Raw genomic sequence first — 56,212 nt, 5'->3', positions numbered from 1 at the left:
TCGGCTTCAACGACCGCAAGCTGCGCATCCCCTTCTCGGTGGCGCCCAGCAACTTCGATCTGCGGCTCGACAGGGCGCAGTTGGGGCTCTCCTCCATCGGTCAGTTCGACACCCGGGCGACTCCGTTGCAGATGGCGATGATCGCGGCGGCCGTCGCGGGCGACGGTTCGGTCAAGACGCCCTACCTGGTGGAGCGCACGACCACGCACGGCGGCGGGACGCTCACCACGGCCGGTCCGCGCGTCCTTCATCAGGCGATGAGCGCGTCGACCGCGCGGCGCATGCGTGAGCTGATGACCGACGTGGTGGAGGAGGGCACCGGGACCGTGGCCGCCATTCCCGGTGCCACCGTCGGCGGAAAGACCGGCACCGCCCAGCACGGCATCGGCAACTCCGGTACCCCGTACGCCTGGTTCATCTCCTGGGCCCGCGCCGAGGGCTCCACGGAGCCCGCGGTGGCCGTCGCGGTCGTCGTGGAGGACGCCGCGGCGGACCGGGGGGACATCACCGGGGGCGGGTTCGCGGGGCCGATCGCCCGGGCGGTGATGGAAGCGGTGCTGGGCTCATGAGGGGCCGGCGCACGCCGTCGGCCCGCGGACCCCGTTCGCGCCGGCGGGACCGTGATCACAGGCTCCCGCGCCCCCGTTCGCGCCGGCGGGACCGTGATCACAGGCTCCCGCGGACCTCGTTCGCGTCGCCGGGGCCGTGATCACGGGCTCCCGCGCCCCTCGTCGATAGCGTTCTCGATCTCCGCCACGCGGTCCCGCTCCTCGGTCGCGAACCGTTCCGCGTCCAGTTGTTCGGCCACCTCCTCGTCCTGTGCCATCAGGAGGTCGAGGTTGGAGTTGCCCATGTCGAAGACGCCCATGTCCACGTAGGCGCGCTGGAGGCGTTCGCCCCACAGGCCGATGTCCTTGACGCACGGGACGATCCGGCTGAAGAGCAACTGGCGGAAGAGGTGCAGGAACTCGGAGTTCTCGCTGAACTCCTCGGCCTCCGCCTTCGGGATGCCGAAGTTCTCCAGGACCTCGACCCCGCGCAGCCTGTCCCGCATCAGATAGCAGCCCTCGATCACGAATTCCTCGCGTTCGCGGAGTTCGGCGTCGGAGAGCTGCCGGTAGTAGTCGCGCAGGGCCATGCGGCCGAAGGCGACATGGCGGGCCTCGTCCTGCATCACGTAGGACAGGATCTGCTTCGGCAACGGCTTGTCGGTGGTGTCCCTGATCATCCCGAAGGCGGCCAGCGCCAGGCCCTCGATCAGGACCTGCATGCCCAGGTACGGCATGTCCCAGCGCGCGTCGCGCAGGGTGTCGCCGAGGAGGGACCGGAGGTTGTCGTTGATCGGGTAGAGCATCCCGATCTTCTCGTGCAGGAAGCGGGCGTAGACCTCCGCGTGCCGGGCCTCGTCCATGGTCTGGGTGGCCGAGTAGAACTTGGCGTCGAGGTCGGGGGCCGATTCGACGATCCTCGCCGCGCAGACCATCGCGCCCTGTTCGCCGTGCAGGAACTGGCTGAACTGCCAGGAGGTGTAGTGCTTGCGCAGTTCACCCTTGTCCCGGTCGGACATCTTCGTCCAGTAGGGGGTGCCGTACAGGGTCATCGCCTCGTCGGGCGTGCCGAGCGGATCAAGGGGATCGACCTCCAGACCCCAGTCGATGCGTTTCTGACCGTCCCACTGCTTGTCCTTGCTCTTCTGGTACAGGGCGAGCAGCCGGTCACGACCGTCGTCATACTCCCAGCTGAAGCGGGCCGCCCCCGAGGCCGGTATCTGCCAGTGGGGATCTCCCGAGTCCGCGGCGTACAGCTCATGCGTCGGCATACTTCGCAGGCTCACACGGAGTAGACGCGTCGTCAACAAGTCCGGCACGAGGGATTGACGAGCTTGCTGACAGGCAGTCTCATAAGTGGTGACCGCCGGTAACCCATAGAGATCCCGTACGACGAGGTGGAAACAGCCATGACGACGGTGCCCGAAGCCGATGTGCTCCGTGACGCGCTCGGTCTGCTCAAGGACCGGGAGCAGGTGGCCGAGCGCCTTCTCGACTCCGCCGCGAAGCACTCCTTCGACCCCGACAAGGAGCTCGACTGGGACGCGCCCTTCGAGGAGGGCAAGTGGTTCTGGCCACCCGAGCTGGTGTCCCTGTACGACACCCCGCTGTGGCGGCGGATGAGCGAGGAGCAGCGGATCGCGCTGTCCCGGCACGAGGCGGCCGCGCTGGCCTCGCTGGGCATCTGGTTCGAGATCATCCTGATGCAGCTGCTGGTGCGGCACATCTACGACAAGGCGGCGACGAGCGCGCACGTGCGGTACGCGCTGACCGAGATCGAGGACGAGTGCCGGCACTCGAAGATGTTCGCGCGGCTGATCACGCGCGGGGGCACGCCGTACTACCCGGTGAGCCGGGCGCATCAGAATCTGGGACGGCTGTTCAAGACCATCTCGACCACTCCGGGGTCCTTCACGGCGACACTGCTCGGCGAGGAGATCCTCGACTGGATGCAGCGGCTGACGTTCCCGGACGAGCGGGTGCAGACCCTCGTCCGGGGGGTCACGCGGATCCACGTTGTGGAGGAGGCGCGCCATGTCCGGTACGCCCGAGAGGAGTTGCGGCGGCAGATGCTCACCGCGCCGCGGTGGTCGCAGGAGTTCACCCGGCTCACCTCGGGCGAGTTCGCCCGCGTGTTCTCGGTGGCCTTCGTCAACCCCGAGGTCTACACGAACATCGGGCTCGACAGGCGCGAGGCCCTGGCCCAGGTGAAGGCCAGCGGGCACCGGCGGGACGTGATGCAGACCGGGGCCAGGAAGCTGACGGACTTCCTGGACGACATCGGGGTGCTGCGGGGGGCGGGGCGGCGGCTGTGGAAGTCGTCGGGGCTGCTGGCCTGACGTGACTCCCGGGCGGCCCCGCACCCGCCCGGGGCCGCGGGGTGACGCTCGCGTCGTCCGGCGGGGGCGGGCGGTACCGGGCCCGGGGCCCGGACGGGCCTCCCCGTCCGCTCTTCCCCGCTGTACGCGAGGGTGCGCGGACGGGCGGTTACGCTGCCCGACATGACCTCGCAGGCTTCCACCCCCGCTTACCGCCGGCTCAGTGTCGAGGAGCGGCGCAGTCAGTTGCTCGAAGCCGCGCTGTCCCTGTTCGCCCAGCGGGTGCCCGAGGAGGTCTCGCTGGACGACGTGGCGGAGGCGGCCGGGGTGTCGCGACCGCTCGTGTACCGGTATTTCCCCGGCGGCAAGCAGCAGTTGTACGAGGCCGCCCTGCGGTCCGCCGCCGAGGAGCTTGAGCAGTGCTTCGCGGAACCCCCGGAGGGGCCGCTGACCGAGCGGCTCTCCCGGGCCCTCGACCGGTACCTCGCGTTCGTGGACCAGCACGACGCCGGATTCAGCGCCCTGCTCCAGGGCGGCAGCGTCATCGAGACCTCGCGGACCACGGCCATAGTCGACGGCGTCCGCAGGGCCGCGGCGGAGCACATCCTCGACCATCTGTCGGTGAAGGATCCCGGGCCCCGGCTGCGGATGACCGTACGGATGTGGATCACGGCCGTGGAGGCCGCCTCGCTGATCTGGCTCGACGAGGACAAGGAACCGCCGCTGGACGAGCTGCGGGACTGGCTCGTCGAGCAGTTCACGGCGGCTCTCACGGCGAGCGCCGGGAGCGATGCGCAGACCGCCGCGGTGGTCCGGGCCTCGCTCGCGATGGAGCGACGCGACGGCATCGCGGGGGCGCTGGTCCGGCGGGTGCTGCCCGTTGTCGAGCATGCGGGCCACCTGCTGTGACACTGGTCCGGTGAAGAGCGAAGACACCCCCTTTGTCGGCGGCCCGCTGGACGGGCGCGTCCTGCCGGTCCTGCTCGGGATCACCGGCCACCCGCCGAAGACGTACCGGATCCCGGTGCCCGACCCGGCCGGCGGCACGTCCACCGTGCTGGTCTACCGGCGCGTCCAGGCGGCCACCAGCAAGCGGCTCGGTCTGCATAAGGGATGGAAGTACGAGTACGCCCCCGAGGGCGACGCGTCGGGACGCCGGTTCAAACTGCCCTGGTCCCCGGGCGCACACAAGGGCGGGGGCAGCGGCGGCGCCACGCCGGGCGGCAACGCCGACGAGTGACCTTCTTGGGCCGAAGCGCTCCCCCGGCGTGCGCCCGGGACGCGGCGGCCCGATCCTGCCGGTGCGAAAGGGGTGGCGGACCGGCCGCCCCGGCACCGGAGGTGACGGCATGTCAGGAAGGCTTCTGCGACTGGTCTGTACGGGGGCGGTGGCGCTCGGGGCACTCCTCCCCTCCACGCCCGCGGTGGCCGCCCCCGAGCCCGGTCCGGCCTCCGGCACCGACGCCCAGCGGTCCGTCGCCTCACTGCTGACGGATCTTCAGCGGCTCTACCGGGACGCCGAACGCGCCACCGAGAAGTACAACGGGACCGCCGAGAAGCTGAAGAAGCAGCGCGCGGAGGTCGCCGGGCTCGACGCCCGCCTCGCCAGGGCCCGCCTGTCGCTGGAGGACAGCCGGGTCGCCGCCGGACGGCTGGCCCGGCAGCAGTACCAGAGCGGGGACGAGATCTCCACGTACGTACGGCTGCTGCTCGCCCGGGATCCGCAGCACGCCCTCGACCAGGGCCACCTGATCGGGCAGTTGTCGCTGGAGCGGGCCCACACCGTGCGGCAGGTCGCGGGCGGCGAGAAGCGGGCCGACGGGCTCGCGCGTGCGGCCCGCAAGGCACTGGACGGCCAGCTCTCCCTCGCCGCACGGCAGCGGAAGGAGCGGGACGAGGTGCGCGAGCGTCTCGACGACGTACAGCGATTGCTCGCCTCGCTGACCGCGGAACAGATCGCCGAACTGGACCGGGTGGAGGAGTCGGGAACGGCCACGGCCCAGAAGAAGATCATGGCGTCCGGCGCCCTCAGCAGCGTGCGGCCGCCCACGCGGGAGGGCGAGGAGGCGTTGCGCTACGCCGTCGAGCAGATCGGGAAGCCGTACGAGTGGGGTGCGGAGGGGCCGAAGGCCTTCGACTGCTCGGGGCTGACCTCACAGGCCTGGGAGCGGGCGGGCCGGCCCGTCCCGCGCACCAGCCAGGAGCAGTGGGCCGAGCTTCCGCGCATCCCGCTGGACAAGCTGCGCCCCGGCGACCTGGTGATCTACTTCCCCGAGGCCACGCACGTCGCCCTCTACCTCGGCGAGGGGATGGTGGTGCAGGCCCCGCGACCGGGGGCGAAAATCAAGGTGTCCCCCATCGCGGCCAACCCGCTGCTGGGTGCCGTACGCCCGGACCCGGACGGAGAGCCCTTGCGGCACTACACGCCGCCGGAGCTTCCCGAGGGCGCCACGGAGGGATCCGACGAGGGCTACGCCTCGGCCGCCCCGGTGACCGCGACCGCGACGAGGTAGCGCCGGCCGCGTGCGCCGGATCCTGCCGGGACCGAACGGAAGGCGAACCCCGGGCGTCCTGGGAGCATGAAGACATCGCGCCGAGCCGCCGTCCTGCTCCTGAGCGCCGGGCTGATGCTCACCGGCTGCTCGTCCCTGACCGACACCCCGGCCTCCGAGGGGTACCGCGGCCCCACCCTGCCCGCCCGCACCGCCGAAGGAGGCCGCTGGAACGAAGGCCCGGCGAAGCCCGTCCAGCACAAGCCGTACGCGTACGACATCTACACGCACTGCGGGATCAAGTGGGTGAAGTTCGGCGGCCGTTGGTGGGTCCTCGACACGGTCTTCCCCGGCGTCGAGCAGGTCCGGGGGAAGCGGCCCTCGCAGTACAGCCAGACGCTCGCCGGCTATATGACCCTGATCGGCCCGGACACCGCGAACTTCGACGCGGCCGGGATGCCCACACTGCAATTCGTACCGGCCGGGAAGAACCCGCCCGGCTGCGAATAGTGCCCCGTCGGGTCAAGTGGTGCGTCGCCGCCCGGCCAGGGGTGAGGCCGGGCGGCGGACCGTGAACCGTCAGGCCCCGGTGACCGACGCCAGGTAGGCGGATGTCTTCTCGGGGTCGAAGAAGAAGTTCTCGAAGTCGGCCGGGTTGTTGAAGCCGTTGGCGAACCGGTCGGCGACGGGCGGGAGTTGGCCCGCGGCGCCGATCAGGTTGAGCACGTGCTCCGGCGGGACGCCCAGCATCGCGTTGGTCCACTTGGTGACGTGCTGCGCGGTGTCCCAGTAGCGGTCGAACGTCGCCTGCATCCACTCCTCGTCGAAGGGCTTGTCGCCCTGCTCGACGATCGAGGCGAGGTAGGCGGCGGCGCACTTGGACGCCGAATTGGAACCCTGGCCCGTGATCGGGTCGTTGGCCACGACGACGTCGGCGACGCCGAGGACCAGTCCGCCGCCGGGCAGCCGGCCGATCGGGTTGCGGACGGTGGGTGCGTACCGTCCGGACAACGTGCCACCCGCGTCGGTGAGTTCGACGTTCGTGGCGCGCGCGTACTCCCAGGGCGTGAACCGCTCCATGAGTTCCAGGGTCAGGGAGAGGTGCTCGGCGGGGTCCTTGACGCCGTTGAAGACGTCGAGCGGACCGCCGGGGATGCCCTCCCAGAAGAGGATGTCGGCGCGTCCCGAGGTGGTGAGCGTCGGCATGATGAAGAGCTCACCGACACCGGGGACCAGGTTGCAGCGGACCGCGTCGTAGTCCGGGTGCTCCGGGCGCGGGCCCAGGCCGTGCACGTAGGACACCGCGAGGGCGCGCTGCGGCTCGGTGTACGGGGAGCGGGCGGCGTCACGGCCGAACATGGAGACGAGTTCGCCCTTGCCCGCCGAGACGAGCACCAGGTCGTAGGCACGGGAGAAGTAGTCGAGGTCCGAGACCGCGGCACCGTGGATGACCAGTTGGCCGCCGCGCTGCGCGAACGTCTCCATCCAGCCGGCCATCTTGACCCGCTGGTCGACCGACTGCGCGTAGCCGTCGAGCTTGCCGACCCAGTCGATGGCACGCTGCGAGGGGCCCGGGTCGAAGGAGCCGGGGACCGCGACGGAGACCCCGAGGCCCTCGATCTTCGGGGCCTGGGACTCCCAGAAGTTCAGCTGGAGATCGCGCTCGTGCTGGAGCGCCGTGTCGAACATGCACTGCGTCGACATGACCCGGCCGGAACGGATCTCGTCCGCCGTCCGGTTCGACATCAGAGTGACCTCGTACCCGTGCGACTGGAGTCCGAGGGCGAGTTGGAGTCCGGACTGGCCGGCTCCCACGACGAGTATCTTCCGCATGCGAGTTGCTTCTCCTAGGACTTGGGCGTCCCTATTCGGGGCTGACTTCGAGCGCGTGGCCGACGAGCGCGAGCAGGCTCTCGACGACCGAGATCCGGCGACGCGCGTCCATGATCATGACAGGTATGTGCGGAGGAACCGTGAGGGCCTCGCGCACGTCGTCCGGCTCGAACACGTCACTGCCGTCGAAGTGGTTGACGGCGACGACGTACGGCAGTCCGCAGCTCTCGAAGTAGTCGAGCGCCGGGAAGCAGTCCGAGAGGCGGCGGGTGTCGGCGAGGACCACCGCGCCGATCGCACCGCGCACCAGGTCGTCCCACATGAACCAGAACCGCTGCTGGCCCGGCGTACCGAAGAGGTAGAGCACCAGGTCGTCGTCGAGCGTGATGCGCCCGAAGTCCATGGCCACGGTGGTGGTCAGCTTGTCCGGCGTACCCGTGAGGTCGTCGGTCTCCTCGCTGGCCTGCGTCATCAGCGCCTCCGTCTGGAGAGGCGTGATCTCCGAGACGGAGGTGACGAGGGTGGTCTTGCCGACGCCGAAGCCGCCGGCCACCACGATCTTCGTGGCGATCGGCGCGCGCGTGCGGTCCGTCTGCCAGGTCTTCAGGTTCTCCTCGTCGTCGAGGAGGGGGGCGACGCCAGGTTCGGCGTCAGAGACGGCGGAGTCCACTCAGCACCCTTTCCAGCAGAGCGCGGTCCGGCTGTCCCGGGCCGTGACCTGTTCCGTACACGCGGATCTTTCCCTGGTCCGCCAGGTCGCTCAGGAGCACCCGGACCACTCCGAGCGGCATCCTGAGGAGGGCGGCGATCTCGGCCACCGTACGCATGCGGCGGCAGAGCTCGACGATGGCCCGCATCTCGGGCATGACCCGGGCGGTCAGCGAGCCGTTGGTCAGCTCCTTGCGCACCTCCGGGGCGTCCAGCGCGGCCACGAACGTCTCCACCAGCAGGACGTGGCCGAAGCGGGTACGTCCGCCGGTGAGCGAATAGGGGCGTACGCGGGCGGGCTTGCGGTCGCCGCCGCGGACCGGGAGCTTCTTGACGACGTTCGACGCGGTCATCAGGCACTCCCGGGAGCGTCGGCCTCAAGGGATTTCCGGAGCTCGATGCGCAGCTCGGGGGTCAGGACGTGTCCGGCCCGGCCGACGAAGAGCGCCATGTGGTACGCCACGACGCTCATGTCGCAGTCCGCGGCGCCGTGCACTCCGAGCAGCGAGCCGTCGCTGATCGCCATGACGAAGAGGCTGCCCTCGTCCATCGCGACCATGGTCTGCTTGACGCCGCCGCTGTCCATCAGCTTGGCGGCGCCGAGGGTGAGGCTGCCGATGCCGGAGACGATGGTGGCGAGGTCGGCGGCGGAGCCCTTGGGGCCGGTCGGCCTGGTGCTTTCGGCCGTCCTCGCCTCGGCGTTGCGGCCGGGGTCGGAGGAGAGCAGGAGCAGGCCGTCGGAGGAGACGACCGCGACCGACTGGAGGCCGGGCACCTCCTCGACGAGATTGGTCAGCAGCCAGTGCAGATTACGTGCTTCGCTGCTCAGGCCGAAGGTACTGGTGGCGGTCAACTGCTTGCCTCCTCGACTGTGCCCCCCGATGCTTCTACGTCCTGTGCGTCGCTCCGGTGCGCGGTGGACGCGGGTCCTGCGGGCGCGTGCGCGGGGGCCGGCGGCGTCTGTCCTTCGGGCGTGGGGGTCTCCGCCGTCCGGTCCGCGATCTCGGCCTCCACATCGCGTCGGCCTTCGATCGCGCCCCGGTGGAACCCGCCGAGCCTGCGGCGCAGTGCCTCGGCGTCCACGCCGCCCGCGCGGGGCCGCGGGGCGGCCTCGGGGGCGGAGATCTTCGGTGTGCGCTTGGGCAGGCCCTTGTCGGTGACCCTGGGGTGTTCGTCGGGAACACGCTCGTGGTCGTCGGGGCCGATGGCGTACGGGTCGGCGGCTGCCGTACCCGCGGCCGGGCCGTCGGCGGCGGACCCTACGGGTGCCTCGGCGGCCGTTCCCTCGGGGACGTCCACCGCCGGAGCACGCTCCGCGGCCGGTTCCCCCGGGTGGGAAGCGGTCTCCGTGACACCGGCGGCCGTTCCAGCCGTGCCGGAAGCGGTCTCCGTGACACCGGGGGCCGTCGCGGCCGTGCCGGAGGCGGTCTCCGTGAGACCGGGGGCCGTCGCGTCCGTGTGGGCCGTCGTCGTGTTTCCGGCGGGGGCCTCGGCCGGCTCGGGGGATCCGGGGCCGGGTGCGTCGGCCGTCGCCGTCGTGCCGGCCGGTTCCCGGGCGGCGCCCGGTGCGGGGGCCTGCGCGGCGAGCTCCGGAAGCAGCAGCTCCATCGTCGTCTCGGAGATGCGCTCCGGCTCGGGCTCACGGGGCGCCGGGATGACCGCGGCCCGCGGGTCCGGCCCGGACTCGGGGGCCGGCGTCCGCTCGGGCACCGTCTCCGGTTCGGTGGCGGACTCCTCGACGGCCGCCTCGGCCGCCGCGATCAGCGGGTCCTCGGCGGCGGACGAGGCCGCGACCGAGGCGCGCAGGATCGAACGGCCGCGCAGCACGTTGGAGTTGGCCTCGGCGTCCGCGCCGGGCAGGGTCACCGCGGGGGCTCCCCCGGCGAGCCGGACGGAGGCGGGGACGGTGGACGAGGCGGCGGCCGCGAGCAGCGCCTTCGGGAGGACGACCACGGCGGCCACCCCGCCCTGCTTCTGCTCGCGCAGCTTCACCCGTACACCGTGCCGGTGGGCGAGCCGGGCCACGACGTACAGGCCGAGCCCGAGTCCCTCGCCGCTCTCCTGGTCGTACGTGTCCTCCGGGTCGAAGTCGGAGAGGCGGGCGTTGAGGTGCCTCATCCGGTCGTCGGTCATGCCGATGCCCTCGTCCTGCACGGAGAGCATCACGTCACCGCTCTCCAGCAGCCAGCCGGAGACCTCGACGGGCACGTCGGGCGGCGAGAACGAGGTGGCGTTCTCCAGGAGTTCGGCCACCAGGTGGCTGATGTCGTCGGCGGCGAACCCGGCGATGTGCGCGTGCGGGGGCAGCGCGGCGATCCGCACCCGTTCGTACCGTTCGATCTCGCTGACCGAGGCCCGGGCGACGTCGACGAGCGGGACCGGACCCGCGTGGTGCTGGACGTGCTCGGCGCCCGCGAGAACGAGGAGGTTCTCGCTGTGGCGCCGCATGACGGTGGCGAAGTGGTCGAGCTTGAAGAGCGTGGAGAGGCGGTCCGGGTCCTGCTCGCGCTCCTCCAGGCCCTCGATCACGCCGAGCTGGCGCTCGACGAGGCCGAGGGTGCGCAGCGCGAGGTTCACGAAGGTGCTGTGGATGGTGCCGCGCACCTGCTCCAGGTTGGCCGCCGCCTCGGCGAGGTCGGAGCGCAGCCGGTCGCGCTCGTCGGCCATCTGCTGGCGCTGGCCGACGAGGTGCTTGCGGTCGCCTTCGAGGGTGGCGATCCGCTCGTGCAGACCGGCGGCGTGCGCGTGCAGGGCGTTGACGGAGCGGACGACCTGGGCGAACTCGTCGTTGCGGCCGGTGAACTTGACCGGTTCCCCGGAGGCCGGGTCGGCGGCGAGCCGGGCCGAGCCGAGGCGCAGGACGGCGAGCGGCCTGGTCAGGGAGCGGGCCATGGCCATCGTCATGCCGGCCGCGACCAGCATCAGGACGCCGAGCAGGGTGACGCGGAGCTCCAGCGCGGTGACGTCGTCGTCCCGCAGCACCTCGAGGTTCTTGGTGCGGTGGTCGTTGAGGGAGGCCTCGGCACCGCGCATCAGGTCGATCCGGGCGGACAGGGCGGCGTCGAGCTTCTTGACGCCGGTGCCGAGCGCGGAGTCCGAGAGCTTCGGCTGTCCGGTGAGGTTGGCCAGGTACTTGTCCGCGGAGCCGACGTCGGGGCCGGTGACCGTGGAGTCGTACGACGTCACGGCCTGCTTGGGCGCGGTCTCGCGGAAGTCCGCGATGGCCGCGTCGGAGCGGAGGCGCGCCTGCTGGGCGGCGGCGCTCAGCGCGTCGCGCTGCTTGGCGTCGGCGGCCGACGAGGTGTTCGTGGTGGTCGTCAGACCCGTGACCGGGTTGTAGACGCTCTGGGTGGTGTGCGGGATGCCGAGGGCCGCCAGGAGGAGTCCGCGGGCCGCGGCGGACTGCTGGACGGCGGTGTCCAGCTCGGCGAGGGCGTGCGAGCCGGCGCCCGCGCGCGGCGGCATCCGGTCGGCCAGGTCCTCGGCGAGGGCGTGGAGTTCGGCGATGGCGCCGGAGTACGCCTGGTGCGCCTCCAGCGCGGAGCTCTTCCCGGTGAGCGTGGCTCGCCTGAGCGCCCCGATGCCGTCGAGGTCCTCGAGCAGCGCGGCGGGGGCGTCCGCGTCCGCGCGCAGCTCGTCGACCTGCCGGTCGACCAGGGCGCTGCGCTGCTCGGAGGGCGCCTTGGCCTTGGGCCTGCCGGCGGCGACGTAGGAGGTGACCTCGTCGCGCTCGTCGGCCAGCGCGTGCGCGAGGGTCAGCGCCTGCTGGGTGCGCTGGGCGAGCGTCACCAGATTCTGCGAATCGTTCAGTTGCTGTGAGGCCGACAGCACCATGGGCGCGCCGGCTCCGGCGATGGCGGCCGCGACGACCGCCACGGCCACGATCAGCCGGTTGCGTACATGGGCGGTCCTGCCCCGGCCCGTGGAGCCGGTGGCGTCGCCGACGGCGCCACCCTCTGTGGAGTTGGAGGCCGTCTTCTTGCCTGTGCGCCTCGGCCGCGTCTTCTGCACCGGTGCTCGCATTCCTGACTCGTGTACCCATTTGGGGCCCGGGTGACGTCCCGTCAATCGCGGCGTACGCCCGGTACGGCTCCCGACCCTCCCAGTGCCGGTGGGCAGTGGTCCCGCATCATCTGACCCGCCACCCGAAGGAGTGAACATCGGAGGGGAGTTGGCGGGCAAGTCTCCCCGGCGCCCGCGACGGGCCCGCGCGGCGGGCCGGTTGGACGTCCGGGACGGGCTTTGGCAGTATGCGCCGCCACGTTTTGCCGGAGTCGATCATTCCATCCCAAACCCGGCGCCCGCGCCGCTGAACCGCACGTCGGGCGTTGCCCGGCGTCCGTCCGGTGCCCTTGTGAAGGGCTCGTGCAGACTGGCGGAATGCGCACTGAACTCGTGTCGGAGCCCGGAGACCCGGACCACCCCAATGAGGACTTCGCATCGGTCGGGCTTCCCGCTTCAGGACAGGGCGGTTCACTGGTCGTGCTCGACGGGGTGACGCCGCCCCGGGGTGGTGACGGCTGCCTGCATTCGGTCCCCTGGTTCTCCGCGCGGCTCGGCGGCGCACTGACCGAACTGTCCGTTTCGCAGGGGGATTTGCCGCTGCGGGAGGTCCTGGCGCGGGCGATTCGCCGCGTCGCCGACGCACACGCCGGCACCTGTGACCTTTCTCACCCGCGCACGCCCCAGGCAACCGTGGTCCTCGCGCGGTGGTCCGCGTCGCGGGTCGAGTACCTGATCCTCTCGGACTCGGCCCTGCTGGTGGAATCGCCCTCCGGCGAGGTCACCGCCCTGCTGGACGACCGTCTCTCCCGGCTGCCGCGCACGGCCCTCGTCTCGGACGCCGTCGCCGACTCCACCGTCCGGAACAAGGAGGGCGGTTTCTTCACGGCCGCCGCCGACCCCTCGGTCGCCTCGCGGGCGGTGACGGGCGCGCTTCCCCGGTCCTCGGTCCGCGCCCTGACGGCTCTCACGGACGGCGCCGCCCGGTGGGTGGAGCGGTTCCACGCGGGCGACTGGGCCGAGTTGTTCGCGCTCGTGCGCGAAGAGGGCCCGTCCTCGCTCGTCGACCGCGTACGGCGTCTGGAACGCTCGGACGCCGCGGAGCGGCCGGGGTCCCGGCGGGGCAAGGCGCACGACGACGCGACGGTGGTGTTCGTGGACCTGTGAACAGGGCCGCGCGTCGAACCGCGCGAGGGAACCGTGAGGGGCGCCGCGCGGGGACGGTGAACGGGCTGCGCGGGGACGGTGAGCGGGCTGCGCGGGGACCCTGAGCGACGCGGGGACCGTGAACGGCGTCGCGCGTCGTGCCGTTCGCGGAACCGTGCGGGGGAGGCTGCCGGGAGGCGTGGGGCCGGCCGGGTGGGGCTACTTCTCCATGCCGCGGTTCAGCTGGTTCAGCAGGCGGGCGAGTTCCGCGACCTCGTTCTGGTCCCAGTGGGCGAGTTGGCGGACATAGCGGGCCCTGCGGGCCTCGCGGACGCTGGAGACCCGTCCGCGGCCCTCATCCGTGAGGTGGACGAGCCAGGCGCGGCCGTCGGCGGGGTCGGGTTCGCGCGCGACCAGGCCCAACTCCTCCAGGGCGCGCAGCTGCCGGGACATCGTGGCCTTGCCGACGCCGATGTAGGCGGCGAGTTCCGTGGCCCGCTGGCGGCCGCACTCCTCCAGACGGACGAGGAGCCCGTACGCGGCGGACTCCAGGTCCGGATGGACCTCGCGGGCCATCTCCCCCTGGTTGGCGCGAGCGCGTCGCAGGAACACGGTCAACTCGCGTTCCAGGGAAAGGAATTCGCGCTCCACACCGCCGGACGGCACGGGCCGGTCCATACCATTTCCCGACACGCCGGATTCGACCGGACGTCCGGCGTCGTTTCCGCCCTCGTGCACGTCAGCACCCCTGACCCGGTTTCCCGATCCTGAAAGTTTCTGCCAGAACTCGCCGTTGCCGCAGCTCCGCCAGTATTTCGCAGGCGTAGACCAACGGCAGCCCCCGGCCCCTCTTCCCACGCCGTCGTCTACGTGCGTAGCTTCTTTATCAGACACCTTTACTGGCATGCGCACGCCACTCCCAGGTCAAGGTCGACCTGATCCCCCCGGGGCACGCATGCCCCCGCTTTTCCCCCCACCGAGCTCCCCCGAGCTCCCCCTGGGCTCCCCCGAGCTCCCCCGGGCTCCGGAGCTCCCTCGCCCTTCGGAGGCACGCACATGTCCGTGCACAGATCCGGAACGGCCCGCCGCCTGCGACTGCTCGCGGCAGGAACCCTGCTCGCCGCCTTCTCCCTCCTCTCCACCCTCCCTTCCTCCGCCGCCGACACCCCCGCCCGGGGCTCCGCCAGGCTGGGCATGGGGGTCATCGCCCATGACGGTCAGGACGGTACGCCGTCCACCGGTGACGCCACCCAGACGGAAGGGGTGGACGTCGCCGGCTACCAGGGCAACGTCGCCTGGTCGACGCTGTGGAACAGCGGGGTCAGGTGGGCCTACACCAAGGCGAGCGAGGGGACGTACTACACGAACCCGTACTTCGCCCAGCAGTACAACGGCGCGTACAACATCGGCATGATCCGCGGGTCGTACCACTTCGCGACCCCGGACACCACGACCGGCGCCACCCAGGCCAACTACTTCGTCGACCACGGCGGCGGCTGGTCGGGCGACGGCAAGACGATGCCCGGCACCCTCGACATCGAGTGGAACCCGTACGGGGCCGCCTGTTACGGCAAGACGCAGAGCGCGATGGTCAGCTGGATCAGCAGCTTCCTCACCCAGTACAAGGCCAGGACCGGCCGTGACGCGGTGATCTACACGGCCGCGAGCTGGTGGACCCAGTGCACCGGCAACTACGGCGGCTTCGCCTCCGCCAGCCCGCTGTGGATCGCGCGCTACGCCTCCGATCCGGGGACGCTCCCGGCGGGCTGGGGCTTCTACACGATGTGGCAGTACACGTCGTCAGGACCGACGGTCGGGGACCACGACAAGTTCAACGGTGCGCTCGACCGGGTCCAGGCACTGGCCAAGGGCTGACACACCTGCGCACAGCAGGACGGCCGCCGTACAGCAGGACACCTGACGTACAGCAGAGCACCTGACGAACAGCAGGGCGTCTGACGTACGGCGAAGCGCCCGACGCGCGGCACGGCGAAGGCCCGGGCCTCCCTCACGGGACCCGGGCCTTCCCTTCCGGCACCGTCCGTCACGCCGCTACCGGAACCTCCGACACCGCGCCGTTCGTCGCCGGCGCCAGTGCCAGCTCCAGGACCTGGCGGACGTCCGTGACGGTGTGGACGTCGAGCTTCTCCAGGACCTCGGCCGGGACGTCGTCCAGATCGGCCTCGTTGCGCTTGGGGATGATCACGGTCGTGACACCCGCCCGGTGCGCGGCGAGCAGCTTCTGCTTCACCCCGCCGATCGGCAGGACACGGCCGGTCAGCGACACCTCACCCGTCATGGCCACATCGGTGCGGACCAGCCGGCCCGACAGCAGCGACGCCAGGGCGGTCGTCATCGTGACGCCCGCGCTCGGGCCGTCCTTGGGGACCGCGCCCGCCGGGAAGTGGATGTGCGCGCCCCGGTCCTTCAGGTCGCCGACGGGGAGTTCGAGCTCCGCGCCGTGCGAGCGCAGGAAGGAGAGCGCGATCTGCGCCGACTCCTTCATCACGTCTCCGAGCTGGCCGGTGAGGGTCAGTCCGGCCGCGCCCGTCTCCGGGTCGGCCAGGGACGCCTCCACATAGAGGACGTCACCGCCCGCGCCGGTGACCGCGAGACCCGTGGCGACGCCGGGCACCGCCGTACGGCGTTCGGCCGGGTCCTGCGCCGACTCGGGCACGTGGTGCGGACGCCCGATCAGATCGCGCAGCTCGGCCTCGGTCACCGTGAACGGCAGTTCCCTGCGCCCCAGTTCGTGCTGGGCCGCGACCTTGCGCAGCAGCCGGGCGATGCCCCGCTCCAGGTTCCGCACGCCCGCTTCCCGGGTGTACTCCCCCGCGAACTTGCGCAGCGCGCTCTCGTCGAGGACGACCTCGTCCTTCTCCAGGCCCGCCCGCTCCAGTTGGCGCGGCAGCAGGTGGTCCCGGGCGATGACGACCTTCTCGTCCTCGGTGTAGCCGTCGAGGCGGACCAGCTCCATACGGTCGAGCAGGGCCTCCGGGATGGCTTCCAGGACGTTGGCCGTGGCGAGGAACACGACGTCGGAGAGGTCGAGTTCGACCTCCAGGTAGTGGTCGCGGAAGGTGTGGTTCTGCGCCGGGTCGAGGACTTCGAGCAGCGCCGCCGCCGGGTCGCCCCGGAAGTCGGAGCCGACCTTGTCGATCTCGTCGAGCAGGACCACCGGGTTCATCGACCCGGCCTCCTTGATGGCGCGGACGATCCGGCCGGGCAGCGCGCCGACGTACGTACGGCGGTGTCCGCGGATCTCGGCCTCGTCCCGGACGCCACCGAGGGCGACGCGGACGAACTTGCGGCCCATGGCGTGCGCGACGGACTCGCCGAGCGAGGTCTTGCCGACCCCAGGCGGCCCGACGAGCGCGAGCACGGCACCGCCGCGCCGGCCTCCGACGATTCCGAGACCCCGCTCGGAGCGCCGCTTGCGCACGGCGAGGTACTCGGTGATGCGCTCCTTCACGTCCTCCAGACCTGCGTGCTCGGCGTCGAGCACGGCCTGGGCGCCCCTGATGTCGTACGCGTCCTCGGTCCGTTCGTTCCACGGCAGCTCCAGGACGGTGTCGAGCCAGGTCCGGATCCAGCTTCCCTCGGGCGACTGGTCACTGGACCGCTCCAGCTTCTCGACCTCCTTGAGGGCGGCCTCGCGGACGCTCTCGGGAAGGTCGGCGGCCTCGACCCGGGCGCGGTAGTCGTCGGACTCGTCCTCGCCGTCCTCTCCCTTGAGGTCGCGCAGCTCCTTGCGTACGGCTTCCAGCTGGCGCCGCAGCAGGAACTCGCGCTGCTGCTTGTCGACGCCCTCCTGGACGTCCTTGGCGATGGACTCGGCGACATCCTGCTCGGCGAGGTGCTCGCGGAGCTGTTCGGTGGCGAGCTTGAGCCGGGCCACCGGGTCGGCGGTCTCCAGCAGCTCGACCTTCTGCTCGACGGAAAGGAACGGTGAGTAACCGGAATTGTCGGCAAGGGCGGAAACGTCGTCGATCTGCTGCACCCGGTCCACGACCTGCCAGGCGGCGCGCCTGCGCAGCCAGCTCGTGGCCAGGGCCTTGTACTCCTTCACCAGGTCCGCGACCCGGCCGGGCAGCGGGTCGGGCACGGTCTCCTCGACCCGGGTGCCCTCGACCCACAGGGCCGCACCGGGGCCCGTGGTCCCCGCGCCCACCTTCACGCGCCCGCGGCCTCGGATCAGCGCGCCCGGGTCGCCGTCGGCCAGCCGGCCGACCTGCTCGACCGTGCCGAGCACACCGGTGCTCGCGTAGGTCCCGTCGATACGCGGCACCAGGAGTACCTGAGGCTTTCCGGGCGTTGAACGGGCGGCGGCCTGAGCGGCCTCCACCGCGGCCCGCACATCGGGGTCGTTCAGATCCAGCGGAACCACCATTCCGGGCAGCACTACCTCGTCGTCGAGCGGCAGCACGGGCAGAGTGAGTGATGCGGACGTCGAAGCCATGATCTCCCCTTCGGCAGTCAAGTTGAGCTATGTCGACTCAATGCACGGGGGCTCCGCAATGTTCCCCGGAGGCCGTTCGCTGTGAGCGATCGCTTGTGAACCGCCGTGGGCGCCCCGGCCACGTGGGCTTCGGGGCCTCGCGGGCCGTGCCCGGGACCCCTCGCGGGCCGTGCCCGGGATGCGAGGTGGCCGACGGCCTCGGATGGTTGGAGTCATGAACCATCACCTCGCCCAGAACAAGATCGACATCGACACCCGGCTCGTCACGGCGGGTGCCGTCCTCACCGCGGCCGGTGTCGTGGTGGCGTGCACCGGCATGGGCATCGCGGCCGCCGCCGTGTTCGCCGCGGGCCGGCGCATGATCCGCGCCATGGACGTGCCGCCGTCACAGGTGGCGGCCATGAAGTGGCGGCAGGCCAAGGAGGCCTCCCTGGCGGGCGCGCAGGCCTGGCAGTCCGCGTCCGACACCCAGAACGGGGCGCCCCTCCGCTAGCCGGGCGCCCGGCCGCCCCTCCGATGGCTCAACGGGTCCCTTCTTGTCCGCAGGGGGGAGGAACGGAGAGACCCGTGAGCCGCTCGGGGAGCGCCCCGACGGAGAGCGCGCGAAGGCCGACGGGGGACGGAAACGCCCGGCGGGTGAGCGTGAAGGCCGGGCCGTCGGACGCGGAGGCCCGGCCGGGGAAGGCGCAACTCGGTCGGTGCGGGTGAGGGCCTTGCAGTAAAGGTGAAGGCCCGGTCGGCAGGAGTGAAGGCCCGACCGGTAAAGGTGAGGGCTCAGCCGGTAGGGGTGAGGGCCTTGCCGGTGAAGCCTCGGTCGGTGGCGTCAAGGCTCGGCCGGGGCAGCGCCCGAGGCTTCCGGGCCCGGCCGGTGGCACCGAGGCCCGGTCGGCGGAGCCGCAGCTCGGTCGGCGGAGCCGCAGCTCGGTCGGCGGAGCCGAGGCTCGGCAGGTGGGCCGCGCCCGAGGCGTCCGGGCTCGGCCGGTGACGCCGAGGCTCGGCCGGTGGCGCCGAGGCTCGGTCGGGCCGGGGCCGAAGGGGCCGGCCCGGGGTCGCGTCAACCTCGGGGTGCCCGCCGTCACCCCGCCCCCGTCCTCCGGGAATTCCCGCGACCCGTACAGGTGAAAATGCCAGGATGGCGGCCATGACCGCCTCGTACGAGACGCCCGAAGTCATCGACCGCCGTCAGAGCCCGTACGGCGAGGTCGTGCTGCGGCGCCACGGAGCACTGCTCCAGATCATCGCCAACGGATGCTTCCTGATGGACACGTCCGACGGGCGCTCCGAGCGGCTGCTCATGGACGCGGCGTACGACGCGCTGGACGGGCGCCCGGAGCCGAGCGTGCTGATCGGCGGGCTCGGTGTCGGGTTCTCGCTGGCGCACGCCGCGGCCGACCGCCGCTGGGGACGCATCACCGTTGTCGAGCGCGAACGGGCCATCATCGACTGGCACCGGGACGGCCCGCTCGCCACGCTGTCCGCCGGGGCGCTCGCCGACCCGCGCACCGCCATCGTCGAGCGGGACCTCGTCGAATACGTCAATGAGATCTCCGACACGTTCGACGCCCTGTGCCTCGACATCGACAACGGACCCGGCTGGACGGTCACCGAGGGCAACGCGGGACTGTACGGAGCGTCCGGACTGGCAAGCTGTGCAAGGGCGTTGAGGCCGGGCGGCGTCCTCGCCGTGTGGTCGGCGCAGCCCTCTCCGGAATTTGAAGTTACCTTGCGGAATGCCGGATTCCGCCGGGTCCGTACCGAAGTGATCCCCGTTGCCCGGGGCGTTCCCGACGTGGTGCATCTCGCGGTGAGGCCTGGATAGCCGAGCCGCACCCACTGCCCGTACCCTGCTTGCCTGACGCGGATCATTCAAGCGTCAAGCGCAGTCATGGGATCACCCCACGGATTCCGGAAAGCACACTTCAGGGGCGGGCGATGGAGCAGACACACACCTCCCAGAACGGTACGGCGGCGACCCCGGGCGCTCAGCGCCGGGTTTTGGTCGTCGAGGACGACCCCACGATCGTCGACGCCATCGCGGCCCGTCTGCGAGCCGAGGGATTCCTCGTGCAAACCGCGGGTGACGGCCCGGCCGCCGTCGACACCGCCGAGGCATGGCAGCCCGATCTGCTGATCCTCGACATCATGCTGCCCGGCTTCGACGGTCTGGAGGTCTGCCGGCGCGTGCAGGCCGCCCGCCCGGTGCCGGTGCTGATGCTCACCGCGCGCGACGACGAGACCGACATGCTCGTCGGACTCGGCGTCGGCGCCGACGACTACATGACCAAGCCGTTCTCGATGCGTGAACTGGCGGCCCGGGTGCACGTCCTGCTCCGCAGGGTCGAGCGCGCGGTCGTCGCGGCCTCCACTCCGCGCAGCGGCATCCTGCGGCTCGGCGAGCTGGAGATCGACCACGCGCAGCGCCGGGTGCGGGTCCGCAGCGAGGACGTGCACCTCACTCCGACCGAGTTCGACCTCCTGGTCTGCCTCGCGAACACCCCGCGTGCCGTACTCTCGCGCGAGCAGCTGCTCGCCGAGGTGTGGGACTGGGCGGACGCCTCCGGTACCCGGACCGTCGACAGTCACATCAAGGCGCTGCGCCGCAAGATCGGTGCCGAGCGGATCCGTACGGTGCACGGCGTCGGCTACGCACTGGAGACCCCGACTCCCTGAGCCGGGACTCCAAGGAACTCGGGACCCGGGTGACCGGGACCCGCGTGAGGGGCTGATGTGATGAGCGGACTCGGAGAGCGGGGACGCGGGCTCGGCGAGCGCGCGTCCGGTGAGCGCAGGAGCTCGGGCTCCTGGGGCGAGGTGCGGCCCTTCTCGATCAAGACCAAGCTGGGCGCGCTGGTCGTCATCTCCGTGCTCATCACCACCGGTCTGTCGATGATCGCGGTGCACACCAAGACGGAGCTCCGCTTCATCACGGTGTTCTCGATGATCGCGACCCTGCTGATCACGCAGTTCGTGGCGCACTCGCTCACCGCGCCGCTGGACGAGATGAACGCGGTGGCCCGCTCGATCTGGCACGGGGACTACACCCGCCGGGTGCGGGACGACCGGCGCGACGAGCTGGGCGACCTGGCCCAGACGATCAACCTCATGGCCGACGAGCTGGAGGCCCAGGACCGTCAGCGCAAGGAGCTCGTGGCGAATGTCTCGCACGAGCTGCGGACCCCCATCGCGGGTCTGCGCGCGGTCCTGGAGAACGTCGTGGACGGTGTCTCGGCGGCCGATCCCGAGACGATGCGCACCGCGCTGAAGCAGACGGAGCGCCTCGGGCGGCTGGTGGAGACCCTCCTCGACCTGTCCCGGCTGGACAACGGCGTCGTACCGCTGCGCAGGCGGCGCTTCGAGGTGTGGCCGTATCTGTCCGGGGTGCTGAAGGAGGCCAACATGGTCGCCTCCGCGCGCGCGGACCTCACCTCGGGCTCGGGCGGCGGCCACACCCGCACGGACGTCCATCTGCACCTCGACGTGTCCCCGCCGGAGCTGACCGCGCACGCGGACCCGGAGCGGATCCACCAGGTCGTGGCGAACCTCATCGACAACGCGGTCAAACACAGCCCGCCGCACGGCCGGGTGACGGTACGGGCCCGCCGGGGCGACCATCCCGAGTCGCTGGCTCTGGAGGTCCTCGACGAGGGGCCCGGCATTCCGAAGTCGGAGTGGCACCGCGTCTTCGAGCGGTTCAACCGCGGCGGGGTGCCCTCGCCGCACGGTCCGGGCAGCGACGGCGGTACGGGACTGGGGCTCGCGATCGCCCGCTGGGCGGTGGATCTGCACGGCGGACGCATAGGTGTGGCCGAATCTCAGCGGGGTTGCCGGATCCAGGTCATCCTTCCGGGCCTCCCTTCTCTGCCAAGTTGACGTAAAGTTCGAACCGGAGCCGCAAGATCCACCGCTGTCGCCACCGGCGTACACGTGTGATCAGGCACAGGACCGCGTGACCCGTGCCGCGGCCCAGGACCGACGTACCCTTTCCCCTGCGGAACCTCGCTTGTTTCCCGCCATTTCCATGGGCGAAACACGGATTCCGATGTGACTTACGCGACGTTGGACGGGCCCGGCCTGACCTTCTCGGCCAGGGAGGCGTAGCCTTTATTCCCGCTGTCCATCACCTTGCGAAGCGGAAGAGGGCGGTTAGCGCCGTGTCGCCACAGTCCCCCAGTAACTCGAGTATCTCGACCGATGACCAAGCCGCCGGGAAGAACCCCGCGGCCGCCTTCGGTGCCAACGAGTGGCTCGTCGACGAGATCTATCAGCAGTACCTCCAGGACCCGAATTCCGTAGACCGAGCCTGGTGGGACTTCTTCGCCGATTACAAGCCCGGGGCGCCCGCCGCCTCGGCTCCGGCGGGTACTGCGGCCGCGGGGGCCGCAGGGACCACCACTCCGGCCGCCCCGGCCGCTCCCGTGCCGCCCGCGGCGCGCCAGGCTCCTCCCCAGGCCCCGGCTCAGGCCCCGGCCGCGCCCGCTCCGGCCGCCGCGCCCGCGGCTCCGAAGCCCGCCGCCGCGGCCCCGGCTCCCGTGAAGGCGGCTCCGGCCGCCGCGCAGCCGAAGGCCGCTCCGGCGACCGAGGCGCCCGAGGGCCCCGAGTACGTCACCCTGCGCGGTCCCGCCGGTGCCGTCGCGAAGAACATGAACGCCTCGCTGGAGCTGCCCACGGCCACGTCCGTGCGCGCGGTCCCGGTGAAGCTGCTCTTCGACAACCGCATCGTCATCAACAACCATCTGAAGCGCGCCCGGGGCGGGAAGATCTCCTTCACCCACCTCATCGGGTACGCGATGGTGCAGGCCATCAAGGCCATGCCGTCGATGAACTGGCACTTCGTGGAGAAGGACGGGAAGCCCACCCTCGTCAAGCCTCCGCACGTCAACTTCGGCCTCGCCATCGACCTGGTGAAGCCCAACGGCGACCGCCAGCTGGTCGTCGCGGGCATCAAGAAGGCCGAGACGCTGAACTTCTTCGAGTTCTGGCAGGCCTACGAGGACATCGTCCGCCGCGCCCGTGACGGCAAGCTGACGATGGACGACTTCACCGGTGTCACGGTCTCGCTGACCAACCCCGGCGGCCTCGGCACCGTCCACTCGGTCCCGCGCCTGATGCCCGGACAGTCGGTCATCATGGGCGTCGGCTCCATGGACTACCCGGCGGAGTTCCAGGGCACCTCCCAGGACACCCTGAACAAGCTCGCCATCGCGAAGGTCATGACGCTCACGTCGACCTACGACCACCGGGTCATCCAGGGCGCCGCCTCCGGCGAGTTCCTGCGCATCGTCGCGAACTTCCTGCTCGGCGAGACCGGCTTCTACGACGAGATCTTCGAGTCGCTGCGGATTCCCTACGAGCCGGTCCGCTGGCTCAAGGACATCGACGCCAGCCACGACGACGACGTCACGAAGGCCGCCCGTGTCTTCGAGCTGATCCACTCCTACCGGGTCCGCGGCCACGTCATGGCCGACACCGACCCGCTGGAGTACAAGCAGCGCAAGCACCCCGACCTCGACATCACCGAGCACGGGCTCACCCTGTGGGACCTGGAGCGCGAGTTCGCCGTCGGCGGCTTCTCCGGCAAGTCCCTGATGAAGCTGCGCGACATCCTCGGCGTGCTGCGCGACTCGTACTGCCGCACCACCGGCATCGAGTTCATGCACATCCAGGACCCGAAGCAGCGCAAGTGGATCCAGGACCGCATCGAGCGCCCGCACTCCAAGCCGGAGCGCGAGGAGCAGCTGCGCATCCTGCGCCGGCTGAACTCCGCCGAAGCCTTCGAGACCTTCCTGCAGACGAAGTACGTCGGCCAGAAGCGGTTCTCCCTGGAGGGCGGCGAGTCCGTCATCCCGCTCCTCGACGCCGTCATCGACAGCGCCGCGGAGTCCCGCCTGGACGAGGTCGTCATCGGCATGGCCCACCGCGGCCGCCTGAACGTCCTCGCGAACATCGTCGGCAAGTCGTACGCGCAGATCTTCCGCGAGTTCGAGGGCAACCTCGACCCGAAGTCGATGCACGGCTCCGGCGACGTGAAGTACCACCTGGGCGCCCAGGGCACCTTCACCGGCCTGGACGGCGAGCAGATCAAGGTCTCGCTGGCCGCCAACCCGTCCCACCTGGAGACGGTCGACCCGATCATCGAGGGCATCGTCCGCGCCAAGCAGGACATCATCAACAAGGGCGGCACGGACTTCACCGTCCTGCCCGTCGCCCTGCACGGTGACGCGGCCTTCGCCGGCCAGGGTGTGGTCGCCGAGACGCTCAACATGTCGCAGCTGCGCGGCTACCGCACGGGCGGCACGGTCCACATCGTCATCAACAACCAGGTCGGCTTCACCGCCGCCCCGGAGTCGTCGCGCTCCTCCATGTACGCCACCGACGTGGCCCGCATGATCGAGGCGCCGATCTTCCACGTGAACGGTGACGACCCCGAGGCCGTCGTCCGTGTCGCGCGCCTGGCGTTCGAGTTCCGTCAGGCGTTCAACAAGGACGTCGTGATCGACCTCATCTGCTACCGCCGCCGCGGGCACAACGAGTCCGACAACCCGGCGTTCACGCAGCCGCTGATGTACGACCTGATCGACAAGAAGCGCTCGGTGCGCAAGCTCTACACCGAGTCCCTCATCGGTCGCGGCGACATCACCCTCGAAGAGGCGGAGCAGGCGCTCCAGGACTTCCAGGGCCAGCTGGAGAAGGTCTTCACCGAGGTCCGCGAGGCCGTCGCCCAGGCGCCCGAGGCTCACGTCCCGGACGTCCAGGCCGAGTTCCCGGTCGCCGTGTCCACCGCGGTCTCCCAGGAGATCGTGAAGCGGATCGCCGAGTCCCAGGTCAACATCCCCGACAACGTCACCGTGCACCCGCGGCTGCTCCCGCAGCTCCAGCGCCGCGCGTCGATGATCGAGGACGGCACGATCGACTGGGGCATGGGCGAGACCCTCGCCATCGGTTCGCTGCTCCTGGAGGGCACGCCGGTCCGGCTGTCCGGCCAGGACTCGCGCCGCGGCACGTTCGGCCAGCGCCACGCGGTGCTGATCGACCGGGTCAACGGCGAGGACTACACCCCGCTCCAGTACCTCTCGGACGAGCAGGCCCGCCTGAACGTCTACGACTCGCTGCTCTCCGAGTACGCGGTCATGGGCTTCGAGTACGGCTACTCGCTGGCCCGGCCGGACGCGCTGGTCATGTGGGAGGCGCAGTTCGGCGACTTCGTCAACGGCGCCCAGACGATCGTCGACGAGTACATCTCGGCCGCCGAGCAGAAGTGGAACCAGACGTCCGGCGTCACCCTGCTGCTCCCGCACGGCTACGAGGGCCAGGGCCCGGACCACTCCTCGGCCCGGATCGAGCGCTTCCTCCAGCTGTGCGCGCAGAACAACATGACGGTCGCCCAGCCGACGTCCCCGTCGAACTACTTCCACCTCCTGCGGTGGCAGGTGCACAACCCGCACCACAAGCCGCTGGTGGTCTTCACCCCGAAGTCGATGCTGCGTCTGAAGGCCGCAGCGTCGAAGGCGGAGGAGTTCACGTCGGGCCAGTTCCGCCCGGTCATCGGCGACGACTCGGTCGACGCGGCCGCCGTGCGCAAGGTCGTGTTCTGCGCCGGCAAGCTGTACTACGACCTGGAGGCCGAGCGGAAGAAGCGCGGCTCCACGGACACGGCGATCATCCGCATCGAGCGCCTGTACCCGCTGCCGGGTGCCGAGCTCCAGGCGGAGATCGCCAAGTACCCGAACGCCGAGAAGTACCTGTGGGCCCAGGAGGAGCCGGCGAACCAGGGTGCCTGGCCGTTCATCGCGCTCAACCTGATCGACCACCTGGACCTGGCGGTCGGCGCGGACGTCCCGCACGGCGAGCGCCTGCGCCGCATCTCGCGTCCGCACTCCTCCTCCCCCGCCGTCGGTTCCGCGAAGCGGCACCAGGCGGAGCAGGAGCAGCTGGTGCGTGAGGTGTTCGAGGCGTAGGCCTCCGGCACGACAGCGTGAAGGGGCCCGCCCCCGAGTCCTGGTGGACTCGGGGGCGGGCCCTTGGTGTTCGCGGTTCCTGCCCGTCAGGTGATGTAGGGCTCGAAGTCCCAGAACGGCCGGTTGCGGGAGCGGGCCGAGATGGTGTGGACGTGCTGGGCGCCCAGGGTGCCGGCCAGGTCCTCCAACGCCTCCTGCTCGATCTTCTCGGCCTGCTGGGTGTCCCTCAGTCCGCGCAGGTCCGCCGCGAGCGCGATGCGGGCGGACAGCGTCAGGGGATGGGTCCGGCCCAGCGTCTCGGTGGCCCTGGCGACCGTCAGGTGGCCGAGTGCCGCCGCCGACTCGGGGTCTCCGAGGAGGTTGCGCAGGGCGGCGGTGTTGACGGCGCAGCCCAGCGTCCAGGGGTGGTTCTCCCCCACGGCCTCGGTCATCTCGGCCAGGGACTGTTCGACCGTCACGAGGGCCGACTGGCGCTCGCCCACGCTGCGGAGCACCAGCGCGTGGTTGGCCCGGGTGCCGGCGAGATAGGGATGCCCCTCGGCGAGCAGGAGTTCGTAGCGTGCGACGACGGCCTCGCTGACCTCCCGCGCATGGTCGATGTCTCCGTGCTCGCGGGCGAAACAGCTCTCGCTGACGGCGAAGCTCAGGGTGGTCGGGTGGCTCTCCCCGAGGACCCGCTCGCTGCGCTCCAGGACGCGGGCGAGCATCGATCCGGCCCGGGTGCGGTCCCCGGTGCGGTACTGGCACAGGGCGAGGTTGTGTTCCGCGCGCAGTGTCTCCGGGTGATCGGCGCCCATGACGATGCGGTGCTCACGGACGCTCTTCGCCTGGATCGACTCGGCCTCGGTGTAACGCCCCAGGAGCCTGAGGTCGGTCGCGTAGGCGATCTCCGAGTACAGGGTCCACGGGTGCCGCCCGCGCAGGAGTTGCCGACGCGCCTCCAGCATCCGCTGGTCGATCTCCAGCACTTCCTTGTAGCGGCCCAGCAGCCGCAGTGAGACGGCGACGTTGTTCTGCGCGTTCAGGGTGCGCGAATCCGTCTCGCCGAGCAGGTCCCGGTACGCCGTCAGGAGCCACTCGGAGCGCTCCAGCGCCTCGTCGTAGCGCGCCAGGCCGCGCAGGTCGGCGGCGAGTCCGCCCACCGCCCGCAGATGGTCGAGGTCGTGTTCGCCGCGCTCCCGGCGCAGATGGTCCACGGCCGCCCTCTCCAGGGCCTCCGTCCGTTCGTAGTCGCCCACCGCGCGCAGGAGATTGGCGTAGTGGTGGGTCAGTTCCCAGATGCGCGGGTGGGTGTCGCCGAGCAGTGCGCGCCAGGTCTTCATGGCGCGCTCACCCAGCTTGATGCCCGCCACGTACTCGCCCGAAAGGTACATGTAGCGCAGGGAGTTGAAGACGAGCCGCTGGACCGCGGAGTCCTCGCTCTTGAGGACGTCGGCGTACTTCAGATGGGGAACGACCTCGGCGTACCCCGGCCACAGCCGGGTGTCCGTCGGGCGCCTCGGGTCGGCCGCGGCCAGGGCGCGGCGGACCACGTCGATGAACTCGCGGCGGTCCTCGTCGGGCATGTCCTTGTGGACGATCTGGTGGACCATGCGGTGCAGGTACAGGGACTCGCCGGAGGAGGCCGCCTCGTCGCCGGCCGCCTCGTGGGACTCCAGGCGGACGACGGAGTACTGCCGGAGTTGGTTGATGGCCTTGTTCCACAGCAGCGGATCGTTGAGCAGACCCGCGATCTGTTCCGGCAGTTGGTCGTGCGGCATCTCCTTCAGCAGGCGTACGGGGATGAAGCCCGGCGCGAAGAAGGTGCACAGGCGGAGCAGGTCGACGGACTCCGGGACGGTGTCGCGGAGTTTGTTCAGCAGTATCGACCAGGCGGTCTGGAAGGCGACCGGGAAGTCGGCGGAGATCTTGACGACGTCCTGGTCGATGCCCCCGTCCAGCAGGGCGATGTACTCCTGGACGGACAGGTCGGAGTCGTTGAGCCAGCCGGCCGTCTGGTCCAGCAGGAGGGGCAAGTCCTCCAGGGCATCGGCGAGCTGGTCGGCCTCGGGTTCGGTCAGCCGGGGTGCGCGGCGGCGGATGAAGGCGACGGACTCGTCGCGGCCGTAGACCGGCACCTCCAGCAGCTTGCTGTTGTGCTCGCTCCACTCGGGGTTGCGCGAGGTGATCAGGACGTGGCCGGGTCCGGTGGGGACGAGGTCGTAGATCTGGTCGGGCTCGTCCGCGCCGTCCAGGATCAGCAGCCAGCGGGAGTACGGGTCGCCCCGGCGCAGCGAGTCGCGTACGGCGCGCAGCCGTTCGCCGTACTCCGCTCCGGTCGACAGGCCCAACTGCGGTGCCAGTTCGGCCAGTCGGCGCCGGTAGGAGACGCGCTTCTCGGCGTTGACCCACCACACCACGTCGTACTCGGAGCCGAACCGGTAGACGTACTCGGCGGCGAGCTGGGTCTTGCCGACGCCGGACATGCCGTGCAGGGTGACCACGCCCGCGCCCGCCTCGGCACCCTGGAGCAGGTGGTAGGCGTCGTTCAGGAGTGGCTCGCGGCCGGTGAAGCGGGTGTTGCGACGGGGCACTCCGCCCCAGACCTCGGGCATGGCGGCCGGGAAGCGGGGGCCGCGGCGGGCGCCCTCGACGGACTCCGGGAGAGGGTCGGAGGACAGGTCGAGGCGGTCGAGGACACGGCGCTCGGCTTCGTCGGCGCCCATGTTGTTCAGGTCGACCGCGCCGAGCACGGTGGTGGCCGTCGGCAGCGTGCTGTTGGTGACGGAGACGGCCGCGAAACGGGACGGGTCGGGTGCGACGACCTCGCGCAGCGCGGCGTTCCACTCCTCGTAGGTGCGCGGGCCCAGCTGGAAGTACCACTCACTGACGATGATCAGGATCCGGCCCTGGGCCAGGGTCAGGTCACGCAGCAGGTCGACGAGGGGCACCTCGGCCGGGGCGTCCCAGCGCTGGTACACCACACGATGGCCACGCCGCTCCAGACGGTCCCCGATCCAGGCCGCCCAGGCCCGGTTGAAACCGGCGAAGCTGATGGTGACGGTCTGCTTCGCGGACCCCCTTTCGGCTGGCCCGACCGGCGTACGAGCTCCAGACATGCAGCGGCCTCCCCGCGCGTGATTTTAGAACCGCCGCCTGGGTCGGCGATAGGGCGCCGACGCACACCAGTCGCTTGCTCCACGGTTCCTTCTCAAAGGTGTTCAGCGACGATCTTGGCGCACGCTCCGCCCCACGTCCGGGAACCCACGGCTTTCGGCGAGGATGGCTCAATCGAAACGGAGCATGGCGCGTTCGACAGGCGCGCGGGGCGCGTACGGCGGGCCCCGTACGACTCGGCCGGCGTGCGCCGCGCCCCCCTCGGGATGCGTGGTTCATTCGCCCGGTGCGTGGCGCCGGTTCCACAGCGCCCGGGCGGCCTGGACGTACGCCGTCGCGCGCGCCACGTGTCCGCGAGGCGGCGGCTGCTCGGCGAGCGTTTCGTACACCTCGACCATGCGGTCGACGAACCTGCGTCCCCGCACGGTGAGATCGCCCGATCCGACGAGCGCCGGCAGGACGGCCCCGACCTGTGCCTGATAGCGCGCGTGCTGCGCCCAGGCGGCGTCCCGGCGATTGGGGAGCGTGGTTGCGAGCGCGCCGCGCTGGAAGAAGTCCGCCAGCGCGAGGTGGGAGTAGGCACCCTGCAACAGGCCGTCGTACGGGCGCGGATCGGGGCGCCAGGGTGCGAAGTGGCGGGCCGCGGGGCCGGCGTGATGCAGCGTCATCATGTCGCTGAGCGCGGCGAGTTTGGTGTGCTGGATCTCGTGGACGAGGGTGGCCGCGAAGGCGGTCGGTGTCGCCGGCGCGCTGCTGAGGACCGCGCCGAAGGCCTCGCGCCGGGTGCCGCTGCAACTGCCGCCGGCGCCGCCCGGTACCGAGCCGGACGGGGCGGCCAGCGGGACCAGACAGCGCAACAGGGTCACCGATTCCGCGAGCCGGCGTTCGCCGCCCGTCGCGAGGGCCGCGGCGGTGCCCGACCAGGTGTGCAGCCAGTGCTTGCGGTCGGCGTCGTCGAGGGAGGCCGGGCCGCTCAGGGTGTCCGGGCGGGGTCCGCCGCGGGCGGTGCGATACGGGTCGAGGTCGTCCAGCGGTACGGCGGCCGAGCCCGGCACCAGACCGGGCAGCGTGTACGCCGACGTCCAGGCAGCGGCCTCCGACCAGGCGCCGGCACCGCTCTGCGGACGCACGACCACGTCCGCCTCGCCGCGCACCCGGAACGTCAGCCGTCCGCGCCGGTGGGCGACGGCGACCTCCGTGGCCCCGGAACCGGAACCGCCCGTGCGCAGCGCGCCGAGCGAGGGCAGCGTCAGCACACCGTCGTAAGCCGTCAGCCGTACCGCGTAGGACACCCCGGCCCGCGCGGCGGCGACGGCGGCGAGTGCCCCGAAGTGGGCGAGCGCGCGGGCCTGTTCGCGGGCGTCACGGCCGGGGAGCGGGCCCGCTCCGGCACCCAGGGTGCGCAGGGTGTCCCTGGCCCAGGGGCCGATGAACGGGTGGAGGAGGAGGTCGCGCACGGGGGACGGCGGCGGCCGGTTCCCGGCTGTCGGGTCTTCCTCGGCTGCGACCGGGAACCCGCCGGGCCCGTACGGCCCCTCGGGCACGGACGGGAACAGGGACGGGGACCAGTCGGACCCGTACTCCGGTGCCGGAACGGGTGCCGACGGCGGCGCCGGTCCGTCCAGGGTCTCGGACTCCGGCGCGAGGCCGTACGGCTGCCCGTGCGACCGTACGGAACCTCCCGGCCACCCGGACACCGGCGTGGGAACCGGCAGCCGCCCGGACACCGGCGCGGAGCCCCCCGGCCGTCCTGGCCCCGGCACGAAGCCGTCCTGCCGCCGCCGCTCCCCCGGCCCGGCGCCCCGAGGCCGTCCCCGGAGTCGGGCGGACGGCTCCAGTCGTTCGGCCTCCTCCAGCAGGGACCAGTCCTCGCGCAGCCGGGCCAGGGCGGTGGCGGGACAGACGTCCGGGGCGGCCGATCCGGCCGCGTCCAGGACCGCGCGGAGCAGGAGCAGCCGTCGGGTGTGCTGGTCGCGGACGAGGAGCCCGAGGGTCTCGGGGCCGCCTGCGGTGCGGCCGAGTTCGTCCACGGCCCGTTCCGGGACCGCGGGCAGGATCACAGGACGTCTCCTTCGAGGAGGGCGGGCGCGGCGGGTGCGGGGGAAGCGGCAGGGACGGCGGGCGCGGCGGCGGCACCCGCCAGGCTCCGCGCGACGTGGCGGATGAGGCGCTGGAGGTCGGCGCAGTACACCGACGGGTTGGTGAAGCCGTGTCCGGCCCGGTATCGATGCGCGTAGTGTCCGCCGCCGCACACGGCGAGCAGGGGGCAGGCCCGGCAGGCCGCGGCGAGCGAGGCGGCGCCCGCCTGCCGGGCCGCGACGCCGGGGTGGCGCAGGGCCTGGTCGAAACTGTTCCGGAAGACGTCGAGGCCGGTTCTGGCCGCCCCCTCGTAACAGGACTTGAGGGAGTCGACCTGCTCGATGGAGCCGTCCGTCTCGACGACGGCGGCGTCGAAGGGCGCGAGGCCGAGGGACTCGGTGGCGGCGGGCAGCCCGAGGAGCAGCGCCACGCACTCCTCGAAGAGCCGTACGCGTGTCTCCCGTCGCCCGGCCCGCCACCAGCGGTCGAAGACGGCGCACAGCCAGTCGCCGTAGGGAGTTCCCGGCCCCTCCCGGTGGGGTGGTCGCGCGGACCAGTTTCCGTGCGGGAGCAGCAGGTCGAGGGCCGGCGGCCGCAGCGCGAGCAGCGACTCGTACACCTCGACCGGGTCCGTCGTGGGGTCCACGACGGTGAGGATCCCGGCGTAGGCCTCCGGGCGGTGTTCGCTGATCAGACGGGCGCCGCGGGCGGCGGCGGGCCAGGACGGCCGGCCGGCGTGGTCGGTGCGCAGCGTGTTGTGCTCGGGCAGGCCGCCGTCCAGGCTGATGCCGACGCGGATGGAGTGCCGGGCCAGGACGGCGAGCCGCCGCTCGGTGAGCAGGGTGGCGTTGGTCTGGACGGTGGCGTGCACGGTGCAGTCGTCCGGGACCCGGTCGCGTACGAGGCCGGTGAAGCGGGCGAGGGTGCCCGCGCCGGCCAGCAGAGGTTCGCCGCCGTGCAGGACCAGGGAGAGAGCCGTCAGCCCGTGGGCGGCGGCGTGTTCGCCGATCCTCAGCGCGGTCCGTTCCAGGACGCCGGGCGGGGTGGCGGCGGGACGGCCGCGCCAGGTGTGGTCGGGGCCTTCGTAGAGGTAGCAGTAGCGGCAGGCGAGGTTGCAGCGGCCGTGCATCTTGACGATGAACTGCCGGAAGGGGAAGGGCGGTTCTGCGACAGGACCGGCACGTGAGGGCCGTTCGGGGTGCGGCGACGGGGTCGCGGTGACCGGTATCGGCATCGGTATCGGTGCCGGGGAGGTCGCCTCTGCAGACACTCCGGCACCCCCATGGTGTGCGGCCCGGCACCCCATGGTGCACGGCCGCTCGATCCCACGCCGCGAACCGCGCCACGGCCCCCTGCCCGTACCCGGCGGCATTCCCGGCCGCACACCGGTCACAAACACCGGCCGTCCGAACTTGTCCGGTTCAATCACAAGGGTGGACCGGAACCAACCTGCCGTGAGCGACAGTTGGCCGGGCCGCCGCTCACTTCGGCGTTCAGAAAGCGTTGTTGAACCCCCACAGGATCTCGCTCGGCTCTCCGGAGCGGGCTCGCAGATCGGCCAGCACCTCGGTCAGCACCGGGTGTTGGATCGTCCGCAGCTCCGCGAGGTCGAGATCCAGCAGGTCGAGGACGGCAAGGTCCGCCGGATCCGGTGTCCCGGCCGGGCCCGCCAGGTCCGCTGTCCCGGCCGGGCCCGCCCGGTGCGGTGTTCCCGCCGGGCCCGCCCGGTGCGGTGTCCCCGCCAGGCCCGTCACGGCCGGTGTCCCGGTGGTGTCCGTCGGGTCGTCCCAGGCGTCTTCGGGGGCCGCCGGCCGTGCCGGACCCGGTGTCGGGGACGGGACTGACCACGGCGGTCGGTCCCCCGCCGCTTCGCGGTCCTGTGCGCCGTCCGCCACTTCGTCGCGTGCGCCCATGTCTTCTCCCTCGCCTTCCCTGACTCCGCCCCGGCGGCCGCCGGCAGGCGCTCCTCACTCCAGCTCGGCCAGCCGCTGCGCCGTCTGCCGGGCCGTCGGCTCGCCCGAGCTCGCGACACCGTCCGGCAGCCGGGACCACTCGGTCCGTGCGGCCCGGTAGGCCTCGCGCGCGGCACGCGGGCGCGCCGCCGCTTCGTAGGACATACCCCGCAAGTGCTGTGCCTGAGCGGCCAGTTGCATTGCCTCTTGGCGGGTGCGCTCGGTCTCCGCCTCCTCCTCGGCCTCGCGGGCCGACTCGGCGGCGGCCCGGAAGGCGTCGATGGCCTCGTCGAGCCGCGCCTTGCGGCCGAGGCTCTGGTACGCCTCGAACTGGGCCTGTCCGAGCTCCAGCCAGCAGTGGGCGGTGGTGAGCGGCGGGCCGTCCTCCAGCGCCGCGAGTCCGAACAGGTGCTCGGCCTCCCGCAGGTCGACCCGGTCACCGCGGGCGCGGTAGCGCAGCATCAGCGCGCGGCCGAGCAGCAGCAGGCGGTGTGCGAGTTCGGTGCTTCCCGCCGGGGTCTCGGTGCGGCAGTCCCGCAGCACCCGGATGGCGCGGTACAGCGATTCGCTCGGGTCGCGTCCGTGGTCCGGCACGGCGTGCCGCAGCAGGGCCTCGCCCCATTCGGCGAGGACGTCCGCGTGCGCGGGGGCGTCCCGGGGCACTCCGCGGGAGGCCTGCTCGAACCGTGCGGCGGCGTTCTGGAGTTCGCGCGGGTCGCCCGTGTCGGCGTACCGGGCGACATGGACGCGTCCGGCGCGCACCAGCAGGGCGGAGCGCAGCCCCTGTTCGCGGGTCAGGGCGAGCGCCTCCTCGACATGGTCGCGGGCGTCGTCCAGTGCGCCGCCGGACCTCAGGAGCGCGTCGACGAGATCGAGGAGGATACGGACGCGGGAGGACTCGCCGGCGGCCGGCGTGTTCTCGGGGCCGGTCTCCAGGGCGGCGCGCAGGGAGTGCGCGCCCTGCTCCGCGTACAGCCTGGCCTGTTCGGGGTCGGCCGTGGCGCCCGAGAGGTGCAGCAGGACACGGCCGTGGGCGAGCGGGAGTCCCGAGGGGCGGCTTCGCCGGTCGGGCCAGGCGTCGGCGAACGCCTCCAGCATGCCGACCGCGCCCTGCAGGAGCGCGCTGTCGCCGCCGAGGCGCCACTGCGCCTCCAGCGCCCGTACCCGCTCCAGGGTGAGCCGCAGGGCCTCGGTGGCGTCCAGGTCGGGCGCGGCGCAGGCCACCGCGTACTCGCGGTCGGCGCGTTGCAGCAGGTCGAGTGCCCCGCGCCGGTCGCCGCGCCGCCTGCGGTCGGTGGCGGCGGCGTGCAACACCCTGGCCAGGCTGGCCCTCTCGCGCAGGGAGCGGGGGTGCGCGACGGCGCGTTCGGCGGCGGCCTCCGCCTCGCGCAGCAGGTCCGCGCCGCCCTGTACCTCCCACAGCAGCAGGACGCAGTTGGCGTACTCGGCCCACAGTTCCGGGTCGGCGCCGGGGCGCAGTTCGTGTTCGGTGGCGCCGCGCAGGAGTTGGACGGCGTCGATGAGGTCCTGCACCATGCCGTCGCTGCCGAACTGGCCGGCCAGGGAGCGGGCCCTGAGCACCGCGGGGTGGGTGGGCCGCTGGTCGGGCGGGCCGTCGGGGCCCCGGGTCGGCGCGTAGTTCGCGAAGTGTTCCGGCAGCGGCATGAATCGCTCCAGTACCCGTGCGGCGACCTCGGCGAAGGGCTGGGGTACGAGGGTGGCGCCGCCGTTGTCGCCGTTCTCGCCCGGGTATCCGGCGCCCGGCGAGAACGGCGGTCCGGAGCCGCCCTCGCCGAGCTGTGCGAGCGCCAGGGCGGGGAAGTTGGGGCCTCCCTTGCCGAAGCGGTGCTCGATGTACTCGGAGCAGTGCTTGAGCACCAGCATGGCCTCGTCGAGGCCCAGCGGGGACAGCAGCGCTTCCTGCGCGCCGGGCGCGAACTCGTACCACTGGGTGCCGTCCGCGCCGTACTCCTCGGTCCTGGCGCGTGAGACCAGGCCGCTGAGCAGGACTTCGGCCAGTTCGGCGGGCCCGGAGTCGGGGAGCATGGTGCGCTGGACGAGTTGCATCACGGGGAGGCTGAGCGGGGCCGCGGCCAGATAGCCGGCCAGCCGTCCGGCGGCCTTGGAGGCGTTGGAACGGAACCGGCTGACCAGTTCGAGCCCGGACATCCGGCGTCCGGGCCGGGTGCTCGGGGCGGGCTCGTGGTGACTGCGCACCCAGCCGACGGCGCCGGCCACGGGTCCCGCGCCGGCTCCGGACAGCAGGCGTGCCCAGGCTCCGAGCGCGATGGGCTCGGGCGGCAGGACGGGCACGGGGAGCGCGCCCTCGCGTGCTTCCGGCGGGGTACCGGCGGGCAGCCGGACCTTGAGGGTCGCGGCGCCCGCGAGGGCTTCGCCGCGCGTCAGTTCGCCGTAGGACACCGGGAGCCGGGTGCGGTTCCACATGCGCTGCGGCAGCGGCTGGAGTACGGCGGCGGGGCCGAGCCGGGACAGGTGGTGCAGGAGCCGGTGGGCGTGGCCGCTGTGCCACAGGGGGCCGGCGCAGTCGCTGACGAGGAGGGTGACGCGGCGGCCTGTCGGGTCGCTCAGCCGGTCGGCGGAGTGCAGGGGGGCCGCGCCGGGCTCGGGGCTGCGGCTGACGGCGGGTTCTCCGTCCGGGCCCTGGTGGAGGTGGCTGACCTGGACGTCCCGGAAGGCGCCGAGCCCGCTGAAGACCTGTTCCAGTTCGGCGAACATCCGGTCCCACACGCGCATGGACGAGGAGGCGTCCATGACGAGTTGGAGGGCGGCGTCGGCCCGGGTCACCCCGCGGAACACCGGCAGGACCAATCCGCCCGCCCGGGCGGTGAGTTCGGCGGTCGCGGTCTCGTCGAGGACGGCGCGCAGGGGTGGCGCGGCGGTGCGGTAGCCCTGCAACGGGCGCAATGCGCGCTGGAGTTCGAGGGGGGAGGGGAACGCGGGCGCGGCGGGTACGCCGACCGGCAGGACCGCCGAACGGCCCCGCCCGTAGCCGCGCGGCGCGCCGTCGCGCGGCACCGGGTACAGCGCGACGCGCCGGTCCGTCTCCGTGTCCCGCCGGGCCGGTCCGGTCCGGTCGCCGGGCGGTGGCCGTTCCTCCGGCCGCGCGTCCTGGCGCCCGGCGGCGGGGTCCTCGGCCGCCGCCCCGTGGCCCGGCGCCGACGCGCTCTCCCCCACGTTCCCGGCCCGGTCCGTCGGGCGCGACCAGCGCGCCAGCCACAGCGCGTCGGCCAGTTGGCGGGCATCGGGATCCAGCCCGGCCTGCCGTATCCGGGCGATGAGTTCGGCGATCGGGTCGCCGCCGGGCATCAGCGCGTCACCTCGGGCGGTCGAGCCGCTGGATGAGCAGGTCCGCGAGCCGGTCCCGGCTGGGCGGGGCCGCGGCGTCGGTGAGGTAGATGGCGTTCAACAGCTGGTCGGCCGCGACGAGTTCACTGCGTGAGCGCTCCAAGAAGTGGGTGATCAGATCGTCCCCGGCCCGCGCGGCCTCGTCGCCCAGGTGGGCGCGTACGAAGGTGGCGAGCCGCTTGTGGTCCGGGCGGCCCAGTTCGAGGTGGATGCAGCGGCGCATCAGCGGGGCGGGGAAGTCGCGCTCGCCGTTGCTGGTGAGCACCACGAAGGGGAAGGCGCGGCAGCGCACCCGGCCGTCGCGCACCCGCGCCTTGGTGCCGTCGGCGGTGAGCACCGCGGCCTCGCCGCCGGGCAGCCGGTCGGCGACGCGTTCCAGCTCGGGAATCGCGAACTCGCCCTCCTCCAGGACGTTCAGGAGGTCGTTCGGCAGGTCGATGTCGCTCTTGTCCAGCTCGTCGATGAGCAGCACGCGCGGGGTGTCGGAGGGCAGCAGCGCGGTGCCGAGCGGGCCGAACCGGATGTAGCTGCCGATGCCCTCGACGGAACCGGGGGCGCCGGTCGCGGCCGGATCGGCACCCTGCGGCGCGGCGAGCTGCACGTCCTGGAGCCGGGCGATCGCGTCGTAGTGGTAGAGGCCGTCCCGCAGCGTGGACCGGCTGACGATCGGCCAGCGCAGGACGTTGCCGAGGCCGAGTTCGTACGCCACCGAGTGCGCGAGCGTGCTCTTGCCCGCGCCGGGGCTGCCGGTGACCAGCAGGGGCCGGCGCAGATAGAGCGCCGCGTTGATCATTTCGAGTTCCTCGGCGCCGGGCCGGTGCAGTTCGGCCAGATGGCGGTACGCGCCCAGCCTGCGGTCCTCGGAGCCGTCACCGTCGCTCCCGGCGGCGTCGCGGCTCGCGAAGTCCCGCCACGGCGGTGGGGCCGGAAGCCGGTTCAGGCCGTCGTGGGGTTCGCCTGCGCCGCGGTAGATGAGCCACTCGCTGGAATCGGTCATTGCCCAGTCCTCGTCGTCACTCGTCCACCCCGGCAGCCGTCGATCGTCGCCTCACCGTATCGACCCGCGGAAGGCCCCGTAAGGCCCCAAGAGGGGCTCGTGGCAGCCCACTTCGGGCTGCTTCGAGCGTCGCGCGACAGCGGGTCGACCGATGCGGTCATGGCGCCTCCAGCAGGTCTCCGGTCCCGGGCAGGGGCCGGCGCGGGTCGTCGTAGAACAGGGCGATCCCATGGGCCCAGTAGGTCTCCGGCCTGCCCTCGCGCAGACCGGCCCGCAGGGCGTGCACCAGTTCGGGGAGACGGTCCGCGCCGCCCGCTCCCGCCACCGTGTCGCCGGCTCTTCGGTGGAACTCGCCGCAGACCGCTTCGGACTCCCCGCGCCAGCGCCGCCACAGGGCCACGCCGTATCCGCCGTGCACGATCCGCACGAGCGCGACCGGGTCGTCCTCGAAACGGTGGTCGCCGTAGCGGCAGAGCACGGGAACGGTCTTGTGCGGCAGGCCGCGCAACGACTCCGCCGCCGGCACGGGTACCCGCAACCCGTCCTCGCAGTCGAGGACCTCGGCCTGCGCGCCGTGCTCGTGGATCCACCGCCAGCGGGCCTCCCGCTCGCGCCGCTCCTCGTCGGCGGGGACCGTCTTCCCGGCCCGGGCGGCCGCGTCGGCGGGTTCGGGAAACTGTTCCCGGTCGGCGCAGCGCACGACGACGGGCCGGTGGGCGCCGAGCGGCACGTCCTCCGGCCCCGGCTTCCAGGCGTCGACGTCGAGTCCGAGCAGCAGATGGGGCAGTGCCACCTGGAGGTCGGCGGGCCGTCCGGGTTCGTCGCACTGGCGGAAGGCCTCCGTCAGGGGCGCCGCGAGAACGGCCGGAAGCTCCTCCAGCAGGGTGCGTTCGCCGTCACGCAGCCGCACCACCTCGCCGGTCGGCCGGCCCACCGAGACGTGCCAGTCGCAGCGGCCCGGCTCCCAGCCCAGTTGCTCCAGTTCGAGCAGGACGAAGAGACGGGGCGCACGGCCGGCACCGTGCGCGGTGGCGTGCGCCGCCTCTGCTTCCGCCGCCGAGGGGCCGCGGGGTGCCAACTGGAGCCGCTCGATCCACTGTTGACCGAGCCGGCGCCGGTACGCGGGGCCCGGACGGCCCTCGGCGGTCTGCCGCACCCACTCCCACAGCGCCCGTTCGGCGGCCCGGGTGCCCGGTGTGACGAAGGGGCGTTCGGCGGACATCGCCCGCATGGCGTAGTCGAGGACGAGGTCGAGGGCGGAGTCCTGGCGCGAGCTCTCGTACAGTGCCCCGAGTCCGTCGCGCCAGCCGCGCGGAGCCGGATGCGGGATCGCCGCCTGGTCGCCCAGGAGGGATTCGAGCAGGCCGAGCAGGGCGCGGGTGCTGGCCGGCGGCGGCAGATCGGCGAGCCTGCCGAGCAGCTGGGTCCGCTCCTCGGGGCTGAGGGCGCGGCCGGGCCGGGCGCCGAGCTGGTTCTGGACGTCGGCCCAGGTGCTGCGGTCGGTCTCCGGGTGGCGCTGGCGGTCCCGGTGGTAGCGGTCGTGGGCGTGGAAGACGGCGTGGTACGGATCGTCGTGCTCGGCGGCCGCCTCCTCGGCCGGCACCGGCAGGGACCGTAACTGCTCGATCCCCGTGCAGGTGCCGCCGAGCCCCCGGTCCGTGCGCGACTTGAGGACTCCGACGACCTCGCCGCGTACGGGGTCGACGACCGGCCCGCCCGAGACGCCGGGCGGCAGCACGTCGCCGCCGAGGCGGATCTGCTCGTCGTCGGACCAGCCGCCGAGCGTGCCCTGGACCGTGCAGGTGCCGCTCAGCCGGCGCAGCTCCCCGCCGACCACGGACCAGCCGGAGTACAGGACGACGGCCTCCTCGTAGTAGGCGGCCGGGCGTTCGGTGACGTACGCGCAGTCGTGGTCCACCGGCTCACGCAGCCGTACCAGGGCGAGGTCGGGGGACGGCCAGGTGCCGCGTGCCGGAGGCCCGACGCCGTCCGGGAGGACCGTCGCGACCTCGCCGGTGACGGCGGACGTACCGCGGCCCGGACCCCTCTCGTACACCACCCGCACCTCGTTCCCCTCCCCGCTCCGGACCACATGCGCGCAGGTCAGAACCCAGTTCGGAGCGATGAAGAAGCCGCTCCCGAGGAACGTGCCGGGTTCGTCGAGGGCATACCCGGGGGCCACGCGATGGATGCGCACGGTGGCGGCCATGACGAGATCACGCAGCGCACGGTGAGCGTTCCCGGGGCCGCCCGGTGCGCCCGGGGCGTGCCCGTCCGTCATGCTCCGCCCCCGCCGGAGGGGTCGGTGGCTCCGCCGTGCGCCGGGGCGCCGGGAGACGCGCCCGCGTGCGGGGCGGCGGCCCCGTCCGTCTCCAGGTCCGGCGGAGCTCCGTTCCAGGTGAGCGTCACGGTGATGCCCGCCTTGGCCTCGCCGTCCGCGAGCAGGCCGACCACCTTGCCGGCCTTCGCCGTCAGCTCGATGCCGAACTCGACGCTGACCTCGTCGGGCCGCACCGCGCGCAGCGGGGCGGCGAGCGAGCGCGCGACGCCGGTGATCACCGCGTGCAGGCTCTCGACCTGTGCCTCGACGCGCTCCGCGAAGCCGACGTCCGTCAGCGACAGCTCGCCGCCGGGATCCTCCAGCTCGTCGGCCCCCGAGATCCGGGCCCACACCGGTGTTCCGTCGGGCATCTCGATCCGTGCGATACGCGTGACCGCGTCACTCATGGCATCCCCCGTTCCCCACGCCCCCGTGGTTCCAGCCGACCTTGCAGGCTAGCGGCCGGGGCCCGCGCACGACAGGGGCCCTCCGCCGGCTCCTCGCCCCCGCCTATCCTTTTCCCAGCGTTCCCCTTCCCTTTCACCGACGGAGCACCATCCATGTACTTCACCGACCGCGGCATCGAGGAACTTGAGAAACGGCGCGGCGAGGAAGAGGTCACCTTCGAGTGGCTCGCCGAGCAGTTGCGTACGTTCGTCGACCTCAACCCGGACTTCGAGGTACCGGTGGAGCGGCTGGCGACCTGGCTGGCCCGACTGGACGACGAGGACGAGGACGACGAGTAGGAGCGCGCCCTCAGCGCGCCGCTCCCCGGGCGGCGGCCGTCAGTCGTAGGCGCGCAGGTGGTCGTACGCCAGGCCGAGGGCACCGCGGAGCGTCAGGACCGCGCCGACGACGATCCAGCCGCCGCTGTGGCGCCTGATCCCCCAGGCCGTGAGCGGGAGGCCGACGGCGAGCTGGACCGCGGCGAGGGTGCGGGCCCTCGGGCCGCGCAGCCAGGGCCCGAGACCGCCGCTCTCCACGACGTCGAGTTCGGCGCCCACGGCGGCACGCCAGCCGGTCCACTCGATCTGCTCGGCGTCCGGCCGGATCCGTACCGCGTCACGGAGCCGTTCCACGGGTTCCCCGGGGTCGATCCCGGCCGGGAGGAGCACCCCCGCGCGGGTGAGGACGGCGAGCAGCCCGCTCACGCGCGCGTGAGCGTCGGCCGCCGGGTCGGGCTGCGTCAGCGGCTCCAGGAGCTGCATGTCGAGCACCGGGTCGAGGCCCAGACGGGCGGCGAAGGTGCGCATCGCCTCGTCCTCGCCGACCGGGGTGCCGTTCGCCAGCCATTCGTAGCCCACGGTGCGACGGAAACCCGAGGCCAGGGTGAACCCGCTGCGGTCGGTGTCCCACCACAGCGCGAGGACGGGCCAGGGCGCGCCGACGGCGAGCGCCGCGGCCCAGCCGGTGAGCACGCGGTCGACGGGTTCCGCGCCGTCCTGCCAGGGCTTGCCCTCGGGGACCAGCACGCTCCATTCGGGACCCGCCCCGGAGAGCAGCATCCGCTCGCGCAGCAGCTGGACGGCGGGACCGACCGACTCCGGACGGGCCCGGCACAGCAGCAGGGCGCCGGGAGCCGGACGGTCGTCCCTGGACGCGCCGGAGGGAGTCGACATAGCCCCACTTTAGGGCGAATTGCCCACTTCGATGCACCAATGATCCCCAGAACGGGTGTCTTGACTTTCGATATCCGCGATATATCGTGAATACGAGAGACGCGATATGGCGTGTCGAGCTCGGACTCGCACGAGGGTCCGGTCCGTTCGAGGAGGTCTGCACCATGTCCGAGTGGTCCGTGACAGCGCCGAAGAAGCTTTCCTTCGACGGCCCAGTGCAGACGCTGCACGTGCGCATCGTCAACGGAACAGTGAACGTCGTGGGGACCGACGAGGGTTCCGCCCGGCTGGAGGTGTCCGAGCTGGACGGCCCCCCGCTCCAGGTGACCCAGGAGGGCGGCACGCTCACGGTTGCCTACGAGGACCTTCCCTGGAAGGGCTTCCTGAAGTGGCTCGACCGCAAGGGCTGGCGCCGCGCGGCCGTCGTCTCGCTCGCCGTCCCGACGCACACCCACGTCGAGGTGGGCGTGGTCGGCGCCGCCGCCGTGGTCTCGGGGACGGACGGGCGGGTCCAGGTGAAGGGCGTCACCGGCGACACCACGCTCGTCCGCGTCTCCGGCCCCGTGCGCGTGGAGACCGTCTCGGGGAACCTGGAGGCCCAGGCCGTCACCGGCGACCTCCACTTCAACTCGGTCTCCGGCGACCTGACGGTGGTCGAGGGCTCCGGCACCTCCGTGCGGGCCGAGTCGGTGAGCGGCTCGATGATCGTGGACCTCGACGCCACGGGCGCGCCGACCGACGTCCGGCTGTCGAACGTCTCGGGCGAGATCGCCATCCGGCTCCCCCACCCGGCGGACGCCGAGGTGGAGGCGAACACCGCGAGCGGCAGCGTCTCCAGCGCGTTCGAGGACCTGCGGGTCAACGGCCAGTGGGGCGCCAAGAAGATCACCGGCCGCCTCGGCGCGGGCAACGGCAGGCTGCGGGCGATGACCGTCTCGGGCTCGATCGCCCTGCTGCGCAGGCCCCCGACGGAGGACGAGCCGTACGAGGAGGCCCCCGGCCCCCGGGACGCGGCGCCCTCGACCGGCCCGGAAACGACCGCGGGACCGACTTCGGACACGACCGCGGGCGGCACGGCGGACAACGCGACGGAGGGCCCGACGGGTGGCCCGGCGGACGCCTCGACGGACGGCTCGACGGACGGCACCGTAAGCGACTCCGCGACCGCCGCCGCTGACGCCACCGCCGCCGCTGACGCCACCGCGACCGCCACGGCTGACGACACCCCGACCGCCACGCCGGGCGACGATGCCACCGAGGGCCGGCCGGCCGGCTCCTCGACCGACAAGAAGGTGCTCTGACATGGCCCCCGTCTTCGCCCACGGCCGACTGCGCCTTTACCTCCTCAAGCTGCTGGACGAGGCCCCGCGCCACGGCTACGAGGTGATCCGCCTCCTGGAGGAGCGCTTCCAGGGCCTGTACGCGCCCTCGGCGGGCACCGTCTACCCCCGGCTGGCGAAACTGGAGGCCGAGGGACTCGTCACGCACACCTCCGAGGGTGGCCGCAAGGTGTACGCGATCACCGACGCGGGCCGCGCCGAACTGGCCGACCGCAGCGGCGAGCTGGCCGATCTGGAGCTGGAGATCCGCGAGTCGGTCGCGGAGCTCGCGGCGGAGATCCGCGCGGACGTCCGGGGCGCCGCCGGCGACCTGCGCCGCGAGATGCGTGCGGCGGCCACCGAGGCACGCCACGGTTCCAGGGGTGGCACCCGGCCGGTCCAGCAGGACGATCCGGCGGGCGGGTCCGGCGGCCCCGACGACTTCCAGGACAGGGAGTCGTGGCGGGCGGCGAAGGAGGAGATGCGGCGCGTCCGTCAGGAGTGGAAGGAACAGGCCCGCCGCGCGAAGGACGAGAGCCGTCGCGCCCGCGACGAGGCGCAGCGCGCCCGCCGTCAGGCCAAGGAGGCCCAGGAGAAGGCCCGCGCGCAGGCTCAGGAGGAGATGCAGCGCATGGCCAAGCGCGTCCAGGACCAGGTCCAGGACCACTTCGCTCGCGGGGACTGGCCGACGGGCGTGCGCGAGGGGCTGACCGAACTGGCCAAGGAGTTCGGCGACTTCGGGAAGAACTTCGGCAAGGACCTGGGGAAGGACCTCGGCAAGGAGTTCGGCTTCGGTCGCCCGCCGTCCGGAGCGCCCGTGGATCCGGAGTTCTCGACGACGCCGGAGGACTTCCCCGCCGAGTACGAACCTGCCTGGGCCCACGAGGACTCCACGGGCAACCCCGCCCGGGACCTGGACCGTCTGCTGGACCGCTTCCGGGACGACATCCGGGACGCGTCCCGCGACCACGGTGTCACCGAGGACCAACTCGGCGACATCCGACGCCACTTGTCCACAGCGGCGGCCCACATCGGCTCGACGCTGCGCAGCAGGCGGCCGTAGATCCCCTGGCCACCCTCGCCTCCCCGGCCCTTCTCACGGGCGCCGGGGTGACCGGGCGGGCGGGAGCACACACGGCCCCGCCCGCCCGGTCACCCCGGCTGTCACCGACCGGCGTCGGGCACGGGCTCACCCCGCTTCGGCCGCACCGCCCTCGCCGGCCGCCCCGGAATCGCCGTACAGCACGCGTGTCACCGACTCGTGGGTGACGCCGTGGTCGGCCAGCACCTCGGCGGCGACCCCACCCCGCAGGGTGATCGCCAGCAGCAGGTGCTCGTCCCCGATGTGCCGGTCCCGTCGCGCGGCAGCGATCCGCAGGGCTCGTACGAGCACGTCCTTCGCCCCCTGTCCGAAGGGCCGACGGCGGACCCGTCTGCCGTTGCCGCCCCGGCCGCCCGACTCCAGGGCCCCTTCTCCGTGGGCCTCCTCGATCCGGGAGACGATCTCGGACAGGTCGATACCGAGACCCGAGAGGGCATCCGCGTCGGCGCGCGAGAGTCCGCCCCTGCGCCGCGCCTCGGCGAGGTCCCGCTCCAGCGACTCCCGGATCCCGGACGCCCCGAGGGAGGTCAGCGCGAAGGAACCCCGGCTGCCCTCCCGGTCCAGGAGGCCCAGCAGCATGTGCTCCTCCTCGACCGTCTCGGCGCCCACCCGCCCGGAGTGCGACACCGCGCCCTCGACCACGGCACGCGCATCCTTCGTGAAGCGTTCGAACATCACTGCCTCCCGTGCTTCTTGTGCACTGCCTGCCTGCTCACGCCGAGTTCCGCGGCGATCTCCTGCCACGACCAGCCCTGCTGGCGCGCACTGCGCACCTGTACCGCCTCCAACTGCTCCAGCAGCCTCCGCAGCGCGGAGACCGCCCGCAGCCCGATCCGCGGATCGCGATCACCCGCGCGCTCGGCAAGATCCGTTGCTTCGGTCATGATGTCAACTTACGTTGACACTTCGTTTCTGTCAATCAAAATTGACACCGCCGGGACGCACCCTCACCCGCACACGCACCCACCGCACACGCGAAACGGCGGGCCCGGAAACCCGGACCCGCCGCGACAACCCTCTGGAACAGCTCTCTGTCAGCTCGCCGTCAGCACGATCTTGCCGAACAGATCGCCGGACTCCAGCCGCTCGAACCCCTCACGGGCCCGGTCGAGCGGCAGCACCTCGTCCACGACGGGCCGCACCCCGGTGGCCGCGCAGAAGGCCAGCAGGTCTTCCAGCTCGTCCTTCGTGCCCATGGTGGAGCCGACCACCTTGAGTTCGAGGAAGAAGATCCGCGTCAGCTCGGCGTGCGAGGGCCGGTCACCGCTGGTGGCGCCCGAGATGACGACGGTGCCGCCGGGACGCAGCGACTTGACCGAGTGCGACCAGGTGGCGGCGCCGACCGTCTCGATGACCGCGTCGACCCGCTGCGGCAGCCGCGCCCCGGACTCCAGCGCCTCGACGGCGCCGAGTTCGAGCGCCCGCTTGCGCTTGGCCTCGTCACGGCTGGTGGCGAAGACCCGCAGCCCGGCGGCCTTGCCGAGCACGATCGCGGCGGTGGCCACGCCCCCGCCCGCGCCCTGCACGAGCACGGAGTCACCGGGTCGTACCCCGGCGTTGGTGAACAGCATGCGGTACGCCGTCAGCCAGGCCGTCGGCAGGCAGGCGGCCTCCGCGAAGGACAGTTCCTTGGGCTTCGGCAGCACGTTCCACGTCGGCACGGAGACCTGCTCGGCGAAGGTGCCCTGGTAGCGCTCGGTGAGGATGGACCGGGGCTCGTCGGGGCCGACCCCGTGCCCGCTCTGGCCGATGACGGAGTGCAGGACGACCTCGTTGCCGTCCTCGTCGATTCCGGCGGCGTCGCAGCCGAGGATCATCGGCAGCTTGTCCTCGGCGAGGCCGACACCGCGCAGCGACCACAGATCATGATGATTGAGGGAGGCGGCCCGTACGTTCACGGTCGTCCAGCCCGGCCTCTGTCCGGGGGCCGGGCGCTCCCCCAACTCCAGGCCGTTCAGCGGCTGGTCACGGTCGATTCGGGCGGCGTAGGCAGCGAACATGACCTTGACGATAGGCTCCGCCCCCGGCCTGGGGAACCGCCTCCCCGTGTGACACGCGTCCCGCGGCACCCCTGGCGCAAGCCCCATCGGGCGCCACCCGTCCCTCGCCCCCCTCCGCCCCCTCGGACAAAAAGACGGCCCCGCCGGGAGGAAACCATCCCGGCGGGGCCCAGCAGGACACCACGTCAGCGGCGGGCGACGCCCTCCGCGCGGGCGGCGGCGGCCACCGCGGCCGTCACCGCCGGAGCCACCCGCTCGTCGAACGGCGAGGGGATGACGTAGTCCGCGGCGAGGTCGTCCCCGACCACCGCGGCCAGCGCGTCGGCGGCGGCGATCTTCATGCCCTCGGTGATCCGGGAGGCCCGGACCTGGAGAGCGCCGGCGAAGATCCCCGGGAAGGCCAGCACGTTGTTGATCTGGTTCGGGAAGTCCGACCGCCCGGTCGCGACGACGGCCGCGTACTTGTGGGCGATGTCGGGGTGCACCTCGGGGTTCGGGTTGGCCATCGCGAAGACGAAGGCCCCCTTGGCCATGGAGGCGACCGCCGGCTCGGGAACCGTACCGCCGGAGACGCCGATGAAGACGTCGGCGCCCGCGAGCGCCTCTTCAAGCGAACCGGAGATCCCCGCCTTGTTGGTGATCTCCGCGAGCTCGCGCTTGACGTCCGTCAGGTCGTCCCGGTCACGGGACACGACGCCCTTGCGGTCGGCGACCGCGACATCGCCGAGGCCGGCCTCCAGCAGGAACTTGGCGATGGCGATCCCGGCCGCGCCCGCTCCGGAGATCACCGCGCGCAGGTCGCCGAGCGAGCGCCCGGTGAGCCGGGCGGCGTTCCGCAGGGCCGCGAGGGTGACGACCGCGGTCCCGTGCTGGTCGTCGTGGAAGACGGGGATGTCCAGTCGCTCCTGGAGCTTGCGCTCGATCTCGAAGCACCGCGGTGCCGAGATGTCCTCCAGATTGACGCCGCCGAACGAGGGAGCGAGCCGGACCACCGTCTCGACGATCTCGTCGACGCCCGTGCAGGCGAGCGCGATCGGCACCGCGTCCACACCGCCGAACTGCTTGAACAGGATGGCCTTGCCCTCCATGACGGGGAGCGAGGCCTCCGGGCCGATGTCACCGAGCCCGAGCACTGCCGTCCCGTCGGTCACCACAGCGACCACGGACGACTTCCACGTGTAGTCGTGGACGAGTTCCGGCTGCTCGGCGATCGCGCTGCACACCTTCGCGACGCCGGGCGTGTAAGCCAGGGACAGGTCGTCCTTGTCGCGGATGGGCACAGTGGCTTGCACAGCCATCTTGCCGCCGCGGTGCAGCGCGAAAGCCGGGTCGAAGGCATCGAGGGGCTCGGCCCCGCCTTCGTGATCCGTACTGCTGTCGCTGCGAGGATTGACGATCTCCGCTGCCACTTTGTTTTACCCCTTAAGTCTTCATTGTTTGAGGGTGACCACTCCTGGTTGAGGGGTGGGCGGGCACCGCGCAGGCCCTGCCGCCGTGGTTGCGTACGGGCCGCTGCGCGACGGGCGCGCCGCACACGCGCCCTGAGCCCCGGATGAGGGGTGTAAAGAACCTTCTTACCGGACGGACGGGGCCGAGGACGAGTCGATAGAGCCAAGATCACACGGCGGTGAGATGACTCATGCCTGGATTCATTGACACGTCCGGACATGTCCTCGTTCGGACGTGAGTGCCGCGTAGCGGTCTTCCGCCGCCTGCGATGCACCGAAGATCTTCCGGCCGGAAGGAAGGATTCCCGCACATGATCCGGCCGCACCTGAACACCCGGTGACGGTTCGGGGGTCACCCGTTATCCGATTTTGACATGGCGGGCACCATGAATCGCGCAGTCCGAATGGCAAGATGCCGTCATTACACGAGGTCGCGACACTCGAAGGTGTGTGTTTCCGTCGACCTATCGGCTACTCCCTGATCCGCCGGAGGAACCCTCATGACCGCACGCACCACCCGTCGTACCACCGCCCGGTCCCGGATAGCAGCGGTCGGTGCGATCGCGGTCGCCGGCGCCCTGATCCTCACCGGCTGCGGTGACCAGACCAAGAACGACTCGAGCGACTCGTCCGCGAACACCAGCTCGGCGCCGCTGGCCGACAAGCTGCCCAAGGCCATCCGTGACGCGGGCGTCATCAAGGTCGGTTCGGACATCGCCTACGCGCCCGTCGAGTTCAAGGACAGCTCCGGCAAGGTCGTCGGCATCGACCCCGACCTGGCCGCGGCGATGGGCAAGCAGCTCGGGGTGAAGTTCGACTTCCAGAACGGCACCTTCGACACGCTGCTCACGGGCCTGCGCTCCAAGCGGTACGACATGGCGATGTCCGCCATGACGGACACCAAGGACCGCCAGGAGGGCATCGACTCGGACACCGGCAAGAAGGTCGGCGAGGGTGTCGACTTCGTCGACTACTTCACCGCCGGTGTGTCCATCTACACCCCCAAGGGCAAGACGCAGGACATCAAGACCTGGGCCGACCTGTGCGGCAAGAAGATCGCGGTGCAGCGCGGCACGGTCTCGGAGGACCTCGCCAAGTCCGAGTCCAAGAAGTGCACGGGCGGCAAGAAGATCGCCATCGAGGCGTACGACAACGACCAGCAGGCCCAGACCCGGCTGCGCGGCGGTGGCGCCGACGCCGGTTCCTCGGACTTCCCGGTCGCCGCGTACGCGGTGAAGACCTCGGGCGGCGGCAAGGACTTCGAGATCGTCGGCGACCAGGTCGAGGCGGCGCCGTACGGCATCGCGGTCGCCAAGTCCAACACGCAGCTGCGTGACGCCCTTCAGGCCGCGCTGGACGCCATCATCAAGAACGGCGAGTACGACAAGGTCATCGCGAAGTGGGGCGTCGACGCCGGCGCCGTCAAGACGGCCGTGGTCAACGGCGGCAAGTGACCGCGGAACCGAGCGGGCACTGAAAGGCAACAACTCCCGTGACTGTTGACATCGACAAGACGGCGGGCCCGGAGGACACTCCCCCGGCCGGACCGGAAGCCATCAGGGCGATCCCGGTCCGGCACTACGGGCGGTACGTCTCCGCGGTCATCGCGATCGCGCTCCTGGTCTCCGTGATCTACGCGTTCTCGCAGGGCCAGATCAACTGGGGAGCCATCCCCGACTACTTCTTCGACCAGCGCGTCATCGACGGCGTCCTCAAGACGCTGCTGCTGACAGCCCTCTCGATGGTGATCGGCATCGGCGGCGGCATCCTGCTCGCCGTGATGCGGCTGTCGAAGAACCCGGTGACCTCGTCCATCGCGTGGTTCTACATCTGGTTCTTCCGCGGTACTCCGGTCCTCGTGCAGCTGGTGGTCTGGTTCAACCTGGGCCTGGTGTTCACGTACATCAACCTCGGTCCGATCTACAAGGACTACTGGTCCAGCTTCATGACGCCGCTGCTGACGGCGCTGCTCGGCCTGGGGCTGAACGAGGCCGCGTACATGGCCGAGATCTGCCGGGCCGGTCTCCTCTCGGTCGACGAGGGCCAGACCGAGGCCTCGCAGGCCCTGGGCATGAGCCACAGCAAGACCCTGATGCGGATCGTCATCCCTCAGGCCATGCGGGTGATCGTGCCCCCCACGGGCAACGAAGTCATCAACATGCTGAAGACGACCTCGCTGGTCGCCGTGATCCAGTACTCCGAGCTGTTCCGCGTGACCCAGGACATCGGCCAGACCTCGGGCGCCCCGGTCGAGATGCTGTTCCTCGCCGCCGCCTGGTACCTGCTGCTGACCTCGGTGTTCAGCGTCGGCCAGTACTACCTGGAGCGGTACTACGCCCGGGGCAGCAGCCGCAGCCTCCCGGCCACGCCGTTCCAGAAGATCAAGGCCAACATGCTGTCGCTGGGCAGTCCGAGGGGAGGCAAGGGATGACCGCCAACGTGAGCAAGGCTGACTCCGCCACGGCGATGGTCAAGTCCGAGGGCGTCCACAAGTCCTTCGGCCCCGTCGAGGTCCTCAAGGGCATCGACCTGGAGGTGAAGTCCGGCGAGGTGTTCTGCCTCATCGGCCCCTCCGGCTCCGGCAAGTCCACGTTCCTCAGGTGCATCAACCACCTGGAGAAGGTCACCGCCGGTCGCCTGTACGTCGACGGGGAGCTCGTCGGCTACCGCCAGAAGGGCGACAAGCTCTACGAGCTCAAGGACAGCGAAGTCGCTCTGAAGCGCCGTGACATCGGCATGGTCTTCCAGCGCTTCAACCTGTTCCCGCACATGACGGCCGTCGAGAACATCATGGAAGCGCCGATCCAGGTGAAGGGCGCCAAGAAGTCGGACGCCCGGGACCGCGCGCTGGAGCTGCTCGAACGCGTCGGCCTGTCCGACAAGGCGAAGAACTACCCTTCGCAGCTCTCCGGCGGCCAGCAGCAGCGTGTGGCCATCGCCCGCGCGCTGGCGATGGACCCGAAGCTGATGCTCTTCGACGAGCCGACCTCGGCCCTGGACCCGGAGCTGGTCGGTGACGTCCTCGACGTCATGCGCGACCTCGCCGAGTCCGGTATGACGATGGTCGTCGTCACGCACGAGATGGGCTTCGCCCGTGAGGTCGGCGACAGCCTGGTCTTCATGGACGGCGGTGTGGTGGTCGAGTCCGGCAACCCGCGCGACGTCCTGACGGACCCGCAGCACGAGCGCACGAAGTCGTTCCTGTCGAAGGTCCTCTGACCAGGACCCCGGCACCGCGGAACGCGGGAACAAGGGGCGGTACGGGTCTCCCGTACCGCCCCTTCCTCATGCCCCGTCCCCGTCTCCCGGAGACCCGGAACGCTGCCGTCGGACAGCTTCCGCGCCGTGCGGCCGACGCGCCCGTCACTCCACCAGGGCCCGCGCGTGGCCTACTTGACCGCGAGCACCAGCGCGTCCGAGGGGGAGCGCCACACCGGGCGGGCCTCGCCGAAGCCCTGTTCGCGCAGCACGCGCGCGTGCCAGTCGGCGGAGGGGGTGTCCCCGTCTGCGTGCTCGCCGTAGATCTCGAAGCGGCGGGCGGTGGGGCCGGCGAGGACCGGGTCCTGGGCGGCCACCTCCCACCATTCGGCCCAGTCGAGGGCGCCGTCCTTCTTGGCCCGCTCCATGCGGGCGTGCCGCTGGGCGCGGTCGGCGGCGTTGATCCGGGGTGTCGTCTCGTCGATCATGTGGTCGGCGTTCATGAACACACCGCCGTCGCGGACGAGTCCGGCGATCTGGCCGTAGAGGACGGTGAGGGGTTCGCTGTGCAGCCAGTGCAGGGCCGTTGCGGTCAGGACGGCGTCGTACGTGTCGTACGGCAGCCGCTCGCGCCAGCGGGGGTCCTTGAGGTCGGCGGTGACGAGGGAGACCCGGTCGTCGCCGGCGAAGGTGCCCTCCGCGATGGCGAGGAGGGCGGGGTCGAGGTCGACGCCGGTGCTGGTGGCTCCGGGGAGGCGGGCGAGCAGCCGGGCGGTGATGGTGCCGGTCCCGCAGGCGAGGTCGAGGACGCGGGGCGCGGGTCCGGTGAGCGCCTCGGTCATGTCGAGCATCACCCGGAAGCGGTCCTCGCGGTCCGGCATGTACCACTCCTGCTGCCGGTCCCAGCTCCGCTGCCAGGCATGCCAGTCGGTTCCGGTGCCGATGGCCATGAAAGCCCCTCCTCCAGTCGACCACGTAATACCCTGTAAGGGCGATCAGCTGTTACCTGACCACCGTCACGACGATAGAGCGCCTCCGTAAGGACTACAAGTGGAACTGGCCTATTACTCGGATTACGCCGTCCGCCTCGTCAACACCGAGGAGCCGGCCCGGGGCAAGGACTCGCTGACCTCCGTCGAGGCCGTCCGTGACCTGTTCGGGGGCAACGCCTCGGCGGCCCGCCGCGCCGCGGAGGCCGACGTCACCCGCTTCCGCTCCGTACGGGGACGGCTGCGCGCGGTCTTCGAGGCGGCGGCCGGCGGCGAGGAGACGCTCGCCGTGGACCTGCTGAACTCCCTGCTCCTCGAATTCCCGGTGAGCCCGCAGATCTCGGGGCACGACCACCGTGACGACGACGGCCGCCCGCTGTGGCACATGCACCTGGCGGACCACCCGTCGAACGCGACCGCGGGCTACGCGGCGATCGCGGCGATGGGCCTCGCCTTCCACCTGACCGAGTACGGCGTCGACCGTCTCGGCCTGTGCGAGGCCGCCCCGTGCCGCAACGCCTTCCTGGACACCTCCACCAACCGCTCCCGGCGCTACTGCTCGGACCGCTGCGCGACCCGCGCCAACGTCGCCGCCTACCGCGCCCGCAAGCGCCTGGAGGCGGACCGGACGGGAAGTACCGGCCTGGCGGCCACCAGTACCCAGCGGACGACGGCGAACGGCGACCTCTGACCCGCTTTCGGCGGCCGGAAGCGGAACCGCACCTTCCCGAGGACGAGTTCCTCGGGGACGGTTCCGTAGTCGGTGCTGTCCCCGCCCGCGAACGCGTTGTCCCCGAGCACCCACCAGCCGCCCTCACGCCGTGCCGCGATCCGCTTCACGACGAGCAGGTCCTGCTGGAACGGATGCCGCAGGACGACGACGTCGCCCGGCCCCACCCTCGCCCCCCACTGAACGACGAGCCGATCCCCGTGCTGGAGTGTGGGCACCATCGAAGGGCCCGTCACCTCCGCCGCCCCGAACGGCAGCAGAGCCTTCCCCCGCTCGGTCTCCTGCGACAGCTCCGGCATCACCGGCACCTCCCCGGTCCTATCCTCCACCAGTCCCAGTTTCACCCCGGACTTTTGTCCTAAGCCCATGGGGGCACTCGCGAAATACCCTCTCCCACGGAGTAATGTCCCACCTGAGAAGACGATCACGAGGAAGGACAGCTCAATGCTCTCCCGCCTGTTTGCCCCCAAGGTCAAGGTCAGCGCGCACTGCGACCTGCCCTGCGGCGTGTACGACCCGGCCCAGGCCCGCATCGAGGCGGAGTCGGTCAAGGCCGTTCAGGACAAGATGGCCGGCAACGACGACCCGCACTTCCAGGCTCGCGCCACCGTCATCAAGGAGCAGCGCGCCGAGCTCGCCAAGCACCACGTGTCGGTGCTCTGGAGCGACTACTTCAAGCCCCCGCACTTCGAGAAGTACCCGGAGCTGCACCAGCTGGTCAACGACACCCTCAAGGCCCTCTCGGCCGCGAAGGCGTCCACCGACCCGGCGACGGGCCAGAAGGCGCTGGACTACATCGCCCAGATCGACAAGATCTTCTGGGAGACCAAGAAGGCCTGACCTTCGTCCGGGCCGTCCGGGCCGCGTCCGCGCGGGTCGCGTCGCCCACCTGTCCGCACCCGGTCCGCGGGGCGCCGTTCTCGGCGGCCCGACGGTCCGGGTGCGTACTGCTTTCCGGGGCCGTGGGTTCCGGGGTGGCGGGTTCGGGGGCGGTGGGTTCGGGAGGCGGTGGGCGCCCTCGATCACACGGGAAGCTGGCGCATCTCGATCACCCGCAGGCCCAGGGCCTGGAACCGGGTGAGCAGTCCGTAGAGATGGGCGTCGTCGATCACGGTGCCGAAGAACAGGGTCTGCTCCTTCGTACGAACCCTGTCGAGCTCGGAGAAGGCCGAGGCGAGCGTGTCCGAAACAATGCCGGCGATGCGGAATTCGTAGCGCATACGAGCACTTCCCTCGGGGCCGGGGCGCGGGGTCCGCTGCGATGCCCTGCCATCGTCGGCCGCCCGAACCGATGTGGCATCCCCCGGTGCGGGCGACATCCGCCCGCCTCGGAACCCTCCCGCTCACACTCTCGCCACTCCACCTTCCACCCGTACCCCGGCGCTTCGCCCTCCGGGCGACGAAAAAGGCCGGAAAAAAGGGTGATCGGGCCCTCGCCGCACGGGGGCTCACCTTCGGCGGGTGATGCGGGTGGCCGCGCGGGCGGCGAACCTGGGGAGGCGGGTCCGCGTTCCGGCGGCCCCCCGGGACCGCCTCGGAGGATGTCCGATGAACGCTCTCGCGGCAGCCGGCCGGGGCACCTCCGTCCGCACCGGCCATGTCGCGTTCCGCCGTCGCCGGTGGTGGCGCGCGGGCCTCCTCCAACTGCTGTTCGTCGCCGTGGGACTGGGCCTCGGCCTCCTCGTCCCGGAGTTCACCCGCGGGCCCGTGCTGCCGTCCCGCCAGGTGGCCGAGATGCTGCTCGCGACGGGCTTCGGAGTGCTCGGCGCGGCCACCGTCATCTTCTCCGTGCTGTTCCTGGTGGTGCAGTGGGCGGCCACCACCTTCACCCCGCGGCTCACCCTTTTCCGGGACGCGCCGATCGTGTGGCGGACGTTCGCCTTCGCCGTCGGACTGACCGTCTTCTGTGCCACCGCGGCCCTGACCATCGCCAACCGGGACGAGGTCTCGTTGGTCGTGCCGATCAGCGCGGGCGTGCTGCTGCTCCTGCTGCTGACGCTGCTGCGTGCCCTCCTGCTGCGGGCCGTCGCCGCGATCCAGCTGGCCCCGGTGCTCGGCTCCATCACGGAACGGGGCCGGCACAACCTCGACGTGCTGTATCCGGGCACCCGGGAAGACCCGGGAGACCCGGCCGGTCCGGGTGGGCCGTGTTCGGCGGTCCGCTGGCCGAAGGGCGGCGCGGTGCTGCAACGCGTGGACGAGGACCTGCTGGCGGGCGCGGCACGGGCGGCGGACGCGGTCGTCGTGCTCCGGGTGGCCCCCGGCACCACCGTGCAGCAAGGCACGACCGTCGCCGAGGTGTACGGCGGTGAGCTGGCCGCCTCCGCCGTACTGCGCGGCCTGGAGACCGGTACCGAACGCGTCTTCGACCAGGACCCCGGACTCGCCTTCCGGCTGCTCGCCGACATCGCGCTCAGGGCGCTGTCCCCGGCGGTCAACGACCCCGCCACGGCGGTCCAGGCCCTGGACGCCGTGGAGGATCTGCTGCGCATGCCGGTCCCGGCGCGGGCCCGGCCCCGCCAGGTCGCCGACCGCGCGGGCGGCCTTCGCGTGGTCGTCCCGCTGCCGGGCTGGGAGGACTTCCTGCGGACCGCCGTCGACGAGGTGATCCCGGCTGCCCGGAACTCCCCGATGGTGCTGATCCGGCTCCGGACCCTCCTGGAGGACCTGTGCCGGGCGGGCCGCGCCGGGGCGCCCCTCACCAGGCGGCTGACCTGGGTGAACGAGGAACTCGACGCCCGGTTCCCCCACCTCCGGGACGCCCTCGCGGAGGAGCACGACGAGGGCCGGGAGCGAGACGGGAGCGAGGACCGCGGGGAGCGCGGTGGGAGCGGGACACCTCAGAACAACGGCTGAGCGGCCCGCCGGGGCCGGTGCCCGTGGCGGGCGGTGAGGAGCCCTTGGGGGCCGATCCGCGAGCTCACCCGCGAAGGGTGATCCGCCGGGGCGGGGGGTGACCGCACTCTGGAGCCGAAGCAAGACGTCACGCGTCAGAGAGGGCATCGCTCATGGCCTGCATCCAGCGACAGATCCGGCCCGTGCCGGGTGTGCCGTGCCTCGGGCCCGTCCGCCACGGCGAGAAGGAGCCCCCGCCGGTCCTTCGCGTCACCGTGGTCCCCGGGACCCTCGCGGCGCACGCCGTCGATGCGGCCACCGTCGCCCCCGGACGACGCCGCGAACGTCGTACCGATCACGTCGAGCACACCGGACGGCGTCGTCACGGCACGTCCCGTGTGTCCGGGGGGTCCCGCTCGCCCCCGCCTTCGAGCGTCTGTCCGCCGGCGGACACCGCGGCACCGTCACCGTCCGCCGCACCACCGCGCTCCGCGCACCGACCCGCCAGGCCCTGCTGACCGGCCGCGACCCCCGCCGGCCGGGCCCGGGCGGAATCCCCGAGATCGCCACCCGGCGCCCGGCGACAGTTGCGATCCGCCCGAGACCCAGGCAACGCCAGCGGAGATGTCGCACAACCGACAGGAGTTCGACCATGAACGGCTCGACGCTCAATCTGGCAGCGGACTACCCCCTGCTGAACGTCTTCTGGACCACGATGTGGTTCTTCCTCTGGATCCTCTGGTTCATGCTGCTCTTCCGCGTCATCGGGGACATCTTCCGCGACGACGCGCTGAGTGGCTGGGGCAAGTCGGGCTGGTGCGTCTTCGTCGTCATCCTGCCCTTCCTGGGCATCTTCGTGTACCTGATCGCACGGGGCCGCGGAATGGGTGAGCGCGAGATGAAGCGCATCCAGAAGAACCAGGAAGACATGAATTCCTACATCCGCGAGACCGCCGGCACCACCGGCAAGGCCGACGAACTGGCGAAGCTCGCGGACCTCAAGAACCACGGCCACATCACGGCCGAGGAGTTCGAGAAGGCCAAGGCGAAGGTCCTCGCCGCCTGACGGCACGGACACCCTCGCGCACGCACGACCACCGCCGTCCCCCGGGCCAGTGATCCCCCGGGGGGCGGCGGTCCGTGTGCCATTCTGGGACCGTGGCGAATTCCCGACCGCTCGAAGACCTGGTCCGGCTGCGGCAGGCACGCGACCGGATGAACCGCGAGTACGCCGAGCCGTGGGACATGGCCACGCTCGCGCGCACCGCGCTGATGTCACCCGGACACTTCCAGCGGAGTTTCCGGGAGGCGTTCGGCGAGACGCCGTACACCTATCTGATGACCCGCCGGATCGAGCGCGCGAAGGCCCTGCTGCGGCGCGGCGACCTGACGGTGACCGAGGTGTGCTTCGCGGTGGGCTGCACCTCGCTGGGCTCGTTCAGCTCGCGGTTCACGGAACTGGTGGGCGAGACCCCGAGCGCGTACCGGGCCCGCCCGCACGACCACGGCGCCCCCATTCCCTCCTGCGTGGCCCGCCGGCTCACCCGTCCGGCCCGCCACCGCAACCCGGAGGCGGAACCGGGGACGCGGCTCTGAGGGCTGTCCTCTCCGCGTCCGGCCGGCGTCGTCCGAACCGCACGCTCTAGGTTGGACGCATGGATCTGAAACTGTCCCAGTGCTTCATCTCCGTCGACGACCACG

The 56,212-nt window shown here is 71.7% G+C and carries 50 protein-coding genes (2 of these 50 cut by a window edge); 25 read left to right on the top strand and 25 right to left on the bottom strand.

The window, feature by feature from the left end:
• A protein-coding gene (locus ACF07B_RS25845; RefSeq protein WP_392180684.1) for a penicillin-binding transpeptidase domain-containing protein crosses the window boundary here: on the top strand, nt 1-569 show its end. The gene continues 889 nt to the left of window position 1, outside the view; only the last 569 of its 1,458 coding nucleotides appear in the window; the start codon falls outside the window, past its left edge; its stop codon occupies nt 567-569.
• Nucleotides 570-709: 140 nt separating this feature from the next.
• On the opposite strand, the gene ACF07B_RS25840 is transcribed toward ACF07B_RS25845, so the two are convergent.
• Nucleotides 710-1,819, bottom strand: a complete 1,110-nt coding sequence (locus ACF07B_RS25840) for a ferritin-like domain-containing protein (RefSeq protein ID WP_392180683.1) — start codon at nt 1,817-1,819, stop codon at nt 710-712.
• Between the two features lie 138 nt (nt 1,820-1,957).
• Here ACF07B_RS25840 and ACF07B_RS25835 point away from each other — a divergent pair, with 138 nt between their 5' ends.
• The 5 genes from ACF07B_RS25835 to ACF07B_RS25815 all read left to right on the top strand — a co-directional run bounded on the left by ACF07B_RS25835 (nt 1,958) and on the right by ACF07B_RS25815 (nt 5,868).
• Nucleotides 1,958-2,887, top strand: coding sequence for a diiron oxygenase (locus ACF07B_RS25835; RefSeq protein ID WP_392180682.1), 930 nt, complete (start codon nt 1,958-1,960; stop codon nt 2,885-2,887).
• Between the two features lie 162 nt (nt 2,888-3,049).
• Nucleotides 3,050-3,775, top strand: a complete 726-nt coding sequence (locus ACF07B_RS25830) for a TetR/AcrR family transcriptional regulator (RefSeq protein ID WP_369484492.1) — start codon at nt 3,050-3,052, stop codon at nt 3,773-3,775.
• A gap of 10 nt (nt 3,776-3,785) precedes the next feature.
• Nucleotides 3,786-4,106 carry a hypothetical protein gene (locus ACF07B_RS25825; RefSeq protein WP_392180681.1) on the top strand — a complete coding sequence of 107 codons (321 nt, stop codon included), beginning with the start codon at nt 3,786-3,788 and terminating at the stop codon, nt 4,104-4,106.
• A 109-nt stretch (nt 4,107-4,215) separates the two neighbouring features.
• Nucleotides 4,216-5,379, top strand: coding sequence for an NlpC/P60 family protein (locus tag ACF07B_RS25820; protein ID WP_392180680.1), 1,164 nt, complete (start codon nt 4,216-4,218; stop codon nt 5,377-5,379).
• A gap of 66 nt (nt 5,380-5,445) precedes the next feature.
• A complete protein-coding gene (locus ACF07B_RS25815; RefSeq protein WP_392180679.1) occupies nt 5,446-5,868 on the top strand; it encodes a hypothetical protein in 423 nt (140 codons plus the stop codon).
• Between the two features lie 69 nt (nt 5,869-5,937).
• Here the strand turns inward: ACF07B_RS25815 and ACF07B_RS25810 are convergent, their stop codons facing one another.
• From ACF07B_RS25810 to ACF07B_RS25790, 5 genes are read right to left on the bottom strand one after another with little or no spacing between them, the layout of a single operon-like run.
• On the bottom strand, nt 5,938-7,191 hold the full coding sequence (locus tag ACF07B_RS25810; RefSeq protein ID WP_392180678.1) for a styrene monooxygenase/indole monooxygenase family protein: 1,254 nt from the start codon (nt 7,189-7,191) through the stop codon (nt 5,938-5,940).
• Between the two features lie 31 nt (nt 7,192-7,222).
• The gene (locus tag ACF07B_RS25805) at nt 7,223-7,861 is read right to left on the bottom strand and encodes an ATP/GTP-binding protein (protein WP_392180677.1); all 639 of its coding nucleotides are present in this window, start codon (nt 7,859-7,861) and stop codon (nt 7,223-7,225) included.
• Complete coding sequence (locus ACF07B_RS25800; RefSeq protein ID WP_392180676.1) at nt 7,842-8,252, bottom strand: DUF742 domain-containing protein; 411 nt, start codon at nt 8,250-8,252, stop codon at nt 7,842-7,844. Before ACF07B_RS25800 ends, ACF07B_RS25805 begins: the two co-directional genes overlap by 20 nt.
• Complete coding sequence (locus ACF07B_RS25795) at nt 8,252-8,752, bottom strand: roadblock/LC7 domain-containing protein (protein WP_392180675.1); 501 nt, start codon at nt 8,750-8,752, stop codon at nt 8,252-8,254. The genes ACF07B_RS25800 and ACF07B_RS25795 overlap by 1 nt, the downstream gene beginning before the upstream one ends.
• The gene (locus ACF07B_RS25790) at nt 8,749-11,910 is read right to left on the bottom strand and encodes a nitrate- and nitrite sensing domain-containing protein (protein ID WP_392180674.1); all 3,162 of its coding nucleotides are present in this window, start codon (nt 11,908-11,910) and stop codon (nt 8,749-8,751) included. The genes ACF07B_RS25795 and ACF07B_RS25790 overlap by 4 nt, the downstream gene beginning before the upstream one ends.
• Before the next feature lie 369 nt (nt 11,911-12,279).
• Here ACF07B_RS25790 and ACF07B_RS25785 point away from each other — a divergent pair, with 369 nt between their 5' ends.
• Complete coding sequence (locus tag ACF07B_RS25785; RefSeq protein WP_392180673.1) at nt 12,280-13,068, top strand: protein phosphatase 2C domain-containing protein; 789 nt, start codon at nt 12,280-12,282, stop codon at nt 13,066-13,068.
• Nucleotides 13,069-13,266: 198 nt separating this feature from the next.
• Here the strand turns inward: ACF07B_RS25785 and ACF07B_RS25780 are convergent, their stop codons facing one another.
• Nucleotides 13,267-13,785 (bottom strand): MarR family winged helix-turn-helix transcriptional regulator, encoded by a 519-nt coding sequence (locus tag ACF07B_RS25780; RefSeq protein ID WP_392180672.1) that lies wholly within the window; start codon nt 13,783-13,785, stop codon nt 13,267-13,269.
• Between the two features lie 318 nt (nt 13,786-14,103).
• Between ACF07B_RS25780 and ACF07B_RS25775 the strand changes: the two genes are divergently transcribed.
• Nucleotides 14,104-14,922, top strand: a complete 819-nt coding sequence (locus ACF07B_RS25775; RefSeq protein ID WP_392180671.1) for a lysozyme — start codon at nt 14,104-14,106, stop codon at nt 14,920-14,922.
• 169 nt (nt 14,923-15,091) lie between these two features.
• Here ACF07B_RS25775 and lon read toward each other — a convergent pair whose 3' ends face one another.
• The gene (gene lon / locus ACF07B_RS25770; protein ID WP_392180670.1) at nt 15,092-17,506 is read right to left on the bottom strand and encodes an endopeptidase La; all 2,415 of its coding nucleotides are present in this window, start codon (nt 17,504-17,506) and stop codon (nt 15,092-15,094) included.
• Between the two features lie 214 nt (nt 17,507-17,720).
• Here lon and ACF07B_RS25765 point away from each other — a divergent pair, with 214 nt between their 5' ends.
• The 5 genes from ACF07B_RS25765 to ACF07B_RS25745 all read left to right on the top strand — a co-directional run bounded on the left by ACF07B_RS25765 (nt 17,721) and on the right by ACF07B_RS25745 (nt 25,461).
• On the top strand, nt 17,721-17,999 hold the full coding sequence (locus ACF07B_RS25765) for a hypothetical protein (RefSeq protein WP_392180669.1): 279 nt from the start codon (nt 17,721-17,723) through the stop codon (nt 17,997-17,999).
• Nucleotides 18,000-18,647: 648 nt separating this feature from the next.
• Nucleotides 18,648-19,325: a spermidine synthase gene (locus tag ACF07B_RS25760; protein WP_392180783.1), complete on the top strand. Its 678-nt coding sequence runs from the start codon at nt 18,648-18,650 to the stop codon at nt 19,323-19,325.
• 113 nt (nt 19,326-19,438) lie between these two features.
• A complete protein-coding gene (locus ACF07B_RS25755; protein ID WP_037620929.1) occupies nt 19,439-20,176 on the top strand; it encodes a response regulator transcription factor in 738 nt (245 codons plus the stop codon).
• 60 nt (nt 20,177-20,236) lie between these two features.
• Entirely contained in the window at nt 20,237-21,376 is a 1,140-nt protein-coding gene (locus ACF07B_RS25750) for an ATP-binding protein (protein ID WP_369484480.1), read from the top strand.
• Between the two features lie 281 nt (nt 21,377-21,657).
• Nucleotides 21,658-25,461 (top strand): multifunctional oxoglutarate decarboxylase/oxoglutarate dehydrogenase thiamine pyrophosphate-binding subunit/dihydrolipoyllysine-residue succinyltransferase subunit, encoded by a 3,804-nt coding sequence (locus ACF07B_RS25745; protein ID WP_392180668.1) that lies wholly within the window; start codon nt 21,658-21,660, stop codon nt 25,459-25,461.
• A gap of 86 nt (nt 25,462-25,547) precedes the next feature.
• On the opposite strand, the gene fxsT is transcribed toward ACF07B_RS25745, so the two are convergent.
• From fxsT to ACF07B_RS25705, 8 genes are all read right to left on the bottom strand, one after another.
• Complete coding sequence (gene fxsT / locus ACF07B_RS25740) at nt 25,548-28,559, bottom strand: FxSxx-COOH system tetratricopeptide repeat protein (protein ID WP_369484296.1); 3,012 nt, start codon at nt 28,557-28,559, stop codon at nt 25,548-25,550.
• 273 nt (nt 28,560-28,832) lie between these two features.
• Nucleotides 28,833-30,617, bottom strand: a complete 1,785-nt coding sequence (locus tag ACF07B_RS25735; protein WP_392180667.1) for an aKG-HExxH-type peptide beta-hydroxylase — start codon at nt 30,615-30,617, stop codon at nt 28,833-28,835.
• A complete protein-coding gene (locus tag ACF07B_RS25730; RefSeq protein ID WP_392180782.1) occupies nt 30,614-31,870 on the bottom strand; it encodes an FxsB family cyclophane-forming radical SAM/SPASM peptide maturase in 1,257 nt (418 codons plus the stop codon). The genes ACF07B_RS25735 and ACF07B_RS25730 overlap by 4 nt, the downstream gene beginning before the upstream one ends.
• A 259-nt stretch (nt 31,871-32,129) precedes the next feature.
• Nucleotides 32,130-32,549: an FxSxx-COOH cyclophane-containing RiPP peptide gene (fxsA, locus tag ACF07B_RS25725; protein WP_392180666.1), complete on the bottom strand. Its 420-nt coding sequence runs from the start codon at nt 32,547-32,549 to the stop codon at nt 32,130-32,132.
• 54 nt (nt 32,550-32,603) lie between these two features.
• Nucleotides 32,604-35,915, bottom strand: a complete 3,312-nt coding sequence (locus tag ACF07B_RS25720; protein ID WP_392180665.1) for an SAV_2336 N-terminal domain-related protein — start codon at nt 35,913-35,915, stop codon at nt 32,604-32,606.
• Between the two features lie 7 nt (nt 35,916-35,922).
• Entirely contained in the window at nt 35,923-36,951 is a 1,029-nt protein-coding gene (locus tag ACF07B_RS25715) for an AAA family ATPase (RefSeq protein WP_392180664.1), read from the bottom strand.
• Between the two features lie 157 nt (nt 36,952-37,108).
• Nucleotides 37,109-39,232 (bottom strand): trypsin-like peptidase domain-containing protein, encoded by a 2,124-nt coding sequence (locus ACF07B_RS25710; RefSeq protein ID WP_392180663.1) that lies wholly within the window; start codon nt 39,230-39,232, stop codon nt 37,109-37,111.
• Nucleotides 39,229-39,678, bottom strand: coding sequence for a CU044_2847 family protein (locus tag ACF07B_RS25705; RefSeq protein WP_362398802.1), 450 nt, complete (start codon nt 39,676-39,678; stop codon nt 39,229-39,231). The genes ACF07B_RS25710 and ACF07B_RS25705 overlap by 4 nt, the downstream gene beginning before the upstream one ends.
• Nucleotides 39,679-39,831: 153 nt before the next feature.
• Here ACF07B_RS25705 and ACF07B_RS25700 point away from each other — a divergent pair, with 153 nt between their 5' ends.
• Nucleotides 39,832-40,017 (top strand): DUF6104 family protein, encoded by a 186-nt coding sequence (locus ACF07B_RS25700; RefSeq protein WP_007266501.1) that lies wholly within the window; start codon nt 39,832-39,834, stop codon nt 40,015-40,017.
• 39 nt (nt 40,018-40,056) lie between these two features.
• On the opposite strand, the gene ACF07B_RS25695 is transcribed toward ACF07B_RS25700, so the two are convergent.
• Nucleotides 40,057-40,890, bottom strand: coding sequence for a hypothetical protein (locus ACF07B_RS25695; RefSeq protein ID WP_392180662.1), 834 nt, complete (start codon nt 40,888-40,890; stop codon nt 40,057-40,059).
• 164 nt (nt 40,891-41,054) lie between these two features.
• Here ACF07B_RS25695 and ACF07B_RS25690 point away from each other — a divergent pair, with 164 nt between their 5' ends.
• Nucleotides 41,055-42,191: a DUF4097 domain-containing protein gene (locus ACF07B_RS25690; protein ID WP_392180661.1), complete on the top strand. Its 1,137-nt coding sequence runs from the start codon at nt 41,055-41,057 to the stop codon at nt 42,189-42,191.
• 1 nt (nt 42,192) lies between these two features.
• Nucleotides 42,193-43,272, top strand: a complete 1,080-nt coding sequence (locus ACF07B_RS25685) for a helix-turn-helix transcriptional regulator (protein WP_392180660.1) — start codon at nt 42,193-42,195, stop codon at nt 43,270-43,272.
• A 126-nt stretch (nt 43,273-43,398) separates the two neighbouring features.
• Here the strand turns inward: ACF07B_RS25685 and ACF07B_RS25680 are convergent, their stop codons facing one another.
• From ACF07B_RS25680 to ACF07B_RS25665, 4 genes are all read right to left on the bottom strand, one after another.
• Nucleotides 43,399-43,986, bottom strand: coding sequence for a Clp protease N-terminal domain-containing protein (locus ACF07B_RS25680; protein ID WP_369484307.1), 588 nt, complete (start codon nt 43,984-43,986; stop codon nt 43,399-43,401).
• Complete coding sequence (locus tag ACF07B_RS25675) at nt 43,986-44,195, bottom strand: helix-turn-helix domain-containing protein (protein WP_362403060.1); 210 nt, start codon at nt 44,193-44,195, stop codon at nt 43,986-43,988. Before ACF07B_RS25675 ends, ACF07B_RS25680 begins: the two co-directional genes overlap by 1 nt.
• A gap of 150 nt (nt 44,196-44,345) precedes the next feature.
• Nucleotides 44,346-45,311, bottom strand: coding sequence for a zinc-binding dehydrogenase (locus tag ACF07B_RS25670; protein WP_328448325.1), 966 nt, complete (start codon nt 45,309-45,311; stop codon nt 44,346-44,348).
• 185 nt (nt 45,312-45,496) lie between these two features.
• A complete protein-coding gene (locus ACF07B_RS25665) occupies nt 45,497-46,720 on the bottom strand; it encodes an NADP-dependent malic enzyme (RefSeq protein ID WP_326785563.1) in 1,224 nt (407 codons plus the stop codon).
• Nucleotides 46,721-47,259: 539 nt separating this feature from the next.
• Between ACF07B_RS25665 and ACF07B_RS25660 the strand changes: the two genes are divergently transcribed.
• The 3 genes from ACF07B_RS25660 to ACF07B_RS25650 are packed head-to-tail and all read left to right on the top strand — an operon-like array spanning nt 47,260 to nt 49,978.
• The gene (locus ACF07B_RS25660; protein ID WP_392180659.1) at nt 47,260-48,213 is read left to right on the top strand and encodes an ABC transporter substrate-binding protein; all 954 of its coding nucleotides are present in this window, start codon (nt 47,260-47,262) and stop codon (nt 48,211-48,213) included.
• A 38-nt stretch (nt 48,214-48,251) separates the two neighbouring features.
• A complete protein-coding gene (locus ACF07B_RS25655) occupies nt 48,252-49,190 on the top strand; it encodes an amino acid ABC transporter permease (protein ID WP_369484309.1) in 939 nt (312 codons plus the stop codon).
• Nucleotides 49,187-49,978 (top strand): amino acid ABC transporter ATP-binding protein, encoded by a 792-nt coding sequence (locus ACF07B_RS25650; protein WP_369484310.1) that lies wholly within the window; start codon nt 49,187-49,189, stop codon nt 49,976-49,978. Before ACF07B_RS25655 ends, ACF07B_RS25650 begins: the two co-directional genes overlap by 4 nt.
• 170 nt (nt 49,979-50,148) lie before the next feature.
• Here ACF07B_RS25650 and ACF07B_RS25645 read toward each other — a convergent pair whose 3' ends face one another.
• A complete protein-coding gene (locus ACF07B_RS25645) occupies nt 50,149-50,907 on the bottom strand; it encodes a class I SAM-dependent methyltransferase (RefSeq protein ID WP_392180658.1) in 759 nt (252 codons plus the stop codon).
• 100 nt (nt 50,908-51,007) lie between these two features.
• Between ACF07B_RS25645 and ACF07B_RS25640 the strand changes: the two genes are divergently transcribed.
• Nucleotides 51,008-51,637, top strand: coding sequence for an ABATE domain-containing protein (locus ACF07B_RS25640; protein ID WP_369484312.1), 630 nt, complete (start codon nt 51,008-51,010; stop codon nt 51,635-51,637).
• Here ACF07B_RS25640 and sodX read toward each other — a convergent pair.
• Nucleotides 51,541-51,975, bottom strand: a complete 435-nt coding sequence (gene sodX, locus ACF07B_RS25635) for a nickel-type superoxide dismutase maturation protease (RefSeq protein ID WP_392180657.1) — start codon at nt 51,973-51,975, stop codon at nt 51,541-51,543. The genes ACF07B_RS25640 and sodX overlap by 97 nt on opposite strands.
• Before the next feature lie 145 nt (nt 51,976-52,120).
• Here sodX and sodN point away from each other — a divergent pair, with 145 nt between their 5' ends.
• Nucleotides 52,121-52,516 carry a superoxide dismutase, Ni gene (gene sodN, locus ACF07B_RS25630; RefSeq protein ID WP_053662116.1) on the top strand — a complete coding sequence of 132 codons (396 nt, stop codon included), beginning with the start codon at nt 52,121-52,123 and terminating at the stop codon, nt 52,514-52,516.
• A 182-nt stretch (nt 52,517-52,698) separates the two neighbouring features.
• Here the strand turns inward: sodN and ACF07B_RS25625 are convergent, their stop codons facing one another.
• Nucleotides 52,699-52,896 (bottom strand): hypothetical protein, encoded by a 198-nt coding sequence (locus ACF07B_RS25625; protein WP_326785570.1) that lies wholly within the window; start codon nt 52,894-52,896, stop codon nt 52,699-52,701.
• A 328-nt stretch (nt 52,897-53,224) separates the two neighbouring features.
• Here ACF07B_RS25625 and ACF07B_RS25620 point away from each other — a divergent pair, with 328 nt between their 5' ends.
• Nucleotides 53,225-54,532, top strand: coding sequence for a DUF2254 family protein (locus tag ACF07B_RS25620; protein ID WP_392180656.1), 1,308 nt, complete (start codon nt 53,225-53,227; stop codon nt 54,530-54,532).
• A 134-nt stretch (nt 54,533-54,666) separates the two neighbouring features.
• Here the strand turns inward: ACF07B_RS25620 and ACF07B_RS25615 are convergent, their stop codons facing one another.
• On the bottom strand, nt 54,667-54,897 hold the full coding sequence (locus tag ACF07B_RS25615) for a hypothetical protein (RefSeq protein WP_392180655.1): 231 nt from the start codon (nt 54,895-54,897) through the stop codon (nt 54,667-54,669).
• Between the two features lie 266 nt (nt 54,898-55,163).
• Here ACF07B_RS25615 and ACF07B_RS25610 point away from each other — a divergent pair, with 266 nt between their 5' ends.
• The 3 genes from ACF07B_RS25610 to ACF07B_RS25600 form a co-directional block, all read left to right on the top strand.
• Entirely contained in the window at nt 55,164-55,577 is a 414-nt protein-coding gene (locus ACF07B_RS25610) for an SHOCT domain-containing protein (protein ID WP_392180654.1), read from the top strand.
• A 149-nt stretch (nt 55,578-55,726) separates the two neighbouring features.
• Nucleotides 55,727-56,107 carry a helix-turn-helix transcriptional regulator gene (locus ACF07B_RS25605; protein WP_326790800.1) on the top strand — a complete coding sequence of 127 codons (381 nt, stop codon included), beginning with the start codon at nt 55,727-55,729 and terminating at the stop codon, nt 56,105-56,107.
• Between the two features lie 59 nt (nt 56,108-56,166).
• Nucleotides 56,167-56,212, top strand: partial view of a VOC family protein gene (locus ACF07B_RS25600; RefSeq protein WP_329301610.1) — the 5' end (the start) only. Its footprint extends 374 nt past the window's final position; 46 of the gene's 420 nt are visible here — the first part of the coding sequence; it begins with the start codon at nt 56,167-56,169; its stop codon lies beyond the right edge, outside the window.

Origin of the sequence: Streptomyces sp. NPDC015532, assembly GCF_043078065.1 — a bacterium.
GTDB lineage: Bacteria > Actinomycetota > Actinomycetes > Streptomycetales > Streptomycetaceae > Streptomyces.
Note: the sequence above shows the minus strand (reverse complement) of the source record. Positions and strands in the feature narration are given on the sequence as shown.

Bases quoted from the DNA above. Each gene is read 5' to 3' on its own strand.
- ACF07B_RS25685 (WP_392180660.1), top strand. From the start codon at position 42,193: ATGGCCCCCGTCTTCGCCCACGGCCGACTGCGCCTTTACCTCCTCAAG.
- ACF07B_RS25710 (WP_392180663.1), bottom strand. From the start codon at position 39,232: ATGACGGACGGGCACGCCCCGGGCGCACCGGGCGGCCCCGGGAACGCT.
- ACF07B_RS25765 (WP_392180669.1), top strand. From the start codon at position 17,721: ATGAACCATCACCTCGCCCAGAACAAGATCGACATCGACACCCGGCTC.
- ACF07B_RS25670 (WP_328448325.1), bottom strand. From the start codon at position 45,311: ATGTTCGCTGCCTACGCCGCCCGAATCGACCGTGACCAGCCGCTGAAC.
- ACF07B_RS25675 (WP_362403060.1), bottom strand. From the start codon at position 44,195: ATGACCGAAGCAACGGATCTTGCCGAGCGCGCGGGTGATCGCGATCCG.
- ACF07B_RS25605 (WP_326790800.1), top strand. From the start codon at position 55,727: ATGAACCGCGAGTACGCCGAGCCGTGGGACATGGCCACGCTCGCGCGC.
- ACF07B_RS25720 (WP_392180665.1), bottom strand. From the start codon at position 35,915: ATGCCCGGCGGCGACCCGATCGCCGAACTCATCGCCCGGATACGGCAG.
- ACF07B_RS25620 (WP_392180656.1), top strand. From the start codon at position 53,225: ATGAACGCTCTCGCGGCAGCCGGCCGGGGCACCTCCGTCCGCACCGGC.
- ACF07B_RS25820 (WP_392180680.1), top strand. From the start codon at position 4,216: ATGTCAGGAAGGCTTCTGCGACTGGTCTGTACGGGGGCGGTGGCGCTC.
- ACF07B_RS25705 (WP_362398802.1), bottom strand. From the start codon at position 39,678: ATGAGTGACGCGGTCACGCGTATCGCACGGATCGAGATGCCCGACGGA.
- ACF07B_RS25730 (WP_392180782.1), bottom strand. From the start codon at position 31,870: ATGCCGATACCGGTCACCGCGACCCCGTCGCCGCACCCCGAACGGCCC.
- ACF07B_RS25775 (WP_392180671.1), top strand. From the start codon at position 14,104: ATGTCCGTGCACAGATCCGGAACGGCCCGCCGCCTGCGACTGCTCGCG.
- ACF07B_RS25800 (WP_392180676.1), bottom strand. From the start codon at position 8,252: ATGACCGCGTCGAACGTCGTCAAGAAGCTCCCGGTCCGCGGCGGCGAC.
- ACF07B_RS25690 (WP_392180661.1), top strand. From the start codon at position 41,055: ATGTCCGAGTGGTCCGTGACAGCGCCGAAGAAGCTTTCCTTCGACGGC.
- ACF07B_RS25625 (WP_326785570.1), bottom strand. From the start codon at position 52,896: ATGCGCTACGAATTCCGCATCGCCGGCATTGTTTCGGACACGCTCGCC.
- ACF07B_RS25815 (WP_392180679.1), top strand. From the start codon at position 5,446: ATGAAGACATCGCGCCGAGCCGCCGTCCTGCTCCTGAGCGCCGGGCTG.
- fxsA (WP_392180666.1), bottom strand. From the start codon at position 32,549: ATGGGCGCACGCGACGAAGTGGCGGACGGCGCACAGGACCGCGAAGCG.
- ACF07B_RS25660 (WP_392180659.1), top strand. From the start codon at position 47,260: ATGACCGCACGCACCACCCGTCGTACCACCGCCCGGTCCCGGATAGCA.
- ACF07B_RS25785 (WP_392180673.1), top strand. From the start codon at position 12,280: ATGCGCACTGAACTCGTGTCGGAGCCCGGAGACCCGGACCACCCCAAT.
- ACF07B_RS25840 (WP_392180683.1), bottom strand. From the start codon at position 1,819: ATGCCGACGCATGAGCTGTACGCCGCGGACTCGGGAGATCCCCACTGG.
- ACF07B_RS25695 (WP_392180662.1), bottom strand. From the start codon at position 40,890: ATGTCGACTCCCTCCGGCGCGTCCAGGGACGACCGTCCGGCTCCCGGC.
- ACF07B_RS25750 (WP_369484480.1), top strand. From the start codon at position 20,237: ATGAGCGGACTCGGAGAGCGGGGACGCGGGCTCGGCGAGCGCGCGTCC.
- ACF07B_RS25830 (WP_369484492.1), top strand. From the start codon at position 3,050: ATGACCTCGCAGGCTTCCACCCCCGCTTACCGCCGGCTCAGTGTCGAG.
- ACF07B_RS25755 (WP_037620929.1), top strand. From the start codon at position 19,439: ATGGAGCAGACACACACCTCCCAGAACGGTACGGCGGCGACCCCGGGC.
- sodN (WP_053662116.1), top strand. From the start codon at position 52,121: ATGCTCTCCCGCCTGTTTGCCCCCAAGGTCAAGGTCAGCGCGCACTGC.
- ACF07B_RS25835 (WP_392180682.1), top strand. From the start codon at position 1,958: ATGACGACGGTGCCCGAAGCCGATGTGCTCCGTGACGCGCTCGGTCTG.
- ACF07B_RS25810 (WP_392180678.1), bottom strand. From the start codon at position 7,191: ATGCGGAAGATACTCGTCGTGGGAGCCGGCCAGTCCGGACTCCAACTC.
- ACF07B_RS25700 (WP_007266501.1), top strand. From the start codon at position 39,832: ATGTACTTCACCGACCGCGGCATCGAGGAACTTGAGAAACGGCGCGGC.
- ACF07B_RS25610 (WP_392180654.1), top strand. From the start codon at position 55,164: ATGAACGGCTCGACGCTCAATCTGGCAGCGGACTACCCCCTGCTGAAC.
- ACF07B_RS25680 (WP_369484307.1), bottom strand. From the start codon at position 43,986: ATGTTCGAACGCTTCACGAAGGATGCGCGTGCCGTGGTCGAGGGCGCG.
- ACF07B_RS25645 (WP_392180658.1), bottom strand. From the start codon at position 50,907: ATGGCCATCGGCACCGGAACCGACTGGCATGCCTGGCAGCGGAGCTGG.
- lon (WP_392180670.1), bottom strand. From the start codon at position 17,506: ATGGCTTCGACGTCCGCATCACTCACTCTGCCCGTGCTGCCGCTCGAC.
- ACF07B_RS25715 (WP_392180664.1), bottom strand. From the start codon at position 36,951: ATGACCGATTCCAGCGAGTGGCTCATCTACCGCGGCGCAGGCGAACCC.
- ACF07B_RS25760 (WP_392180783.1), top strand. From the start codon at position 18,648: ATGACCGCCTCGTACGAGACGCCCGAAGTCATCGACCGCCGTCAGAGC.
- ACF07B_RS25650 (WP_369484310.1), top strand. From the start codon at position 49,187: ATGACCGCCAACGTGAGCAAGGCTGACTCCGCCACGGCGATGGTCAAG.
- fxsT (WP_369484296.1), bottom strand. From the start codon at position 28,559: ATGTCTGGAGCTCGTACGCCGGTCGGGCCAGCCGAAAGGGGGTCCGCG.
- sodX (WP_392180657.1), bottom strand. From the start codon at position 51,975: ATGCCGGAGCTGTCGCAGGAGACCGAGCGGGGGAAGGCTCTGCTGCCG.